The organism is Alkalibacterium indicireducens, assembly GCF_039522005.1.
GTDB classification, from domain to species: Bacteria; Bacillota; Bacilli; order Lactobacillales; family Carnobacteriaceae_A; genus Alkalibacterium; species Alkalibacterium indicireducens.
Window position 1 is genome coordinate 1 of the sequence record NZ_BAAADA010000190.1, and the last position, 57,671, is coordinate 57,671.

At 41.3% G+C, this 57,671-nt stretch carries 57 protein-coding genes (1 of these 57 running past the window's edge); 52 read left to right on the forward strand and 5 right to left on the reverse strand.

Translation table 11 applies throughout. From position 1 onward, the window contains the following. The first annotated feature begins 337 nt into the window (after positions 1-337). The 18 genes from ABFX15_RS10320 (at position 338) to ABFX15_RS10405 (ending at position 22,177) form a co-directional block, all read left to right on the forward strand. Entirely contained in the window at positions 338-937 is a 600-nt protein-coding gene (locus tag ABFX15_RS10320; RefSeq protein WP_346025332.1) for a glycoside hydrolase family 73 protein, read from the forward strand. Positions 938-962: 25 nt separating this feature from the next. Beyond that, positions 963-1,661 carry a beta/alpha barrel domain-containing protein gene (locus tag ABFX15_RS10325; protein ID WP_346025333.1) on the forward strand — a complete coding sequence of 233 codons (699 nt, stop codon included), beginning with the start codon at positions 963-965 and terminating at the stop codon, positions 1,659-1,661. An 18-nt stretch (positions 1,662-1,679) separates the two neighbouring features. Further along, positions 1,680-3,743, forward strand: coding sequence for a penicillin-binding protein PBP4(5) (pbp4, locus tag ABFX15_RS10330; protein WP_346025334.1), 2,064 nt, complete (start codon positions 1,680-1,682; stop codon positions 3,741-3,743). Between the two features lie 104 nt (positions 3,744-3,847). Then, entirely contained in the window at positions 3,848-5,203 is a 1,356-nt protein-coding gene (locus ABFX15_RS10335; RefSeq protein WP_346025335.1) for a hemolysin family protein, read from the forward strand. Positions 5,204-5,568: 365 nt separating this feature from the next. Next, a complete protein-coding gene (locus ABFX15_RS10340) occupies positions 5,569-6,144 on the forward strand; it encodes a DUF2179 domain-containing protein (RefSeq protein ID WP_346025336.1) in 576 nt (191 codons plus the stop codon). Positions 6,145-6,162: 18 nt separating this feature from the next. Next, positions 6,163-7,281: an ATP-grasp domain-containing protein gene (locus ABFX15_RS10345; RefSeq protein WP_346025337.1), complete on the forward strand. Its 1,119-nt coding sequence runs from the start codon at positions 6,163-6,165 to the stop codon at positions 7,279-7,281. Positions 7,282-7,293: 12 nt separating this feature from the next. Beyond that, positions 7,294-7,941 carry a GntR family transcriptional regulator gene (locus ABFX15_RS10350; protein ID WP_346025338.1) on the forward strand — a complete coding sequence of 216 codons (648 nt, stop codon included), beginning with the start codon at positions 7,294-7,296 and terminating at the stop codon, positions 7,939-7,941. 181 nt (positions 7,942-8,122) lie between these two features. Further along, positions 8,123-10,375: a DNA helicase PcrA gene (gene pcrA, locus ABFX15_RS10355; RefSeq protein ID WP_428830631.1), complete on the forward strand. Its 2,253-nt coding sequence runs from the start codon at positions 8,123-8,125 to the stop codon at positions 10,373-10,375. Positions 10,376-10,411: 36 nt separating this feature from the next. Beyond that, the gene (gene ligA, locus ABFX15_RS10360) at positions 10,412-12,424 is read left to right on the forward strand and encodes an NAD-dependent DNA ligase LigA (protein WP_346025340.1); all 2,013 of its coding nucleotides are present in this window, start codon (positions 10,412-10,414) and stop codon (positions 12,422-12,424) included. A gap of 28 nt (positions 12,425-12,452) precedes the next feature. Beyond that, positions 12,453-13,649 carry a CamS family sex pheromone protein gene (locus tag ABFX15_RS10365; RefSeq protein WP_346025341.1) on the forward strand — a complete coding sequence of 399 codons (1,197 nt, stop codon included), beginning with the start codon at positions 12,453-12,455 and terminating at the stop codon, positions 13,647-13,649. A 34-nt stretch (positions 13,650-13,683) separates the two neighbouring features. Then, the gene (gene gatC / locus ABFX15_RS10370; RefSeq protein ID WP_346025342.1) at positions 13,684-13,989 is read left to right on the forward strand and encodes an Asp-tRNA(Asn)/Glu-tRNA(Gln) amidotransferase subunit GatC; all 306 of its coding nucleotides are present in this window, start codon (positions 13,684-13,686) and stop codon (positions 13,987-13,989) included. Beyond that, on the forward strand, positions 13,989-15,455 hold the full coding sequence (gene gatA, locus ABFX15_RS10375; protein WP_346025343.1) for an Asp-tRNA(Asn)/Glu-tRNA(Gln) amidotransferase subunit GatA: 1,467 nt from the start codon (positions 13,989-13,991) through the stop codon (positions 15,453-15,455). The genes gatC and gatA overlap by 1 nt, the downstream gene beginning before the upstream one ends. A 3-nt stretch (positions 15,456-15,458) precedes the next feature. Next, positions 15,459-16,892, forward strand: coding sequence for an Asp-tRNA(Asn)/Glu-tRNA(Gln) amidotransferase subunit GatB (gene gatB / locus ABFX15_RS10380; protein ID WP_346025344.1), 1,434 nt, complete (start codon positions 15,459-15,461; stop codon positions 16,890-16,892). 23 nt (positions 16,893-16,915) lie between these two features. Next, the gene (locus ABFX15_RS10385; RefSeq protein WP_346025345.1) at positions 16,916-17,923 is read left to right on the forward strand and encodes a diacylglycerol kinase; all 1,008 of its coding nucleotides are present in this window, start codon (positions 16,916-16,918) and stop codon (positions 17,921-17,923) included. Positions 17,924-18,012: 89 nt separating this feature from the next. After that, positions 18,013-19,404 carry a 23S rRNA (uracil(1939)-C(5))-methyltransferase RlmD gene (rlmD, locus tag ABFX15_RS10390; RefSeq protein WP_346025346.1) on the forward strand — a complete coding sequence of 464 codons (1,392 nt, stop codon included), beginning with the start codon at positions 18,013-18,015 and terminating at the stop codon, positions 19,402-19,404. A 350-nt stretch (positions 19,405-19,754) separates the two neighbouring features. After that, positions 19,755-20,132: a DNA cytosine methyltransferase gene (locus ABFX15_RS10395; RefSeq protein ID WP_346025347.1), complete on the forward strand. Its 378-nt coding sequence runs from the start codon at positions 19,755-19,757 to the stop codon at positions 20,130-20,132. 346 nt (positions 20,133-20,478) lie between these two features. Next, positions 20,479-20,652 carry a hypothetical protein gene (locus ABFX15_RS10400; protein ID WP_346025348.1) on the forward strand — a complete coding sequence of 58 codons (174 nt, stop codon included), beginning with the start codon at positions 20,479-20,481 and terminating at the stop codon, positions 20,650-20,652. Between the two features lie 232 nt (positions 20,653-20,884). Continuing rightward, positions 20,885-22,177, forward strand: a complete 1,293-nt coding sequence (locus ABFX15_RS10405) for an IS30 family transposase (protein WP_346025349.1) — start codon at positions 20,885-20,887, stop codon at positions 22,175-22,177. A 283-nt stretch (positions 22,178-22,460) separates the two neighbouring features. On the opposite strand, the gene ABFX15_RS10410 is transcribed toward ABFX15_RS10405, so the two are convergent. The 5 genes from ABFX15_RS10410 to ABFX15_RS10430 form a co-directional block, all read right to left on the reverse strand. Further along, positions 22,461-23,057, reverse strand: a complete 597-nt coding sequence (locus ABFX15_RS10410) for an ATP-binding cassette domain-containing protein (RefSeq protein WP_346025350.1) — start codon at positions 23,055-23,057, stop codon at positions 22,461-22,463. Continuing rightward, complete coding sequence (locus ABFX15_RS10415) at positions 23,050-23,724, reverse strand: hypothetical protein (RefSeq protein WP_346025351.1); 675 nt, start codon at positions 23,722-23,724, stop codon at positions 23,050-23,052. Before ABFX15_RS10415 ends, ABFX15_RS10410 begins: the two co-directional genes overlap by 8 nt. Then, positions 23,721-24,347, reverse strand: a complete 627-nt coding sequence (locus ABFX15_RS10420; protein ID WP_346025352.1) for a hypothetical protein — start codon at positions 24,345-24,347, stop codon at positions 23,721-23,723. The genes ABFX15_RS10415 and ABFX15_RS10420 overlap by 4 nt, the downstream gene beginning before the upstream one ends. Beyond that, positions 24,344-25,225, reverse strand: coding sequence for a hypothetical protein (locus ABFX15_RS10425; RefSeq protein WP_346025353.1), 882 nt, complete (start codon positions 25,223-25,225; stop codon positions 24,344-24,346). The genes ABFX15_RS10420 and ABFX15_RS10425 overlap by 4 nt, the downstream gene beginning before the upstream one ends. A 99-nt stretch (positions 25,226-25,324) precedes the next feature. Beyond that, positions 25,325-25,633, reverse strand: coding sequence for a hypothetical protein (locus ABFX15_RS10430; protein WP_346025354.1), 309 nt, complete (start codon positions 25,631-25,633; stop codon positions 25,325-25,327). A gap of 542 nt (positions 25,634-26,175) precedes the next feature. On the opposite strand from ABFX15_RS10430, the gene ABFX15_RS10435 reads away from it, so the two are divergent. The 34 genes from ABFX15_RS10435 to ABFX15_RS10600 all read left to right on the forward strand — a co-directional run. After that, positions 26,176-26,922 (forward strand): M48 family metallopeptidase, encoded by a 747-nt coding sequence (locus ABFX15_RS10435; protein WP_346025355.1) that lies wholly within the window; start codon positions 26,176-26,178, stop codon positions 26,920-26,922. After that, the gene (locus tag ABFX15_RS10440) at positions 26,897-28,483 is read left to right on the forward strand and encodes a helix-turn-helix transcriptional regulator (RefSeq protein ID WP_346025356.1); all 1,587 of its coding nucleotides are present in this window, start codon (positions 26,897-26,899) and stop codon (positions 28,481-28,483) included. Before ABFX15_RS10435 ends, ABFX15_RS10440 begins: the two co-directional genes overlap by 26 nt. Positions 28,484-28,850: 367 nt before the next feature. Further along, complete coding sequence (locus ABFX15_RS10445) at positions 28,851-29,378, forward strand: hypothetical protein (protein WP_346025357.1); 528 nt, start codon at positions 28,851-28,853, stop codon at positions 29,376-29,378. 63 nt (positions 29,379-29,441) lie between these two features. After that, the gene (locus ABFX15_RS10450; protein ID WP_346025358.1) at positions 29,442-30,224 is read left to right on the forward strand and encodes a phage antirepressor KilAC domain-containing protein; all 783 of its coding nucleotides are present in this window, start codon (positions 29,442-29,444) and stop codon (positions 30,222-30,224) included. Between the two features lies 1 nt (position 30,225). After that, entirely contained in the window at positions 30,226-30,660 is a 435-nt protein-coding gene (locus tag ABFX15_RS10455) for a DUF7768 domain-containing protein (RefSeq protein ID WP_346025359.1), read from the forward strand. Next, positions 30,657-33,014, forward strand: a complete 2,358-nt coding sequence (locus tag ABFX15_RS10460; RefSeq protein ID WP_346025360.1) for a virulence-associated E family protein — start codon at positions 30,657-30,659, stop codon at positions 33,012-33,014. Before ABFX15_RS10455 ends, ABFX15_RS10460 begins: the two co-directional genes overlap by 4 nt. A 224-nt stretch (positions 33,015-33,238) precedes the next feature. Then, positions 33,239-33,520: a VRR-NUC domain-containing protein gene (locus ABFX15_RS10465; RefSeq protein ID WP_073110220.1), complete on the forward strand. Its 282-nt coding sequence runs from the start codon at positions 33,239-33,241 to the stop codon at positions 33,518-33,520. Continuing rightward, a complete protein-coding gene (locus tag ABFX15_RS10470; RefSeq protein WP_346025361.1) occupies positions 33,501-34,853 on the forward strand; it encodes an SNF2-related protein in 1,353 nt (450 codons plus the stop codon). Before ABFX15_RS10465 ends, ABFX15_RS10470 begins: the two co-directional genes overlap by 20 nt. After that, positions 34,850-35,074 carry a hypothetical protein gene (locus ABFX15_RS10475; protein WP_346025362.1) on the forward strand — a complete coding sequence of 75 codons (225 nt, stop codon included), beginning with the start codon at positions 34,850-34,852 and terminating at the stop codon, positions 35,072-35,074. Before ABFX15_RS10470 ends, ABFX15_RS10475 begins: the two co-directional genes overlap by 4 nt. After that, positions 35,071-35,496: a DUF1492 domain-containing protein gene (locus tag ABFX15_RS10480; RefSeq protein ID WP_323380906.1), complete on the forward strand. Its 426-nt coding sequence runs from the start codon at positions 35,071-35,073 to the stop codon at positions 35,494-35,496. The genes ABFX15_RS10475 and ABFX15_RS10480 overlap by 4 nt, the downstream gene beginning before the upstream one ends. A 339-nt stretch (positions 35,497-35,835) precedes the next feature. Continuing rightward, a complete protein-coding gene (locus ABFX15_RS12220; RefSeq protein WP_330590574.1) occupies positions 35,836-35,997 on the forward strand; it encodes an HNH endonuclease in 162 nt (53 codons plus the stop codon). A 117-nt stretch (positions 35,998-36,114) separates the two neighbouring features. Further along, complete coding sequence (locus tag ABFX15_RS10490) at positions 36,115-36,654, forward strand: P27 family phage terminase small subunit (protein WP_170821624.1); 540 nt, start codon at positions 36,115-36,117, stop codon at positions 36,652-36,654. A gap of 2 nt (positions 36,655-36,656) precedes the next feature. Further along, positions 36,657-37,892 carry a site-specific DNA-methyltransferase gene (locus ABFX15_RS10495; RefSeq protein ID WP_428830632.1) on the forward strand — a complete coding sequence of 412 codons (1,236 nt, stop codon included), beginning with the start codon at positions 36,657-36,659 and terminating at the stop codon, positions 37,890-37,892. Next, positions 37,885-39,621, forward strand: coding sequence for a DNA cytosine methyltransferase (locus tag ABFX15_RS10500; protein WP_346025364.1), 1,737 nt, complete (start codon positions 37,885-37,887; stop codon positions 39,619-39,621). The genes ABFX15_RS10495 and ABFX15_RS10500 overlap by 8 nt, the downstream gene beginning before the upstream one ends. Before the next feature lie 94 nt (positions 39,622-39,715). After that, complete coding sequence (locus ABFX15_RS10505; RefSeq protein WP_346025365.1) at positions 39,716-40,408, forward strand: virulence protein; 693 nt, start codon at positions 39,716-39,718, stop codon at positions 40,406-40,408. Beyond that, positions 40,392-40,622 (forward strand): DUF4314 domain-containing protein, encoded by a 231-nt coding sequence (locus ABFX15_RS10510; RefSeq protein ID WP_282866185.1) that lies wholly within the window; start codon positions 40,392-40,394, stop codon positions 40,620-40,622. Before ABFX15_RS10505 ends, ABFX15_RS10510 begins: the two co-directional genes overlap by 17 nt. Next, entirely contained in the window at positions 40,612-40,791 is a 180-nt protein-coding gene (locus ABFX15_RS10515) for a DUF5049 domain-containing protein (RefSeq protein ID WP_346025366.1), read from the forward strand. Before ABFX15_RS10510 ends, ABFX15_RS10515 begins: the two co-directional genes overlap by 11 nt. A gap of 4 nt (positions 40,792-40,795) precedes the next feature. Next, entirely contained in the window at positions 40,796-41,020 is a 225-nt protein-coding gene (locus tag ABFX15_RS10520) for a DUF7678 domain-containing protein (RefSeq protein WP_346025367.1), read from the forward strand. 108 nt (positions 41,021-41,128) lie between these two features. Beyond that, positions 41,129-42,730: a terminase large subunit gene (locus ABFX15_RS10525; protein ID WP_346025385.1), complete on the forward strand. Its 1,602-nt coding sequence runs from the start codon at positions 41,129-41,131 to the stop codon at positions 42,728-42,730. Positions 42,731-42,748: 18 nt separating this feature from the next. Next, a complete protein-coding gene (locus ABFX15_RS10530) occupies positions 42,749-44,008 on the forward strand; it encodes a phage portal protein (protein ID WP_346025368.1) in 1,260 nt (419 codons plus the stop codon). Continuing rightward, positions 44,005-44,685: a head maturation protease, ClpP-related gene (locus tag ABFX15_RS10535; RefSeq protein ID WP_346025369.1), complete on the forward strand. Its 681-nt coding sequence runs from the start codon at positions 44,005-44,007 to the stop codon at positions 44,683-44,685. Before ABFX15_RS10530 ends, ABFX15_RS10535 begins: the two co-directional genes overlap by 4 nt. A gap of 12 nt (positions 44,686-44,697) precedes the next feature. Further along, a complete protein-coding gene (locus ABFX15_RS10540) occupies positions 44,698-45,897 on the forward strand; it encodes a phage major capsid protein (protein WP_346025370.1) in 1,200 nt (399 codons plus the stop codon). 15 nt (positions 45,898-45,912) lie between these two features. Beyond that, positions 45,913-46,131: a Head fiber protein gene (locus tag ABFX15_RS10545; RefSeq protein ID WP_346025371.1), complete on the forward strand. Its 219-nt coding sequence runs from the start codon at positions 45,913-45,915 to the stop codon at positions 46,129-46,131. Positions 46,132-46,150: 19 nt separating this feature from the next. Further along, complete coding sequence (locus ABFX15_RS10550) at positions 46,151-46,459, forward strand: head-tail connector protein (protein WP_346025372.1); 309 nt, start codon at positions 46,151-46,153, stop codon at positions 46,457-46,459. A gap of 3 nt (positions 46,460-46,462) precedes the next feature. Further along, complete coding sequence (locus ABFX15_RS10555; RefSeq protein WP_346025373.1) at positions 46,463-46,798, forward strand: head-tail adaptor protein; 336 nt, start codon at positions 46,463-46,465, stop codon at positions 46,796-46,798. Then, positions 46,791-47,222 carry an HK97-gp10 family putative phage morphogenesis protein gene (locus ABFX15_RS10560; RefSeq protein WP_346025374.1) on the forward strand — a complete coding sequence of 144 codons (432 nt, stop codon included), beginning with the start codon at positions 46,791-46,793 and terminating at the stop codon, positions 47,220-47,222. Before ABFX15_RS10555 ends, ABFX15_RS10560 begins: the two co-directional genes overlap by 8 nt. Beyond that, a complete protein-coding gene (locus ABFX15_RS10565; RefSeq protein ID WP_346025375.1) occupies positions 47,219-47,572 on the forward strand; it encodes a hypothetical protein in 354 nt (117 codons plus the stop codon). Before ABFX15_RS10560 ends, ABFX15_RS10565 begins: the two co-directional genes overlap by 4 nt. A gap of 3 nt (positions 47,573-47,575) precedes the next feature. Continuing rightward, a complete protein-coding gene (locus ABFX15_RS10570) occupies positions 47,576-48,175 on the forward strand; it encodes a major tail protein (RefSeq protein ID WP_346025376.1) in 600 nt (199 codons plus the stop codon). Positions 48,176-48,186: 11 nt separating this feature from the next. Continuing rightward, the gene (locus ABFX15_RS10575) at positions 48,187-48,570 is read left to right on the forward strand and encodes a hypothetical protein (protein WP_346025377.1); all 384 of its coding nucleotides are present in this window, start codon (positions 48,187-48,189) and stop codon (positions 48,568-48,570) included. Positions 48,571-48,770: 200 nt separating this feature from the next. Continuing rightward, positions 48,771-51,392 (forward strand): phage tail tape measure protein, encoded by a 2,622-nt coding sequence (locus ABFX15_RS10580; protein WP_346025378.1) that lies wholly within the window; start codon positions 48,771-48,773, stop codon positions 51,390-51,392. A gap of 12 nt (positions 51,393-51,404) precedes the next feature. Further along, on the forward strand, positions 51,405-52,178 hold the full coding sequence (locus ABFX15_RS10585) for a distal tail protein Dit (protein ID WP_346025379.1): 774 nt from the start codon (positions 51,405-51,407) through the stop codon (positions 52,176-52,178). Positions 52,179-52,182: 4 nt separating this feature from the next. Continuing rightward, positions 52,183-54,705 carry a phage tail spike protein gene (locus tag ABFX15_RS10590; RefSeq protein ID WP_346025380.1) on the forward strand — a complete coding sequence of 841 codons (2,523 nt, stop codon included), beginning with the start codon at positions 52,183-52,185 and terminating at the stop codon, positions 54,703-54,705. Between the two features lie 213 nt (positions 54,706-54,918). Next, positions 54,919-55,506: a hypothetical protein gene (locus ABFX15_RS10595; protein WP_346025381.1), complete on the forward strand. Its 588-nt coding sequence runs from the start codon at positions 54,919-54,921 to the stop codon at positions 55,504-55,506. Then, positions 55,503-57,671 carry the 5' portion of a glycosyl hydrolase family 18 protein gene (locus tag ABFX15_RS10600; protein ID WP_346025382.1) on the forward strand. The gene runs 303 nt beyond the window's last position, so 2,169 of the gene's 2,472 nt are visible here — the first part of the coding sequence; the start codon lies at positions 55,503-55,505; its stop codon lies off the right edge, out of view. The genes ABFX15_RS10595 and ABFX15_RS10600 overlap by 4 nt, the downstream gene beginning before the upstream one ends.

Here is a 57,671-nt window from a genome sequence, read left to right on the forward strand (position 1 = left end):
GTAGGCAAAAACCAAAAGTCAAGTAATAAGCATAAAAATGTGAAAAAATTTAAAAAAAGAAAATAAGTGGAGGGAAAACTCAAAAGAGAAAACCCTAAATCCACTTATATAGAGCATCTATAGTTTCCTAGGTGTCTCTTCATTTAATGAGGAGGATAATCTTCTGCACTTACTATCGACTTAAAACAACTTATGGTAAAATAAACTGGAAGTATTGAGGGGACGAGTATTGGCAGTAAATTTGATACAAGCCTAACTCACGACGTGATGGCCACTTATGTATTCGATTGCTGAAAAACAGGATCTGGAAGCAGAATGAGATAAAGGAGAAGCGATTGTGGTAAAGAAAAAAAGTAAACGCAAGCGAACCAGTTTGCTTCAACGGTCGGTTCTGATCATTCTGACCTTTACAGGCACTCTAGCCATACTGGCTTCTTCGATCGATAGCAGTCAGACTGATGAACAGAGCGAAGGATTTGCTGGAGACAGAACAGAGTTTATTCAAACAGTGGCAGCATATGCTGTGCCTCTGCAGGAAACTCACGGGATCTGGCCCAGTATCACCATTGCTCAGGCCATAGTTGAATCAAACTGGGGACAAAGCGGACTGGCTTTAAACGAACAGAATTATTTCGGTATCAAAGGGTCTTCAAGCCAGCCAGCTTATGCCACACTTGAGTATGAAGATGACTGGGTAGAAATCCAGGCCTCATTCAGAAGTTACGACTCACTTCAGGAATCAGTGGAGGATTACGCGGAACTTATTGCCGGGGGTACAAACTGGAACCCGGATCTCTACAGGCCTGTGATCGAAGCAGACACATACAGAGAAGCTGCATATGCGCTGAAAAAATCAGGGTATGCGACCGATCCGACCTATCCTGACAAACTGATAGAAATTGTCGAATTATACAATCTTGATCAGTATGATCGTTAAAATTATATAGTAAAGAGGGAATACTATGACAGACAAAAAATATCCGCAAGTTCGTACGCACTTATTCAAAGATTATATCGCAGTACCGGAAGTCATCAGAAAATCGAGCGGTATCCTGATCAACGGGAAACGATTCAAGGCTCTGATGTTCACTACAGACATTGCCCTGATCATGAACAACGATGCTGATGCGATCATGGCAGTCTATCCGTTTACACCGCATCCTGCGATTATTGAAGCTATTACATCTGTTTCAACCATACCCGTCATGGCAGGCATAGCCGGTGGAACCACCCAAGGGATCCGATCAGCTAATATGGCTCTCTTTGCCGAGTCTCATGGATGTAAAGCGGTCGTCATCAATGCTCCGACACCGACTGATACGATTGAGAAAATCAACGAAGTGATCGACATTCCAATCATACTTACAGTTGTATCTGAGTATACGGACATTGAAGAGAAAATCAAGGCTGGAGTGGACATCATCAATGTATCCGGTGCGTCAAAAACAAGCAAGATAGTAAGAAAATTAAGAGAAGCTTATCCGGACATTCCGATCATTGCGACAGGCGGTCCGACAAATGAAAGTATCCTCGAAACCATCGATGCCGGAGCTAATGCAATAACCTATACGCCACCATCAAATGGTGAGCTGTTCAGCCGCAAGATGATGGATTACAGAGAAAGAGAAAAAGACCGATTTGAAGAAGAAAAACTAATCTGATTTGAAGGAGTTGCTGAGTTGAATAATAGCAGAAGAACACCAAAGAACAGGAATACCAGACGATCGATCTGGATTGCAGTCGGAACCGTTATGGCTGTCGGAGGATGGATCGTCTATACAAACTGGCGAGAAGAGCAGCGGGCGATACAGCGTCAGGAAGACGTGGAGGCTGCAGTCGACTCTTACCTGACAGCAAAAACAGCATCCGACTTTGATACTTTTGTTTCCACATTATCAATTCAATCGGTATCTGAATCTGATTATACTGAAGAAGAACTTGCCGAGCGCTATGAAACGATTTTTCAGGGGATCGGTGCAAATGATCTGGCTGTTATGGATCAGGAGATTCTCCTAGATGAAGAAGCAGATCAGTATAGACTGACTTACACGCTTCGCATGGACACCGTCTTAGGGCGTCTGGATGACTTGAGATATGAGACAGTCATTCAGGAAACGGAAGACGACATAACACTTGAGTGGGCCCCCTCGCTTATACTGCCCGGCATGGAAGAAGGGGACAGCGTACGTGTGTCCTTTACAGAACCTGATAGAGGATCGATCTATGACCGGCATGGCAATCTTCTTGCTGGAGAAGGAGATGCCTATCAGGCTGGCTTGTATCCGGCATCTCTTGGAGAAGGGGACCAGCGAGCGACTAATCTCGACATAATCAGCGAGACATTCGATGTCAGTGTCGACCATCTTGAGAACCTGCTGAATCAGGCATGGGTGACAGATGAAAGTCTAGTGCCGTTCACAGTAGTTGAGGAAGGTGAGACTCCGGAAGTGACTGGGGTAAGGTATCAGCGTACCAGTGAAAGAGTCTATCCTTTAAATGAAGCAGCTGCGCACCTCGTTGGCTATATCGGTGAAGTGACGGCTGAAGACATTCAGGAAGATCCGACCCTGGCATCCGGACAGATCGTAGGGAAAGCCGGCCTTGAAGCCGTCTTTGACTCTCAGCTCAGAGGACATACTGGAGGCAAGATTTCAATAGTAGATACCAGTGACGAAGTAAAAGAAGTCATCATAGAAAACGAGCGACAAAATGGACAGTCCGTTCGTCTGACAATAGACAGTGATGTTCAAAGAGACCTCTTCGATTCATTTGAGAATGAACCGGGTGCAGGAGCGGTTATGCATCCATTGACAGGTGAGCTGCTGGCTCTAGTCAGTGCACCATCATACAGTCCGCAGTCCTTCACGAGAGGTATTTCTGCTGAAGAATATTCTGGCTACATGGATGATGAAAACACTCCTTTTGTAAATCGCTATACAAGTCGATACGCTCCCGGATCGACCTTTAAAATCCTGTCCTCTCTTATTCTTCTGGATGACGGCGGAATCGATCCTGATGAAACAAACCGGATCGAAGGCCTGCAGTGGTCACCTGATCTTCCAGGTTTTGGAAATCACAGCATTACGAGAGTCAGTGAAAGTGTGAGCGATGTCGACCTCGCAACAGCTCTAATTTATTCTGATAACATTTACTTTGCCATGGAAGCTCTGGATATGGGGGAAGAGGCCTTCACTGAGTCACTAAATCAACTCCCCTTTGGAGATAACCTTGATCTTCCTTTTGACATGACACCAGCACAGTTTGCTAACGATGATACCATTGACGGTGAAACGCTTCTTGCTGACACAGCATATGGACAGGGACAAGTCCTGATGAACCTCATTCATCAGCTGGTATTCTATTCACCGGTCGTCAACAACGGGCGGCTGACCTATCCGACAGTTCTGTTAAATGAACAGAGAGAAAATAGTGATCAGCTGTTCACTGATGAATCTGTCAGTATTGTAAGGGATGGTCTGATAGAGAGTGTAATGCATCCTAATGGAACAGCTCGTGGACTTCAGAATGTGAGCCACTCTACAGGAGCAAAAACAGGGACAGCAGAAGTCGCTGGAGAAGAAGGAAACGATACAAACGGCTTTTTATATGTGTTTGATGCAGATGATCAGACCTACTCGTTCGTTGGTTTTCTTGAAGGACAGAGAAGTGGAGATGTCATTGACCGGTTTGACACATTCCTTGATAATCTCAAACCCTCTATATCAGATTATGCCGTCAATTAAGGCAGTTTCGTGACAAGATGAAATACTTGTTGTATCCCTGATGTGTATATGATATATTGACTGTGTTTTTTGTATGAAAGGTTTTTAATAACAAAGGAGAAGTTATGAATAGTGACCCTTGGAGTATACAGCCCTTTATTGGGCCAATAATAATCATCATCAGTCTGATTGCAGTTCACGGCATACTGTCTGCAGCTGAAATAGCAATTGTTTCGATCAATCCCAATAAAATGATTGAGCGTTCTTTAGAAGGCAATAAAAAAGCAAATCGCGTCCTTAAAATACTGGATCAGGCGGATGCTTTTCTGACTACTATTCAGGTGGGCCTGATGCTCTCATCTTTACTGATCAGTGGAGCAGCTGTCTACTTTGTGAGTCTGATTTTCACAGCAGCAGATTTTCCATTTACTGAGAATCTGGCTACTGGAGTCCTGTTCAGTTCTCTGATCATGACTCCAATCGTTATTCTTCTGGGAGACAAGCTGCCAAAAGCGATTGCTGCTCAGAATCCTGACCAGACAGCCATGGCACTATCGGGTATGGTCTATGTCCTGCGTACAGTGACGCGACCTGTTGTATGGGTGATGGATCTTAGCTTGAGAGGCCTTAAACGCTTCCTGCCGATTAACTTCAAAATGAACGAGAAAGCTATCACCAGAGACGAATTCCGATCATTTCTTGAACACAGTCATCAGCATGAAGTCATCGATATTGATGAGTTTTCAATGCTGAAGGGTGTTCTGTCACTGGATAATAAAATCGCCCGCGAGGTAATGGTGCCAAGAACGGATGCATTCATGCTTGATTATGATGATCCGAACGAGGAGAATATTCAGAAAATGCTTGAAACCCCTCATTCGCGGGTCCCGTTGTACTTTGAAGACAAAGACAACATATTGGGTATCGTTCACGTCAAGAATCTGCTTAAGGAATCGAAAAACCAGCCCCTCTATTCGATCGACTTAAAGTCCATCAGTAACGAGCCGCTGTTTGTTCCTGAAACGATTTACATTGACGATCTTATTTTTCAGATGAAACGCACACAGAATCAGATGGCAATATTGAACGATGAATATGGTGGTGTTGTCGGGATCGTTACTCTTGAAGATCTGCTGGAAGAAATCGTTGGAGAAATTGATGATGAGTATGATGAGTCAAACAATTTAATTGAAGAAATAGACGAGATTCATTATAGTGTAGATGGAGCTACACCACTTGATGAATTTAATGAGTTCTTTGACACTACCATCGACTCTGAGGATGTAGACACGATTGCAGGATATTTCATCACAGAGTACGGCAGTATTCCAGATGAAGAAGAGTCGGCTTATATCGAAGTACAGCAGCTCCGTCTGACTGTAGATAAGATGGAAGGATCAAGGATCAGTAGTCTGATCATTGAAAAATTAACTGAAACAGAAGATGCTCAACATTCAAATGGAGCAGAAGAAGAGTCATAAGGGGATCGTTCACCTGTACTCTTTGAAACAGGCTGAGACAGATTCGCTGTCTTGGCCTCTATTCTTATTAATTTGTAAAGGTTAAGATTAATTGCGTGTCTAGCTTAAAGTGCCAGCCTCTCGAGAAAAAGATAAATTAACCCATTGGGCAGGAAGCTCTTCTGCCGGATACTCTGTCTCTACGCATTGGAAATGCTAGAGTCACAGCAATTCGGGGTTAAATTTCATCTACTCGCTATCGCTCGGTTGATCTCAAGTATATCTGTAAGAGCTGAAGCTCGAACAGATACTAAGGTATTTTCTTTTCGAGGCTGAACGGCACTCGAAGCTTTTCTTATTATCACAAGCAGAAAGGGAATCGATTAGTGGGATTAAATTGGGGAATACTTGCAGCAATATTTATCATCAATGTCGTATATGTCACTTTAAGCACGGTGAGACTGATGCTGACAATGAAAGGGTGCCAGTCAGTGGCTCCTTTCGTAGCCATGATTGAAGTTGCCATATATGTTGTAGGGCTCGGACTAGTGCTGGACAATCTGGATAATGTATTCAATGTCATTGTCTATGCAGTAGGATTCGGAGCTGGTATTTATGCTGGTATGAAAATAGAAGATAAATTGGCTCTAGGCTATATTCTCGTCACGACTATCGTACCTGAGAATGGCTGGGATGTCGCTGAAGAAATTCGCGGGAACGGGTATGGCGTGACGATTTCTCAAGCCTACGGACCTGAAGGCAACCGGTTTGTTCTGGAAATCCTCACTCCGCGTTCCAACGAAAGAGGCTTGTACAAGCTGATTCATGAAATTGAACCGAAGGCGTTTGTTATATCTTACGAACCTAAGTATATCAATGGCGGATTCTGGACAAAACGCATGAAAAATAATAAAGCTCAAGTGAAGAATAATCCACAGGAAAGTCCGTTCGTTGAAGAGTAAGAATTGGAGTGAAGTGACATGAGTAACTGGGTTCGACCGGGAAGTACGATCGGAATAATAGGTGGAGGAAGTGTAGCAAGACTGCTTGCTTTGTCAGCCAAAAAGCTTGGATATACAGTCGGACTGATCGATCCGGATGCAGACTGTCTGGCAAAATCAGCTTCAGACTGGTTTTTGAAAGCTGATTTGAATGATGAGAAAGCACTGCTCGATTTTGCAATGAAAAGCAATGTAGTTATCTATGAATCAGAAATTATCCACAATGATGCAATTAGAAAGATGATGAGAGCTGTTCCGGTGCCTCAAGGTGAAGAGATCCTATCTGTTTCTCAGGATCGGATGCTGCAGAAGGCATTCCTGGAGTCAGCGCGCGTAAATATCGCACCTTATGCTACAATCGTCTCGCTCGATGATATAAGAGAAGCCATCAATGGAATCGGCTTTCCGTGTGTACTTAAAGCAAACAGTGCTGATGAGCGGTTCAAGGATCATCTGATCCTTTATGATGAAAGTGACATTGACTCAGCAGAACCGTTTCTTAAACATGGAACGTGTGTGCTTGAAGCATGGATTCCAGCCGACAAGGAGCTCTGCCTGGGGATCCTCAAAGACAAGGAGGGCAGACTGTCTACTTACCCGGTGTGTGAACTGAGATACGTACGAAATGAATTTAACCATTCAATTGCTCCTGCACGGATAAGTGATGATATTGCAAAAGAAGTTGAACGTATCGGCATAAGTATTGCCGAACAGCTGGACTTCACAGGAGTGATAGCCGTTGAGCTGTTCAGCATTGAAAGTGGCGCACTGTATGTCAATGAAATTGTCGCACACCCACATCGGGGATGCCATTATACATTCAATTACTTGAATTTCTCTCAATACGATGCACACATTAAAGCTGTAACAGGATGGCCGCTGCGAATCGATACCTCAGTTGACCGGGCAATCATCATGCAGTCAGTGAAGCAGAAGCATCTTCAGTCAGCTTATACATTGGCACAAGTCAAGCCGGACTGGCAGTACACATTTTATGATAACAGGGGAAGCTCATCAACTGATGAGTGCGGCCATATAACTATTGAAACTGACAATATAGGAGACACACTAGACACATTAAGAGAATTTGTTGAGTAAGAGGACGGGCTTATGGTACGAAGAAGAAAAGTTGAAGAAAAAGCATATGATTTTATAAAAAATCAGATTACGACCAGCCAGTGGCTTGAGGGACGACAGATCAAGGAACTTGAAATCGCAGATGTACTTGAAGTTAGTCGCACGCCTATCAGGAATGCCTTTTTACGTCTGGAAGAAGAAGGTTTTGTGAGTATTCTTCCTAATAAAGGGGTGTTTGTCGCGCAGACCGCTATTGATTTGAAAGGTTTGAAAGACAGATTATATTATCTGGAGACTTTGTTTCAGCATGTCCTATATAGCATGGAACGGTCTGAAACAGATTTGTCTCACAGACGTTTTTCCATACTGACAGAAAAGATGCGAAAGACTATAAAGTCTAAAACTGGAGAATTTGAACAGCTGGAAAATCTGTTCTGGAAGACTGTCCTGGAAAATCACGACAATCTATATATGAATCACTCGATTCTCCAGACTCTTCATTCGATTTATGGCGCTGATGGTCATGCCCGGATGATATTGAACGAAAGTCGTCAAGTGAAACTGTCCCACTATCAGAATATTTCAGATTTGCTTGGAGAAAACAATTATGTTTATGCAAGACGAGAAGTAAGGATTCTACTCAACCAGCTTCTGATCAACTTGATTCAGGGCATTGACTAAATTAAATCACCATACATGAGCAAGCACAAAATCCCTTTAACCGACAGGATATGCCGGGCAAAGGGATTTTGTGCTGCCACGGGGCGAACACCACATGACGAAAGTCCAAACTCTATGATAGAGGTGTGGAAAGAGCCCCTGGTTTTCTGTATAATAAGACAATGTATGAAGACTTGAAAGGATGAAGAAAGTGGTACTGCGAGACGATATATTAACAGGTATGAACCCCAAGCAAAAAGAGGCAGTCAAGCATACTGACGGACCTTTACTGATCATGGCAGGAGCAGGATCGGGTAAGACACGAGTACTGACCCACCGCATCTCTTATCTGATTCAGGAAAAAGGCGTCAGTCCATGGAATATCCTGGCTATCACTTTCACGAACAAGGCAGCGTCGGAGATGAAAAGCAGAGTAATCAAGCTGGTCGAGCATGGCGGAAGCGAAGTGTGGGTTTCGACTTTCCATTCGATGTGTGTACGGATTTTAAGAAGAGAAATCGACCGCATCGGCTACAGTTCATCGTTCACGATAGCTGACCCAGCTGAACAGCTCACATTGATGAAGAAAATACTTAAACGACTGAATATCGATCCGAAGAAATACAATCCGAGAGCGATTCTTGGAGAAATAAGCAACGCTAAGAACAAGCTGCAGGATGCAGCAGCATTTAGCAACGAAGCGCACGACTATTTCGGCAAAATAGTTGCTGACTGCTATACTCATTATCAGAGAGAACTGAGACAGTCAGAAACGGTCGACTTTGACGATCTGATCATGCTGACTGTCAGACTGTTCGAGGAGCATAAGGATGTTCTTGAATATTATCAGAGTAAATTCCAGTATATCCACGTGGATGAGTATCAGGATACCAACCATGCTCAGTACAAGCTCGTCAACCTCCTGGCTAGTCGACTGCGTAACTTATGTGTCGTAGGTGATGCGGACCAGAGCATCTATGGCTGGCGTGGAGCGGATATGGAAAATATCATGAACTTTGAACGGGACTACTCGGATGCGAAAGTCGTTCTGCTCGAACAGAACTACCGCTCGACACAGACCATTCTGAAAGCTGCGAACGCAGTCATATCCAACAACTTGAATCGTAAGAAGAAGAACCTCTGGACAGACAATGCCGGTGGAGACAAAGTAGTCTATTACCGAGGCGGAAATGAACACGAAGAATCAAGATACGTCGTTCAGCAGATTCAGAAAGAAATGGAAAGTGACCCGACTAAAGAATACGGGGACTTTGCTGTGCTGTACAGGACAAATGCTCAGTCACGTGTAATGGAAGAAACGCTGATCAAGACGAATATCCCATATAAAATGGTCGGTGGACATAAATTCTATGACCGTAAAGAAATCAAGGACACATTGGCTTACTTGACCCTGATCGCGAACCCTAAAGATAACTTGAGCTTTGCTAGAGTGGTCAACGAACCAAAAAGAGGCATCGGAAATACGACTGTCGACAAGCTGGCAGCTGCTGCGGAAGAAATGGGCTGGAGCCTGTACGATGCTGCGCTCAATGCGACGAGTATCAACTTGCCGGCACGTGCCGCTAAAAAGGTCGAAAGCTTTGCCATGATGATTCAGGATTTCCGCAAAATGTCTGAGTTTCTGTCGATTACAGAACTGACACAAGAAGTGCTGGATAAGTCTGAGTATCTGCCTACTTTGAAGAAAGAGCGGACACTTGAAGCTGAAACACGGGTAGAAAATATTCAGGAATTCCTGACCGTTACTAATCAGTATGACGAATCGGACCAGGAGGAAAAAAGCCTGATCGACTTCCTGACTGACCTGTCACTTATTTCCGATCTTGATAATCTGGAAGAAGAACCGACTAGTGAACTGACATTGATGACTTTACATGCAGCAAAAGGACTTGAATTTCCGATCGTCTTCCTGATCGGGATGGAAGAGGGGCTGTTCCCGCTATCCAGAGCAGAGATGGAGGAAGAAGAAATGGAAGAAGAGAGACGACTGGCTTATGTCGGTATCACTCGTGCAGAAGAAAAACTTTATCTGACGAATGCATCAACACGTACGCTTTACGGACGTGTCCAGTCAAATAGAGCTTCCCGTTTTCTGGATGAAATCGATGCGGAAGCTGTTGAGCGTGAAGAATCAAACACGATCCGTCCTTTCTCCAATGGCATGTACAAGGGATTTGGAGGTAGTGCCAATGATCCGTTTGCTAAAACTGCAAAACGTGCAAGGCCACCGAAAATTTCATCGCATCCGACTGGAAACAGCGGAGCTGAAAAACTGGAGTGGACCGTTGGAGACAAGGCGAAGCACAAGGTGTGGGGTGACGGTACCGTTGTGAAGGTCAGCGGAAAAGGAGACGACCTGCAGCTGGATATCGCTTTTCCAGGTATCGGGATAAAGCCGCTTCTGGCCAGTTTTGCCCCGATCGAGAAAGTATAATGTAATATAAATACAATAAGAGAAAGAAGGATCAGCATGGTGTCTCATGAGAAATCTTTCGACCAGGCCAAGATACGTGTAGATGAACTGGTCAGCAAACTGGATCAGTACAGTCATGAATATTATGTGCTGGATCAGCCAACCATCCCTGATGAGGAATATGATAAGCTGTACCGCGAACTGGTTGAGCTGGAAGAGGCTTACCCGGAACTTATACAGAACAATTCTCCTACTCAAAGGGTAGGTGGAACATTGCTGGAAGGGTTCGAAAAAGTTGCTCACGACACCCCTATGCTCAGTCTTGACAATGCATTTTCAGAAGACGAGCTGATGGCCTTTGACCGGCGTGTCGCTCAACTAGTAGATGCCCCTTATTCTTATCACTGTGAGCTGAAGATCGACGGACTGGCTGTTTCGCTGAAATACGTGAACGGCAAACTTCAGCAGGCAGTTACGCGTGGAGACGGAACTGTGGGTGAAAATGTCACGGCTAATGTACGGACAATAAAATCGATTCCGTTGACACTGAAAAAGCCCCTGACGCTTGAAGCCAGAGGCGAAATCTACATGCCGAAATCATCATTTATTGCATTAAATGAAAAAAGAGAAGAACAGGGCGAGGCTGTCTTTGCCAATCCCCGTAATGCTGCTGCAGGCACATTGAGAAATCTTGACCCGAAAGTTACGGCGTCAAGAAATCTCAGCGTATTTTTATACGCCCTGACTAACGTATCGGAACAGCCGGTCGACACACAGGATGCTGCATTAACGATGCTTGACCAGCTCGGTCTGAAGACCAATCCTGAGCGAAAAGTTTTCGATTCGATGAGTGACGTATGGTCATTCATTGAAGACTATCAGGAAAAACGGACATCACTTCCCTATGAAATCGATGGGATCGTGATCAAGGTCAATGAACTGGTCAATCAGGAAAAAGCCGGCTATACAGTCAAAGCCCCACGCTGGGCTATAGCTTATAAATTTCCGGCAGAGGAAGCCCGTACGACGATTCGTGAAGTGGTGTGGTCTGTCGGCCGGACTGGAGTCGTGACACCTACAGCAATCATGGATCCGGTTCAGCTGGCAGGGACAACTGTTCAGAGAGCCAGTCTGCACAACATCGATCTCATGATCGAAAAGGATATCAGACTAGGTGACACAGCAGTGGTCAGAAAAGCGGGAGACATCATTCCCGAAGTCATTAAAGTAGATGTGGACGAGAGAAGTGAGGACAGTGAGCCTTATGTCTTTCCAACACATTGTCCGGCCTGTGACAGCGAATTGATGCATCTTGAGGACGAAGTAGCCCTCAGATGTATGAATCCTTCCTGCAGTGCGCAGGCTAAAGAACGACTGAGCCATTTTGTTTCCAGGAATGCTATGAATATAGATGGACTGGGAGAACGAGTGGTGAGTCAGCTTTACGAAAAAGGCTTGGTCAAAGACGTAGCCGATTTGTATTATCTTGAAAAAGAAGCACTGCTTGAACTGGACAAAATTGCTGATAAATCAGCGGACAACATGCTTAAAGCCATTGACGCTTCAAGGTCCAATTCACTTGAACGACTAATATTCGGACTCGGAATCAGACATGTCGGATCTAAAGCAGCCCGACTGCTGGCTGAAGAATTTGAATCGATCGATCATCTGAAGGCGGCGTCATTGGAATCCATCAGAGCTATCGAAGGCATCGGTGAAAAAATAGCAGACAGTATCCATTCGTTTTTTGAGCTGGAAGAAGCAGAAGACCTGATCGACAAGCTCAAAAAAGCTGAAGTAAGTATGACTTATACAGGGATCAAACAAAAAGAAGTAAAAACAGATTCCATGTTTGCTGATAAAACAGTTGTCATTACAGGAAAGCTGGAACACTTTACACGAAACGAGTTAAAGGAAAAACTGATCGAATTAGGTGCAAAGGTAACCGGCAGTGTATCGAAAAATACAGATTACCTGATTGCTGGAGAAGAGGCTGGAAGCAAGCTGACAAAGGCTGAAAGTCTGGATGTGCCGATTATCGATGAAACAACAGTAATAGAGGAGATTTAAAAATGAAAAGAAAAGAGAGTGGAAGTCAGTGAAAAATAAACGGCTAATAGGCATGCTGCTGACAAGTGCTTTGTTTCTGTCTGCCTGTGGATTCTTTCCGGATCCTGTCGATCCAAATCAGCCACTTGCTGAAAATGGTGAAATATCTGAAGAAGGTGAAGCTGACGGACAAGATGAAGAGTCATCCATTGTAGAAGTACAGATTGATTCTGAATATTACCGTCCTGTTGTCAGAGAAGACGGAACTTACGCTCCGAGCCAGTCGAGAGGGATTACTCGTCGACTGAATTCCAATTTGAATATGAGAACTTTCGAAAGTGACTTGATGCGTCATGCTCAGCGTTATTTTCCAACGAGTGATCATTTTTTCCAGGAAGGACAATTTATCCCATCCGCAACCATTAACAGCTGGCTGAGAAGACAGGAGCCTGTTGAAGAAGATGAGGATAACGAAGAAACAACAGAAGAAGCAAGTGAAGACCTCGGCTTGAATCCCGAAGACAATTCCGGAGCAGATTCACAAGAGCGGAATCCCATATATTTAAGTTCTATTCTAGAACATAACTTTTATGAACAAACAGATGATGGCCTTAAACTGGCCGGCATCAGCATTGGTCTTGCAATGAACTCTGTGGACTACTACGGTGATAATAGAGATCAGGAACAGATTATTCCTCTGGATGAGCTGCTTGAAGAAGGACAGGTCATGGCGGATAAGATCGTTTCTTACTTAAGAGAAATGGAAGAACTGGCCGATGTCCCGATCATGGTAGCTTTATTTGAGCAGTCCAGACGAGACAGCTTGGCACCAGGAACGTATTTCGCTGAAGGATTAAGCGATAGTGGCAGCGATTCTGTAAACAGCTGGAATCGTATCAATGAAAATCGGCTTGTCTTCCCGCTGGAAGGCATGCAGAGTGCGGAAGGAAACAGTTTTGCTAATTTCCGCTCTGAAGTAGAAGGGTTCTTCCCTAATGTCAGCGGAATTACAGGTGTCAGTCACTATATAGAGGAGCAGCTGGTTCATTTAGAGATCAATGTCATGACTCAGTTTTATGGGAAAGGTGAAATCATTGCCTTTACTCAATTTGTCAATGAAGCAGCAATCAATTATCTGCCAGAAAATGTTCCAGTCGAAATCAGACTGGAATCTTTGAACGGAATGGAAGCTTTTCTTCAGAAAGACAGTGATGACCAGGAATATTACGTAATGATTTTCAATTAAAAACACGCAAATGTGGAAAGAAGGGATGAACAAGATGGCAATAAACAAAGAAACAGTAAAGCAGGTTGCTAAACTGGCTAAGCTTGAGATTGGAGAAGAGGATATTCTTACATTTACTAAAGAAATGGACAGTATCATCGAAATGGTCGAGCAGCTGGAGGGACTGGATACGGAAGGCATTGAAGGCACGTATCATGGACTGAATCAGCATAACGTCTGGCGTGAAGATAAATCTGAAAGCGGGACAGATAGAGAAGACCTGTTTAAAAACGTGAAGACCCATAAAGACGGCTACATTGAAGTGCCGGCAATGTTTGACAACGGAGGGAGTGAAGCTTAATGAACTTTCTAGATTACACATTAGAAGAACTGCATGACAAACTCGTCAGTAAAGAACTGACAGCGGTCGACCTGGTTGAGGCATCCTATAGACGTATTGAAGAAACTGATGAGCAAGTCGGTGCATTCCTGGCTCTCAGCAAGGAAGAAGCACTGCAGGCTGCTAGAGAAACAGATGAAAAAGGCATCGATCCGAATAATGTGTTAAGCGGACTGCCAGTTGGGATCAAAGATAACATCTTGACAAAAGGAGTAACCACAACGGCCTCTTCTAAAATGCTGGAAGACTTCGTTCCTATCTATGATGCGACAGCAACTGAAAAACTGAAGGAAGCAGGAATGATCTCAGTCGGGAAACTGAACATGGACGAATTTGCCATGGGCGGATCCACTGAAAACTCTGCATTCAAACTGACGCGTAACCCTTGGGATCTTTCTAAAGTTCCTGGTGGATCATCCGGTGGTTCAGCTGCGGCTGTAGCGGCTGGTCAAGTGCCTGTTTCACTCGGTTCAGATACCGGTGGGTCCGTCCGCGAACCGGCTGCCTTTACTGGACTGGTCGGGGTTAAACCAACATACGGACGTGTCTCTAGATACGGGCTGATTGCTTTCGGTTCAAGTCTGGATCAGATCGGTCCATTTACTAGAACAGTTAAGGATAATGCTCTGGTACTCAACGCAATAAGTGGACATGATCCAAAAGACTCTACATCTTACAGTGGAGAAACACCAGACTTTACTGATGGCATCGATAAAGGTGTAAAAGGTTTGCGTATTGGTGTACCGAAAGAGTACTTCAATGAAGACGCTCATGAAATTGGTGTAATAGAATCAGTTCGTAAGGCTCTAAAAATTTATGAAGAACTGGGAGCGGAAATTGTTGAAGTCAGTCTGCCTCATTCACGTTATGGTGTTCCAGCCTACTATATTATCGCCTCTTCTGAAGCTTCAAGTAACCTGCAGCGTTTCGACGGGATCCGTTACGGCTACCGTTCAGAAAATGTCAGCTCACTTGAAGACATTTACGTCAAGACCCGTTCAGAAGGATTTGGACCTGAAGTGAAACGTCGGATCATGCTTGGGACATTCTCCTTGAGTTCTGGCTTCTATGATGCGCACTTCAAGAAAGCAGCTCAGGCGAGGACTCTGATCAGAAACGATTTCGATACAGTCTTTAAAGATGTAGACGTGCTTGTAGCACCAACTACGACGACAACTGCATTTGAAATCGGTGGAAAAATAGACGATACACTTGCTATGTACATGTCTGATATTCTGACGGTTCCTGTGAACCTTGCAGGCGTGCCATCACTTTCCATCCCTTGCGGCTTTTCAAATGATATGCCGGTTGGTATGCAGATCATCAGTAAGCATTTTGATGAGCAGATGATGTATCGTGTCGCTTATGCATTTGAGAAAGAAACAGACTTCCACAAGAAAAAACCAGCATTCAAGGGAGGAGAATAAAGAATGAATTTAGAACCCGTAATTGGACTTGAAGTACACGTTGAACTGAAAACTGAATCAAAAATGTTTTCTCCATCCCCGGCTCACTTTGGTGCAGAACCAAATACGAACACAAATGTTATCGACTGGGGACACCCTGGTGTGCTTCCTGTTGTTAACAAAAAAGCAATCGAGTTTGGAATGAAAGCCGCACTCGCTTTGAACTGTGAAATCGCGACCCATACAAAATTTGACCGTAAGAACTATTTTTATCCAGACAATCCTAAGGCTTACCAGATTTCTCAATTTGACCAGCCGATCGGATATGACGGATGGATCGAAATCGAGGTCAAAGGTGAAAAGAAAAAAATCCGTATCGAACGGGTACACCTTGAAGAAGATGCTGGAAAAAACATGCACGGTGAGGACGGTTCATCTTATGTCGATCTGAACCGTCAGGGTACACCTCTGATCGAAATCGTTTCTGAAGCAGATATGCGCTCGCCTGAAGAAGCGTATGCTTACCTGGAGACACTGAAACAGCTGATTCAATTCACTGAAGTATCTGATGTGAAGATGCAGGAAGGATCAATGCGCTGTGATGCGAATATCTCCTTGCGTCCATTCGGTCAGGAAGAATTTGGAACAAAAGCTGAACTGAAGAACCTGAACTCCTTTACTTATGTCAGAAAAGGACTGGACTTTGAAATCAGCCGTCAGGAGAAAATCCTGAATGCGGGTGGTGCATTGGATCAGGAAACCAGACGTTACGATGAGTCAACGGGCAAAACGATCCTCATGCGTACGAAAGAAGGGTCAAGTGACTACCGTTACTTCCCTGAACCGGATATTCCAAATCTGGTCATCAGCGATGAATGGATCGATTCAGTCAGAGCCTCTCTGCCGGAAATGCCTAAAGAAAGACAGGCACGCTATGTCAAAGAGTTCAACTTACCTGAATACGATGCGGTTGTTCTGACGGCGACAGTTGAAATGTCCAACTTCTTCCAGGGAACGGTCGATAATGGTGCCGATCCTAAGCAGGCTTCGAACTGGCTGATGGGTGAAGTATCGGCTTACCTGAACAGTGAACAGGTCGAATTACTGGATACAGCTCTTACGCCTGAATCACTGGCAGAAATGATCAACCTGATTGCTGACGGGACCATTTCGTCTAAAATTGCCAAGAAAGTCTTTAAAGAGCTTGTCACAAACGGCAGCACAGATGTAAAAGCTTTAGTAGAAGAAAAGGGCTGGGTTCAGTTAAGTGATCCATCTAAACTTCTTCCAATTATTACTGACACACTTGATAAAAATGAACAGTCCATCGAAGACTATAAGAACGGAAAAGACCGTGCATTAGGCTTCCTCGTCGGGCAAGTCATGAAACAGACAAGAGGTCAGGCCAACCCTGGAATGGTCAACAAATTATTGAAACAAGAGCTGGACAAAAGATAGATAGAGTAAAGGAGAGGATGTACATGAGACGTCGAGCCAGGATCATTTATAATCCCACATCCGGGAGAGAAACATTAAAACGAGCACTTCCGGAGATTTTGAATGTATATGAAAAATGCGGGTACGAAACGAGTGCGTTCTGTACCACCCCGACTCCTCTAAGTGCTCAAAATGAAGCGGACCGATGTACGAAAGATGGTTTCGATCTCATTATTGCTGCTGGTGGAGACGGGACGATCAATGAAGTCATCAATGGGATTGCTCCTCATGAATCACGCCCGAAACTTGCGGTCATTCCTGCAGGGACGACGAACGACTTCGCCAGAGCACTCAACATTCCGCGTAACGACTTTGTCAGAGCAGCTGAGTTAATCAACACCCATCAGTTTGTCAAAATGGATATCGGTAAAGTTATTACCGCTTCACAGGAACGTTATTTCATGAATATCGGTGCAGCGGGATCGCTGACCGAAGTGACCTATGATGTACCGGCAAACATGAAGTCCATTTTCGGTTCCCTTGCTTACTTTGTAAAAGGAGCTGAACTGCTTCCACGTATAGGTAAAGTGCCGGTGAGCATTTCTTATGATGGCGGTGTTTATGAAGGGACAGCTTCCATGCTTTTTGTCGCCTTGACCAACTCAGTAGGCGGATTTGAGAAAATCGCTCCTGACAAGAAACTGGGCGATGGCAAATTTACGCTGATCATTGTTAAAACGACGAACATTGCTGAAATTCTGAGACTACTTACCTTAGTCATTAATGACGGCAGGCACGTCAATCACCCGAAAATCATCTATACAAAGACATCTTCAGTAAAAGCCGAGTCATTGGTCGATAAACCACTGATGATCAATATCGATGGCGAGTACGGTGGTGATGCACCGGCAGAATTTGTCATGTATCAGCAGCATATGGAACTGGTAGCTGACCTTTCTGGAATGCATCTGACTGTCGACAGCAGGGATGCCGTGACCATCGAAAAAGAAAGTGAATTTCTTGAAGGTGTTTCTCAATTGGATGAAGTATAAGCACACAAAGCGCACAGATTATTTTCTGTGCGCTTTCGTTGTGTGACATGTATACTGAAGATAAGTAATGAACCATAAGGAGACGAGTAATGTCAAAAGATAAGAACAAGACAGCGACGCCTGTCAGGAAAAACGAGACTTTGGAAGCAGAGATTATTGATCTGACTCATGAAGGAATGGGTGTCGCAAAGATAGAATACTATCCGATATTCATCGAAGGTGCTCTAGTTGGAGAAACCGTAGAATTCAAAGTAATCAAAACGAAAAAGACTTTCGGATTTGGTAAGCTACTCAAAGTGATTGAAAAAAGTCCGGACCGCGTAGAGATTGAAGATGAAATCTATGCACAGACCGGTACGATGCCTCTTCAGCATTTGTCATATCCAGCACAGCTGAACTTTAAAAAAGAACAGGTCGAAAAAGTCCTGAGTAAAATTGGTAATTTGAGTGATATCGCTGTCGAAGAAGTCATTGGAATGGACGACCCCTTTGGGTACAGAAATAAGGCACAGGTGCCCGTCAGAAAAATAGATGGTCGTCTGACTACAGGATTTTTCCGTAAGAACAGTCATGACGTCATTCCGATAGAGGACTTCAAGATCCAGGATCCGAAAATCGATCAGGCCATCCTTACCGTGCGTGACATCATGCCCAAGTTCCATGTCAAACCGTACAATGAAAAGGCGCACACCGGCTGGCTGCGTCATATCATTGTCAGAAGAGGGTACTTCAGCGGTGAACTTATGGTTGTACTAGTAACCAACACACATGATTTCCATAGAGAAGAAGAAATCGTCTCTGCACTGACGAGAGCTCTACCGGAAATGGTCAGCCTGATCCAGAATATCAATACGGAAAAGACCAACGTCATACTTGGCACGGAGTCTCGAGTGTTATTCGGTCAGGACAGCTACAAAGACGATCTGCTGGGCTTCACCTTTACGATCTCACACCAGTCCTTCTATCAGGTTAACCCAGTCCAGACAGAAAAACTGTACCAGACTGCCGTAGACTTTGCCGGACTTAGTGGAAATGAAACCGTGATCGATGCCTACTGTGGGATCGGGACACTCACCTTAGCTTTGTCTAGACAGGCTAAACATGTACACGGCATGGAAATAGTAGAGCCTGCAATAGAGAACGCCAAACTGAACGCCGAAACGAACGGTGTAGCCAATGTCTCATTCGAAGTCGGACCAGCTGAAAACATCATTACAGAATGGGCAAAGGCAGATAAGCGTGCAGATGTCATCGTCGTCGATCCGCCTAGAAAAGGTCTGGCACCTGAATTCATTGATGCTGTACTGACCATGAAACCGGAAAAAATGGTCTATGTCAGCTGCAACCCTGGGACACTGGCCAGAGATCTGAAGATCTTATCCGAAAGTGGATACACAGTCGAAAAAGTTCAGCCCGTAGATATGTTTCCTCAGACATATCACGTTGAGACGGTAGTATTGATGTCAAGGGTAGAGAAGTAAGGATGTAATAAGATAAGTAAATAAAGGCTTTCCGTGATTTGAACTTATATTTAAGTCGAGTTCAAGGTCACGGAAATTTTTATTGTGAGAACATATCTAAAATCTAAAAATAGTAGGGTTGTGTAGATGGAATTACTTTCAGCCTTGCGAGTTGACGAAATTACTGTAAAAAATATGGTGAGTGGATATTATTACTGTGAAAATCGGAGCAAGTTGACAAGATGACTGTAAGTATTTTTTAGTAATATAAAACCACCTGCTTATCTAAACAATCAGTAAAACGGGACTTGCTATACTTGAAAAAACAATGCTTTTGTGGTATAGTAGTAGCACCTAATGGAGGTGTAAGTATGCATGGAGGATACAGAGAAGGCTCTGGTAGGAAAAGCGATAGAGATAAAAAGCAACCTGTAACAATCTATTTGAATAGCAAAGATAGAAAATTCATCGAGAATTCACCGTTGCCTGATTGTAATAGCTTCTCGCAAAAATGTAGAAAATTACTTGAAATGGGGATAAAGAAATTGGAATCAGAACTTAAACGAGAAACAAACGAAATAACATTTATAGATTTATTCTGTGGTTTGGGCGGAATTAGAATAGGGTTTGAGCAGGCACTTAATGAGTTTGACCTAAAAGGAAAATGCATATTTTCTAGCGATATCAAACCTGCAGCAATCAAAACTTACGAATTCAACATATTCGCCTTGCCGAAGGGTCGACAATAAAAATCTTTTTGCGGTTCTTGATCGAATGAAATATCACACCGAAAATTAGCCACTGAAAAGATATGTCTAATTTGTCTATGGCGTGCTATTACACTCAATCTTTTCAATTGTGCAGAAGATAAAACCCGAGTTGATAAGTGGTAGTCTGGTGTAAAATGGTGGTGGTTTATTCTCAGCTGTTTATCTTGGAATTTCAACAATTGATACTGGTCTAAAAAGTTGATACAAGAGGTTTTGAAAATTTGCTAAAAATTAAAGCTATCTATTTAATTCACAACATTTCAAAACAGAAACGTTGATAATGATTTTCCTATGAATAACCAGACTTTTTACTTCTCTGTTGAGAATGGAAAAAGAAAAACTCAAAAATAAACCACACCTTCTTATAATCAAAGCAGAAAATACCAATCTAAACAGTTGTGACAAAAAAGAATCTTTTACAAAGCCCGTTTCTGTCATCATCAACCACCCCCCGAACAGCCCAAAAAGACGGTCTGTTCTCCTCCGTGGCGGTAGCTAATGCCATACACTTATTTCAATTTAATCTGAAATTAGATCATAGAAATACATATATAATAGCAAAGAAAATCTATTATGTATGCATTATTTCTCATATAAAACTCATAACTTTACGACACGTTGATTTTTTTTGAAAGTTCCGATCAGAGGTTTTTTTGTTGTTAAAGTTCCGGTAAAAGTTTCTTACACTATAATAGTGTTGTGTGGTCCTGTTTGGAAAGGAAACTAAAACTATGAAAACAACAGGATACAAACATTTAAATAAAAAGCAACGTGATATCATCGAGTTTTACTTGAACGAAGATGCCAAGCTTTCTTCAATTGCATCTGAAGTAAATAAAGATGCACGTACAGTTTCAAAAGAAATTAAGAAACATCGTTATCTTTACGTTCGTGCAAATGCTAAGAATATTTGTGGCTTACAAAGTTCATGCAAAAAGACAAGACTATGTAATCTTTGTGTTGCTGGTAAATGTAAGTATTGTCGTGTGGCACGCTGTTCTGATTTCTGTGATGACTTTCAAGAGTATCCACAGTGTCCAAGAGTGAAGCAGTTCCCTCATGTCTGTAATGCATGTGCATCATTAAAAGACTGTTCTTTACCAAAACTCTTTTATAAAGCAAATCATGCACAAACTCAATATTTGTTTAATGTATCTGATCATAAACAAGGTCCAAGGCTATCTGAAGCTCAATTAGCTGTTCTAGATAACATTATTTCTAAAGGTGTTAAAAACAAACAATCCATTGAAGTCATTCTACATACCTCGGGATTATCTACGGTTGCTTCTACAGTATATGACTATATTAATCGAGGTTATCTAACTGTTAAAAATGTAGATTTGAAACGAAAAGTAGCGTATAAACAACGCTACACAAGCAAACCTAAAGCAAAACCAATCAGCTATGATTATCTTATAGGTAGAAGTTTCAAAGATTTTACTCAGTTTATACTAGATTATCCTACAGCGAATGTTTGGCAAATGGATACCATTGAAGGACTAAAAGGACAAAATGAATCCGCAGTACTTTCATTACTACATACTAAGTCTAACCTTCAACTCTATTTTTTATTAAAAAGTATTACCCAAGAACAAGTGCTTCAAGTGTTTCACACTCTGAAACAAGCGCTTGGCGATGAGTTGTTTAGAGACACCTTTGAATGTATTCTAGGTGATAATGGCAAAGAATTTAGAGATCCATTGTCCATTGAAACTAGTTTGCTTACTGGAGAAAAACTCATCAATGTGTTCTTCTGTGAAGCTCGTCGTTCAGATCAAAAAGCAAAATGCGAGAAGAACCATGTTCACTTTCGTGAATGTGTTCCTAAAGGAAAGAGCATGAATTTCCTTACACTAAAGAAACTAAATGCTGTTTCGCTACAAGTAAACAACTATCCAAGAAAATCCTTACAATATCATTCTCCTTATCAAATTGCATCATCACTACTAAATGAAAAGGTGCTTGAGTGTAATCGATTGTCATTTGTACCACCAATTGACGTCAATCTCTCTAGCACCATTTAATTAAAACCAACAGGACCACTCATAACGCACTCATCTGTTACGGAACTTTCATAACAAGTAAGAAAAATCTCATCGTTTGAAAGTACTTTTAGTGTCTTTCTTTATCCTGTTTTCACCATCATTATAAACTATTTACTCAACATCTTCACATTTTTCGCATTAAAAAAGCTCCATATCTTAACTAAACACGGAGCTTTCATTTGAAACGGAACTTTAATTACAATTCAAGCTAACTTTACGACAACATATTTAATAAATTAGTTGATTAAATATTCTTAACAAATCAAACGATTTTTCCATTACTCATTTTAATTTGTTTATCAACTAATCCTTCTACTTGAATTTTCACATGCGAAGCAATAACAATTATTTTCTTTTTCTTCTTTTCTTTTTCTAACAAGTTATAAACAATTTCTAAATTTTCATCGTCAATACCATTAAATGGTTCATCCAACAACAAAACATCTGGATTCTCCATAAAAGCTTGACAAAGTGCTAACCTTTGCTTCATTCCAAGTGAAAAAGATTTGACACGCTTATCTTTTACTTCATATAAGTTAAATATCTTTAACCATGATAAAATATCCTTATCACCAATTCGCTTGTTAATTGTAGCAAGATAATTTAAGTTGTAAAAAGCTGTTTCGTTTAAGAAAAATGTTGGATTTTCAATAATTACACCAAACTTGAATGAACTGTCTAGTAACAATTCTCCTTTATCTGGACTAATTAAACCACAAATCATTCTAAGTAGCATAGTCTTACCACTACCATTGTGCCCATAAAGTAAAGTCACTTCCCCAGGATTAAGGGTTAAGTTTATATTTGTTAGCACCTCTTTTCCTTTTAAAACCTTACTGATATCTTTTAAATTAATCATTTTTAACGACTCCTAAATATTCAAATTTTTTAAAAAACAATACTTTAAAAACAAATAGCCCTACCCAAGAGAATAACTTTAAAAGTAAAATCTGAATTGGCATCTCTAGCAAAGCCCAAGTACCAATGATAAATAAATGAGCGATTATTGTAAAATCTACGACCAAATACGATACCAGGATAACAGTAAGTAACATTAAATAGGTAAATTTTGAATCAATTGATTTTAACTTAAAGATCATAAAAATCTCACTCCACAAAAAGACCGAAAAAAGCAAGGAGACCATTAATATGATAACCTCTCTTATGTTAGAATCGGCACTCATTTGTGAAAATAAAAATGACACAGCCAGTTGAATCATAAAAAGAGAAACGATCTTCTTATATAAATCTTTGGAAAGAATAAAAACCAGTTTTTTTAAAGTTGTTCGTGTTCGTGTGTAGGTTATCAATTGAAAATGTATGTATAATTCTTTCTGGACATAGACTAAAAATATGATACAAAAGACAAGGTGTAAAAAGAGTGACATTAATCTCAAACTGCCTGTTTCAATATCAAAGGGAATTAATAAGGAAAAAGTCGTTGCAAAGGAATAAGTATTTATTCTATCAATAAAAATGACATGAAAACAGGTAAATAAAAACGCAAAGAGTAATTTTATTTTCATAAAAAATTGTCCTTTTCTTTAAACTTAAACAATAACAGTATATACACTAAGATAGAAATACTAACAATAAACCAGTTAGAAATAAGGTCTAAATCAAAATTTGTTTCCATAATGAAATGAGCGCTCATAACAGTTGTTACATAAAGAAAATTAGAAAAAATAAGGATCAAAAAACCAAATGCGATATGCTTTAAGAAAATATATCCAATATAAAACAACAGTTGCGTAAATAAAGCAAAAGTCCATAATCTAACAAATGCGTGTATATAAAGTAGACTCAGTATAAATGAAAACCTAAACAATAATCCGCTTAACAAAAATGACAAAAAGATGAAGAGACTGATTTTTAAACTATTAAATAGGATCATGCTAAACCACTCATGAAATAGTTTCTTTCCCAGCCTTACACGATACTCAATGCTTAAAACAGGGATATATTCAAATAAAATAAAAGGTAGCATCAACAAGGTAATCACAAAAAAATAGGTTTGAAAATGATTAAGGTATGCATCTATAAAAGGTAAAAAAGCACGCTCATCCATTAATGAAAAATCATAAGCTAAATAAAGAATAAAACCAAAAATAACTAGATAACTTGTACTTCTGCCACATTTTCTACTCATAAATAATTCCTCGAATGAGCGGAAATATTTAGGTAATATAAAATAAAGAATAAGAAAGCAAAAACAAATAGAGGTGCAAAGCTTCTTAACGTTAATAACATATCAAAATGAGCATTAAAGGTATCATTTATAGCAGTAACTAAAAACTCTGGAAAAAAGGGGCTTATTAGCCGACTTGTCGCAGGTATTAAATTCCCTAACACAGTACCTAATAAATAAGGTAAGAAAACAAAAAGAAAGATAGGAAGGGCTTGAATCAGATACTTATTTTTGATCCACACATTCGATAGAAGTGTAATACCATTTACAAAAATAACCAGTAGTGAAATCCAAATATTTTGGATAAAAATAACCAAAAACACTTGAAACCTTGTCAATTCATATCCAGCACTCATTTCAGTTAAAACCCCTCTAGTAGGCATCCCTCCGAACATCAATGCCAGTAACAATGAAATAAGATTAGAAATGAGTACAATACTCATAATATAAAAAGATTGACTTAACAACATCTGATTTAAACGTTTTTTAAAAGGGATTCTTGTCATTGTCAAATTTCCAAAGCCATTGTCTTTTTCATTTTGCAATCTCGGGCTTAGAAAAGCACCACTCCATGCATATAATGTTATTAATCCAATTGCAAAAAGTCCAGCAGAATTGAACCAATAATTAAATAAAAACCGAATTCCTGTATAGCCATCTAGAAAATGAATCAGAGCTTCCTGATTTAAATCAGGACTTGTATCACCGAGTAAAGCCCTAAATTCATTTTTTTCTGCTAATGAAAAAGAAAAACTAATGACACTAATTAAAACCAGTAAGACGAGAATAATAACCGTACTTTTAGAAAAAAAATCTTTTTTATACATTTTGACCCACACACATACCACCTCACGATCTTTACAAATTTAATCATCAATTACAAAGAAATAAGCCACATTTTTTCACATGCGGCTCTTTTAAGCTTTTAAATTAAATAACTAGCGTACACGATGTTGTAAACGAACCGACTGATTATTTGTAACTTGATTCCATGCAGGATTTACTTGGATAAAATAAGCAAATCCTGCTTCTCCAGTATGAGAGCCAGTCACAGTTCTTCCATCATCAGCCACACCCATTGAAGAACCACGAATCGCACCAGCAGAGTTAACTAAACGAACACTTGGTCTTGAAGCCATTGAACGTGAGATAGTATGAGAATCCCATCGTCCCTCACTTGTTGTTTGCTGCGCACCAATTCGAGTACCTAATGTATTTACTCCATTCCAATTTGTATTAGCATTCACAGTAAATGTTTGTGCATTTGCCCATGTACTAGCTGAGGCTACGATAGTAGCGCCAAGTAAAACACTGCCAATTCCGAAAGCAATGATGGGTTTTTCATGTTTTCAACTAATTTGTTTACATTTTTTGTTACTTTTACCATTTAAAACCAACTCCTTGAATGTAGTATAATTTTTCGTTCAGATTGACAAATCAGAATATTCATTTCCTTGCAAGTGATTTCTCTTTTTGAACTTGCTTACATTGTACTAGATCAGAAAAGAAAAATCAACAATTTTGTTTAAATGTTTGTGAAAATCGTCCGACAAAATTCGACTTTGATGATGTGAAGATTCAGATTGTGTATAAGGGAAACGACTGTAGGGAGATTCAGGGCATTATTCTGATGCAACTATGAACTACTGTACTAGCTTTCTATGTATCAACTGAGCTTATTAATAGATTTTCTTTGCTATTATATATCCTGAATTATTCAAGTAATTTCGCAAAACAGCGTGCAAAGAACGTAACGACAATACTTTTAACATCTTTTTTCCTTCACCCGATGGGTGAAGGTTTTGTTTTGTCGAAAACCAATGAAAAAAGCACTCCGATTTGCTATAATTGTAGTTACAACACAAACAGAATACCAGGCAGTGTGACAGTTAGTACTCCTAGCGATTATCCTGATGAAGAGATAAGGCTCTTTGTATTAAAGAAAATGCCAGAAATCACTAAGGTAAGAGACAGGATGCTGTCACAGGCGCGTCAAACTGAGAGAGAATATGTTTCAGGAGAATCCCATTTCCTGTGGGGAAAGCCATATCGGCTACAAGTTGTCTATGAAGGAAACAAATACGAAATTTCAAAACTACCAAACAAGATAATATTGACTGCTCCCGAAAGATCAACTAAAGAATCAAGGGAGAGGGCATTCAATGAATGGTACAGAGAAGAACTTAAACGAGTGTTGGATGGGATTGTTTCAAGGTGTGAAACAAAAACAAACCTCCATGCTAATGAGTACAAAATTAAGAATATGAAAACTAAGTGGGGTACATGCAATATTGATAAAAAAAGAATATGGATTAATCTACAGCTAGCCAAGAAACCAATAGAATGTCTTGAATATGTTGTTATCCATGAACTGGTACACTTGTTAGAAAAGAATCACACCCATAGATTCAATTCACTTGTGGAGGAGTTCTACCCTACCTGGAAAGAGGCAAGAAAGTTATTGTCAGAGTTGCCTTTGGATCATATTGAAAAAGGAGAACAGGTAGATTATGAAAAGGAAGATAACTCCAAGTGATGTATTCGATATCAATAAAAAATCAGGTGCTCTAATTCTTGGAAAGAATCGCCTTGATGACTATGCAACAAAATTTCTGACTAAATACTGTAAACAGGCATTGGTTGAACCGATGCCTCTTCCGGTTGATGACATTCTTAAGGATATGGGGCTTACTGTTCAAGAAGTTCATTTATCAAGCGACCTAGATGTTTTTGGATGTTGTTTACTTTTGGATGCAGATGTTGATATATATGACAGGGAAACAGGTAAATATTTATCAACTTCCTTCAGTGCTGGAACAGTATTAATTGACCCTTTGTCCGAGTCTTTATATGGTGAAGGCTCGAAAAGAAATACGCTCATTCATGAAGCACTACACTGGGAAAAAGATAAAACATATTTTCAAATTCTTAAGGTTAAAAATAAAAATGAATCTGAAAAATTATATCCAATTTTATGCCGACAATCCGAGACTTTCTTTACACCACCAGAGGGTAAGAACACAAAAGAAAATGAAGTTCGATGGTTGGAATGGCAAGCACATAGATTAGCTCCTAGAGTCCTGATGCCCAAAAATTGCTTCAAAAGGAAAGCGTTAGAGTTTATTGAGCAGTATAAAGCATCTGGTGAAAATACGATATACTCTTGTGACACCTTGATTGAGGATTTAAGCAGCTTCTTTATAACGTCAAGGCTATCAGTAAAGTATAGATTGATTGAAGTTGGTTTAGAGGATATCATATCAGAATTCTCTGATTACAATGATGTCTATGAAGAAATCAATAGTAATCAAGATTTTGTTAGATTAACTCCAGTTGAAGCATTGAAAATAATTGATTCAGATTCAACTCTACAGAACTGGATAACAGAGAGACATTTTGTATACGCTGACGGATACTTTGTACTTGCCAACAGCCAATATGTTACACAAAAAGATGGAAAACTCTTTTTAACGCCAAAGGCAAAGAAAAATCTCTCTAAATGTGTTATCAATATTCGTGAACAGAATTTTGTAACATACACTAATACTTACAAAGACTTGCTTGGGTATACGGTCCTTAAGAAGGTTGAAGGTATTGATAGTAGACTTCTTACGTTTCATCCTAAGTACCAATCCCCTTTACTGAATGAACCTGAAGAAACATATCAAGCATTTTCTCAACAGCTAGCTTCTTATAATGAGGAGGAAGAAATTGAACTCATTAAGTTGCTTGGTGACCCTACCAAAACACTATGTAATTGTCTGTGGTTTTTGATGGAAAATAGAAAGTGGAATTATCCTGATAAGTTTAATGAAGAGACAGGAATCCATAAAAATTATCATGGTAGAATAAAAAATGATAAAGCCAACAATATGACAACGAACGTGTTGATGGCCATCTGTGTTGGTATGCAGTTATGCACGAGGATTACGCAAAAGCTGTTTGATAAATCAAATAATAAACTAGATTATTATAAAGATCCCGATAAGACTTATATTCGTATTATGGATACTATGCCAGGGCTTTCGCTTGATGATTTCAATGGTATTTTAGGGAAATGTGGTATTCAAGAACTAGGTAGTGAAATAAAAGAATAAAAAAGTTGATAACTCGATGAGTTGGTTTAGGACCCCGAAAGGGGTTCTTTTTTTATGCCCAAATTTAGAAAAGGCTGATAAATAGGCAAATTTGGCCCAACTCAACGAGTTGGGCGTGAAATTTTTAAACCTATTATATTTATAAATGTAAGGTACAAGCTTTACAAAAATTAAATGCGTCTAAAGCTGGCCAGCAGAAGACGGCGGATTCATAAATGATTCTAAGATAGCCAATAACAGGTTATTAGAAAATTTGTGATCCTCCGTTTTATTTCCTATACGTAATTTTAGGAAGTAATTCTGTTGGTCATTTTTTCAAAGATTCATTAGTTCTCCGCCGCCTTCTAGGACGGGATAGGAGAGTCTAATGAGATTATCAGTGAGATACGACAACAAATTTCAGATTATCGAACTAAATGAAAAAGAAACCGAGGAAATGTGGATTAGTTTATCGCTCGAAGGTGATGAGCTTCCAAACTCTGACAAAGAACGGTTAATTCAAGATGCCTTTAATGAAAAATTTAATAAGCCCGAATACAATAACTGGCACAAATTTGACAGGCACAAGGGATATTCAATAGCCAAACCAAATGCAGATGGTCTGGAATGTGATACTTCAGAACCTCTAATGAAAGAAGTAGCCGATGATAGAGTTTTTAGAAAAGATGAGCTCGAACGAGCCTATCAAAATGAATATGAAGATGTCTGCCAATGGATACGCACTGCTCTTGGCAAAAAGCAGAACTGGGCAGATATGTTCATTGCAGTACGCATTGACGGTATGTCGATTCGAGAATATGCCAGTTCCACAGGTGCTGATGAAAACAACATTACTCAGAAATTAAAGCGGGCAACAAAGAAATTAGAACAAGAATATAAAAACCGTCAGATTTGACCTTCTCCCAAGGCTACTAGGTAGGAGGTCAAGACCTCCAAAAAATACAAGGAGGTAATTCGAATGGAATTACAAGTTTACAGAAATGCAGAGTTCGGCTCTGTACGTACTACAACGATTGGTGGTCAACCTTATTTTGTCGGTAAGGATGTAGCTGGTATTCTCGGTTACGCAAATACCCGAAAAGCATTAATTGACCACATTGATGAAGAGGACAAGGATGACGTAACGATTCGTGACGCCATCGGAAGAAATCAAACGATGATTGCAATCAATGAATCCGGTCTCTATAGCCTCATCCTCTCAAGCAAGATGCCAAGTGCCAAAAAGTTCAAACGCTGGGTCACAAATGAAGTACTCCCTGCTATTCGGAAACATGGACTTTATGCAACAGATGATTTAATCGCAAATCCAGACCTTGCTATCGCAGCATTTACTGCACTGAAAGAGGAACGTGAAAAGAACAAGGAATTGATGGCGGCCGTTGCGATTGGTCAGCAGCAAATTGCTGAGATGAAACCCAAGGCTACTTACTATGATGTGGTTCTTAAATGCAGGGATGCAGTCAATATTTCTGTTATTGCCAAAGATTACGGCTGGAGTGCCATGCGCATGAACGAATACCTTCATGAAAAAGGGATTCAGTTTAAGCAAGGTGATATTTGGCTTCTTTATCAAAAGTATGCTCCCAACGGATATACCAAAACTAATACTCACATTTACGAAGATAGCAAAGGTATAAAGCATACGAAAGTGCATACCAAGTGGACACAAAAAGGCAGACTCTTTATCTATGAACAGTTGAAAGCAGACGGTATTTATCCGCAGATTGAGATGGAGGTGTGATATGGGAATTAATATGAAAAATGCAGAAGGGTATCATGACCCAACTCCTCATAAAGCACTTAGCAATATCACCCGTGAGGAAAAGGCAGCAGCAAAAGCTGCCTTTAAGCCCCTTGTCTATATTTGCTCTCCTTTTAGCGGAGATATAGAAATCAATAATAAGCGAACACGAGCATTTTGTCGTTATGCTTTAGATAAGGGCAATATCCCGCTTGCCCCTCACCTTCTGTTTCCACAGTTTATGGATGATAACAATGAACAGGAACGTGACCTTGCTATTTTCATGGACATTATCTTGATGGGAAAATGCCAAGAAGTCTGGGTACTCGGTGATGTGATTTCAAGAGGTATGAGTATTGAAATTGAAAAAGCAAAGAAACGCAGACAGCCGGTTAGATACTTTAATAAAGATTTCAAGGAGGTAGAGTCTCTATGAAAATTTCATACGGCAACAGCCGAATGGATAAGAAATGGAAAAACACAGACATCAGCTGGGAGGACTTCTGCTCTCGTGTTAAGACCACGCAGCGTACCACTGAAACCGTAGAAGAATATCGAAAAATGAGAAAAGGTGGTCAGGACTCCATTAAAGATGTCGGGGGTTTTGTCGGCGGTCACTTAAAAGATGGTAGACGTAAAAAAGGGAATGTTCTATCACGCTCCATGCTAACCCTTGATATGGATTATGGCACAAGTACTATCTGGGAAGAAATCTCTACCTTCTTCCCTTATCGGTGTTGTATCTATTCTACTCATAAGCATACTCCAGAACATCCAAGACTAAGGCTGATCATTCCTCTCTTTCGTGATGTGGGAGAGGAAGAATATGCTGCTGTTAGTCGCATGGTCGCAAAAGAAATCGGCATCGACCTTTTTGATGATACGACCTATGAACCAGAAAGATTAATGTATTGGCCGTCTACTTCAAGAAACGGTGTCTTTGTGTATGAGGAAAAAGATGGCTCTCTCCTTGATCCTGATATGTTTCTAAATAAATACGATGATTGGCGAGACACCAGTACTTGGCCCGTATCCTCCAGGCAATCAGAAGTTATTGATCGCTCATTAAAGGAACAAGTCGATCCACTTTCTAAAGAAGGTGTCATCGGTACTTTTTGCCGTACCTACTCAGTTAGCACTGCAATCGATATGTTTTTAAAGGATATATACGAGCCTTCAGCAATGACTGGTCGCTATGATTATATCCCGGCTGATTCTAGTGCCGGGGTTATCCTCTATGATGATAAGTTTGCCTATTCCCACCACGCAACAGACCCTGCAAATGGGCGGCTTCTTAATGCTTTTGACCTTGTTCGCATTCATAAGTTTGGTCATTTAGATGATCGAGCGACAGAAAGCACACCTCCAAGTAAACTACCATCCTTTATCAACATGTGCGAATTTGCCATCCAAGATGATGAAGTAAAAGCACAGTTTACGAAAGAGCGGATGGAACAGGCAACCATTGATTTTACGGAGGACAATTGGCAGACAGCACTTGAACTGGATAAGCAAGGAAAGATTAAGGACACCTTGGATAATATAGTTCTCATCATCCGTAACGATTCAGAACTAGAATCTATTGCTTTTAATAAGCACCGTGATGGAATCGATGCAAGAGACGGACTGCCTTGGGAACAGATGAAGGGCGGCTGGAATGATTCAGATAATGCAGCCCTTAAAGTTTATCTATCTAATAAATATGGCATCTACTCCCCAACCAAAACAAAGGACGCCATATTAGCAGTCGCAGCAGAGCGATCCTATCATCCTATCAAGGAATACCTTGATCATTTATCAGAGTGGGACGGAACCCTTCGCGTTGAAACCTTGCTGATTGATTACTTCAACGCAACAGATAATTCCTATACCAGAGCTGTTACCAGAAAAATGATGGTAGCAGCAGTCGCTAGAATTGTTCATCCTGGTACAAAATTCGATAGTGTCTTAATTCTAAATGGACCACAAGGAATCGGTAAATCCACCTTCTTTGCAAAGCTTGCAGGTGATTGGTTTTCCGATAGTTTAACCCTCACCGATATGAAAGATAAAGCAGGTCCTGAAAAACTTCAAGGGTATTGGATATTAGAATTGGGCGAATTAGCAGGCATGAGAAAAACCGATGTGGAAGTTGTGAAATCCTTTATTTCAAGATCGGATGATAAATACCGTGCCAGTTATGGGGTGAATGTTGAAAGCCACCCACGTCAATGTATCATTGTCGGCTCTACCAATGCAGAAAGTGGATTTTTGCGAGACATCACGGGTAACCGAAGATTCTGGCCAGTGTGTATTAGTGGTGACGGTAAAAGAAAAGCATGGCAGATGTCCGTATACGATGTAGAGCAGATTTGGGCAGAAACTTTGGTACTTTATGGGAAGGGTGAAAAGCTCTATTTAGAGGGCAGTGATGTAGAGTTGGCAACGAATGAGCAGGCAGATGCCATGGAGAGTGATGAGCGAGAAGGGCTTGTTCGCACTTACCTCGATACACTTTTACCCGATGACTGGAATGACCTGTCCTTATACGAGCGAAGAAACTACCTAAACGGTAGTGAATTTGGTGGGGAATCCCGTGTCGGTACGGTTGAACGTACGCTTGTTTGCAATATGGAAATTTGGTGCGAATGCTTTGGAAGGGATGCCTCCGCCATGAAACCTGCAGACTCCTATGCCATTGCAGGCATTATGAAAAAGATTAATGGGTGGAACAAGTACCAAGGGAACAAGAACGGAACAAGTAATTTTCCCCTTTACGGTAGGCAACGTTGTTACGAGAAGAATGAGTAAGGTCGTTCCTTGTTCTTTAGTTGTTCCTTATGCTTGTTCTCTTAAAAACCCAGTCATTACCGATGTTCTGGCTTTACTTGAATGAGTGGAACAAGAGTTTTACTACTTAGTAATAAATTAATAAATAGTAGTAGTAAAGCATCGTGAGCGTATGTATGCGCGCGTATAGGAAAAAACGTTAAAAGTTGTGCTTGTTGTTCCTGATGAATTGTTGGAGGTCATTTATGCAAGAAAAATATATAGAACAAAAACTGGTAGCGACAGTAAAAAGCATGGGAGGTATTGCCCCGAAATTTGTGAGTCCTGGAATAGATGGAATGCCCGACCGCATCGTGTTACTTCCCATGGGAAGAATCGCCTTTGTCGAATGTAAGGCGACAGGAAAAAAGATGCGACCTTTACAAAATAAAAGAAAGAAGCAATTAGAGGCATTAGGCTTTCTAGTCTATTGCCTTGATGATATAGAACAGATTGGAGGGATACTTAGTGAAATACAAGCCACATGAATACCAAAGCTATGCCACTGAATTCATTTTATCCCATCCCATATCGGCTGTATTTCTTGAAATGGGTTTAGGTAAAAGTGTAATTACCTTATCCGCCATATTTGATTTGTGTTTAGATAGCTTTCTCGTTTGCAAGGTGTTAGTGATTGCACCTTTAAGAGTAGCAAGGGATACATGGCCTGCTGAAATTAAAAAGTGGAATCATCTAAAAGGACTCTCTTATTCGGTGGCAGTGGGAACAGAAAAAGAAAGAATCGATGCCCTCAAGAAACAATCAACGTTATACATCATCAACCGTGAGAATGTGGATTGGTTGGTTCATAAAAGTGGTATTCCTTTTCATTTTGATATGGTGGTCATTGATGAGCTATCATCCTTTAAGTCTTATGGTGCAAAGCGGTTTAAGAGTCTACTTAAAGTAAGACCCTCTGTAAAAAGAATAGTCGGCCTTACCGGAACTCCCTCCAGTAATGGATTGATGGATTTATGGGCAGAGTTTCGCATTCTTGATTTGGGTCAAAGGCTCGGACGCTACATTAGTCATTATCGAAATACCTATTTTAAGCCAGATAAGCGAAATGCTCAGATTATATTTTCTTATAAACCACTGCAAGGTGCTGAAGAGGAAATCTACAAACAAATATCAGACATCACCATTTCTATGAAATCTACCGATTATCTCACCATGCCAGAATACGTCAGCAATGAGGTGTTCGTAACTTTAAGTGAAAAGGAATGGAACATATACTCTAAATTGAAAGATGATATGGTCACAAAATTAGGTGATGAAGAGATTGATGCAGTTAATGCTGCTGTGCTTTCAGGAAAACTTCTACAGATGGCAAACGGGGCTGTCTATGATAGTGAAAACAAGACACATATCATCCATGACAAAAAACTTGATGCACTAGAAGATTTAATTGAAGGTGCAAATGGCAAACCTGTACTCGTTGCATATTGGTTCAAACATGATTTAGAGAGAATTAAGAATAGATTTCCGGTGAGGCAAATAAAAGCATCGAAGGATATTGAAGATTGGAATGATGGCAATATCCCTATCGCTGTGATTCATCCAGCAAGTGCAGGACATGGTCTTAATCTTCAAAGCGGTGGTTCGACACTTATTTGGTTTGGACTCACCTGGTCATTGGAGTTATATCAGCAAACCAATGCCAGACTTTATAGGCAAGGTCAAAACGAGACGGTTATTATCCATCACATACTTACCAAAGGTACTATTGATGAAGATGTAATGACTGCTCTTACAAGAAAAGAAGAAACACAAGCCTCTCTTATTGATGCTGTAAAGGCAAAGTTGGAGGTAATGCGATGACCACACCTTATGAAAACTTATCCAATGCCATCATTTTAATGGCAGTTAAAGATTATAGGGATGCACTAAAGAAACTTAAAAAACGTTCAAACTATGAGCCGGCTAAAATAATGAAAAACGAGGTGGAGAGGTTCTTCCGCTCTGATTGGTATAGAGAACTTACCTCTGTTGATGGGAACATCCTAATCAAAAAATTAAAATCGGAGGTAAGAGAGATATGAAAGTAAAGGAATATTTACACCAAGCTTACAGGCTTGATAAAAGAATACAATCAGACATCGAAGAAATGGAATCCTTAAGAGAAATGGCAACAAGTGTATCATCACCAAGTTGGGATGAAAAAGTTCAAACCTCACAAAATGCCGATGCCAAGTTTGTAAGGTGTTTGGAGCGGATTATGGATTTGGAAAGAAAAATAAACACAGAAGTAGATAATCTTGTAGCACTCAAGGAGCAGATAAGGCGTGTTATAAACGAGGTTGCAGACACTGATGAGCGCATGGTATTACGGTATCGGTATGTCCATAACCTAACCTGGGAGCAAATTGGCGATGAACTTAATGCCGATAGAACAACAGTCTACAGATGGCATAATGCAGCTCTTAACCATGTAACTCTTCCTAAAGATCCTATTAAAATATAGCTTGCACAACTTGCAACACTTTGCAACAAGATACCACTATTGCATTTGTGTTAGTATATAATCAGCAAAATAGAATATTTACCAAGCCTTGTGGGAATTCCTCGCAGGGCTTTTTCTATGCCCGGAAAGCGAGGTGAAATGATGCCCAAAAGACCAAAGCGACCGTGCAGTACCCCAGGTTGTCCTAACCTAACCGATGGGAGGTACTGTGAGGACCATAGAGTAGTGGAGCGCAGGCGCTACGATAAATTTGAACGTTCACCGGATGTCAATAAAAAGTACGGTAGAGCATGGAAGAGAATCCGTGACAGATATGCCAGGGAACATCCTTTGTGTGAGATGTGCGAGAAAAACGGACGGCTTACCTCTGCTGAAGAAGTACATCACATCCTCCCCATTTCTTTAGGCGGTACGCATGACAAAAGTAATTTGATGTCTTTATGTAAGTCCTGCCACAACAAGATACATTTAGAAATTGGTGATAGACAGATTCGTAAGTGAGCCAGGGGCGGTTCAAATCTCTACACCTTTTATAGCGGACAACGGCCTGGGGTCTTGCGTGTAAAAATCAGAAATCAAAGGGGGTATTAAAGACTTTTAGAAAAGCGAGGTGGAAAAATGGCAAAGGACGGTACAGCAAGAGGTGGCCAGCGTGTTGGCGCAGGAAGAAAATCAAAAGCTCTAACAGATAAAATTGCTGATGGCAGATTAAACGGGGCTCAAGTACTGCCGGAGCCAGCAGAAATGGAAGGCACGGATGTTCCTCCAGTAAAAGATTATCTAAAGGCGGCTCAGAAAAACGGTAAAGACCTCTGTGCAGAAGATATTTATATAGAAACCTATAAATGGTTAAAGGATCGTAGCTGCGAAATGTTAGTAAACAACCAGCTAATCGAGCAATATGCCATGAGTGTTTCTCGTTGGATTCAGTGCGAGGAGTGTATTTCAGAATATGGATTTCTTGCAAAGCATCCTACTACATCAGCAGCCATAGCATCACCGTATGTTGCTATGAGCCGTGAATACATGAAACAAGTAAATCAGTGTTGGTATCAGATATACCAGATTGTAAAAGAAAACTGCTCTGTAGAGTTCGGTGGCAGAAGTCCACAAGATGATTTAATGGAGCGGCTATTATCAGCTCGGAAAGGAAAATGAAAATGATAATTGAAAAAAAGAATATAAAAGACCTGCTTCCTGCTAAATACAATCCTCGTAAAGATTTAAGGCCAGGTGATGCAGAGTATGAAAAGCTGAAACGCTCGATTGAGCAATTCGGGTATGTGGAGCCGGTTATCTGGAATAAGGTGACCGGCAATGTTGTAGGTGGTCATCAAAGACTTAAGGTGCTCATTGATATGGGTATATCAGAAGTCGAATGTGTCATCATTGAGATGGATGAGGAAAAAGAAAAAGCACTCAATATCGCCCTTAATAAAATTAGCGGTGATTGGGATAAGGATAAACTTGCCCTCTTGATTGCTGATTTACAAGGAGCAGATTTTGATGTATCTCTTACTGGATTTGACCCTAAAGAACTGGATGACTTATTTAAAGATACCATTAAAGATGGAATTCACGATGATGACTTTGATGTGGATGAAGAATTAAAAAAGCCTGCAATCAGCAAATTTGGTGACGTATGGACGCTAGGTAGGCATCGGCTGGTATGTGGTGACTCCACAAAAAAAGAAACCTATGATCTGCTGATGAATAAAAACAAGGCGAATTTGTGTGTGACAGACCCTCCCTACAACGTAAATTATGAAGGCTCTGCAGGGAAAATCAAAAACGATCATATGACAAATGATGCCTTTTATCAATTCCTCTTAGATGCCTTTATCAATATTGAGGAAGCATTAGCAGACGATGCCTCCGTCTATGTATTTCATGCCGACACCGAAGGGTTTAATTTTAGAAAAGCCTTCTCGGATGCCGGTTTTTATTTATCCGGTTGCTGTATATGGAAAAAGGACTCCCTTGTACTTGGACGTTCACCATATCAATGGCAACACGAACCTGTGCTTTATGGTTGGAAGAAGAAAGGAAGACATCAGTGGTATACAGGAAGAAAAGAAACTACCATATGGGAGTTTGATAAACCAAAGAGAAATGGTGATCATCCAACGATGAAGCCGATTCCTCTTCTTGCCTATCCTATTTTGAATTCCTCTATGAGTAATACAATTGTACTCGATCCCTTTGGTGGAAGTGGAAGTACATTAATTGCTTGTGAGCAGTCAGAGCGTATTTGCTACACAGTGGAACTGGATGAGAAGTTCTGTGATGTTATTGTAAAACGCCATATTGAGCAAGTCGGCACTTCAAAAGAAGTAAGTGTTCAAAGGGACGGACTCAGTTATAAATATGATGAATTGGAGGTAGCCAATGAATAAACTGACCCTAGGCAGTCTTTTTGACGGCTCGGGCGGTTTTCCTTTAGGCGGTTTAATTTCCGGTATTACCCCAGTATGGGCATCGGAGATTGAACCGTTTCCTATTAGGGTGACAACCAAAAGGCTGCCTTTTATCAAACATTATGGAGATATTTCTTGCATGGATGGCAGCAAGATAGAACCAGTAGATATTATTACCTTTGGCTCCCCTTGCCAAGATTTATCCATAGCAGGTAAGCGTGATGGCTTGGATGGGAAACGTTCAAGTCTTTTTTATGAAGCCATCCGAATCGTAAAAGAAATGAGGTGTGCTACAGATGGCAAAAAGCCAAGATATATTGTCTGGGAAAACGTGCCTGGAGCGTTCTCATCAAACAAAGGAGAAGATTTCAGATGTGTCCTTGAAGGCATCTGCCACATCGAAGATGAAACCATATCAATTCCTAAAACTGATAAATGGAAACAAGCAGGAAGTATCGTGGGAGATCATTTCTCCCTTGCCTGGCGAGTGCTGGATGCTCAATACTGGGGAGTTCCCCAACGAAGAAAACGAATCTTCCTTGTCGCAGATTTTGCAGGTGGGGGTGCCGGAGAAATACTATTTAAGTCAGAAGGCTTGTCTGGGTATTCTAAGGAGAGCATCCGCTCGTGGCAAGGTGCTACCAGCTATATTGCAGACAGCACTGGAGAGGCAGGCACAATCTGCTTAAATGACCAGGGCGGCAATCGTATGGATGTGACAGAGGATATTACTTGTACCCTACGTGCTAAGTCAAATCATCCACCTTGTGTTATGGATACAGCTGTTTTTGATAATCACGGAAAGGATACTCGTTTTAGTGGGCCGATTGATGTTGCACCAACTATTTCTGCAACTTATGGAACAGGCGGCAACAATCAGCCATTTGTTGTGGAAAATCCTAAGACCTACGATGTGCGATTTACCTCAGAAGGAACAATCAATGCACGTTCAAATGTCTATGAAAGTGATACGGCAAGAACCATTGATACGTCCGGCAATGCTCCGGATAGCAATCAAGGTGGTATTGCTGTGGTAGAAAGTTATGCCTTGCAAGGTTCTATGATAGGCAGAGATGACAAGAATGGACCACGAGGTGATGGTGTTAATGAGGAAGTCAGCTTTACTTTAAATACTGTGGATAAGCACGCTGTCGTTTATGCGATTGATAGGGAGTCTTTCAACTGCGGTCAAAACTATGCTAGAAATCTTGGAATTACTGAAGATGGAATTAATTCAACACTGAATGCACAGGGTCCCAGTGCAGTGGCAACTCCTACCTACTCATCAAGTAAGGCATCATTTTTTACAAATGCCGAGAAAGAACTTGCTAATACTTTAGTTGCTACCGACTACAAAGATCCGCCACTTATCAATGATAATGACGGGATAGATTATACGGTGAGAAGACTAACTCCAACTGAGTGTGCAAGGTTGCAGGGTTTCCCCGATTGGTGGTGTAGTGATTTAGGGATAGAAAACCCTACGATGGATGACCTTCGCACCTGGTATGACATATTTGAAACACACCGTAAAGTGACCGGTAGTTATTCAAAAGCCAAGACACTAAAGCAAATATCTAAGTGGCTAAAGAATCCGCATTCTGATTCTGCTGAGTATAAGATGTGGGGCAATGGAGTAGCCCTTCCAAATGTATGTTTTGTGCTGTCAGGCATTGTCTGGTATACACAATTAGAAGGAAATACTTAATCCATATTTCTATTCTGAATTAGCGATAAAAAGCTTGATAAATAAGTGTTTTAGAGTGATATATGTACATACCAAAACAAAGGAGGTTTTGTACATGATCATTAATTATAACGTAACAGGGTCAGAGCGAAAGAGGTTAGTGACAGCACTTAGCGACATCACAGGTGTTAAAGCAAAGTACCTTGGAATGCCCAGCATGGCTTACGAGGTGGATGCCTTTATCATCAACAAGAATGGGATCCTTGAATTTAGTGATAAGGCAGATAGCGAAGAAATCGAAAAGGTGGCCCAGTGTTTGGCAAGGGAGGGTTTTATCGCAGAGGAGCAAATTGACGCCACTGAGGGCAAACAAACCGCAGACAGTGAGGCTTTAAGCCTTTGCGTATCAATGCCAAGGAGTAGCTTTACAGAAAAGGCACTTGAAAACCTAAAAGCGATTATTGAGGCAAAAGGCGATCTTATCCGTCATGCACTAGAAGCAGAAGACTTGCCGATTGAAATTTCTGAAGATGAAGTTTCATTCCCATGGTTTAAAGAAATACCAACACTAGAAGAGGTTAAGGCTTACAACCATTTTATTTCTGCACTTTGCGAGATGGCGCAAAACCAGAAACGCATTACTGCAAAAGAAAAGGAAACCCCAAATGAAAAATACGCATTTAGATGCTTTTTACTCCGCCTTGGCTTTATTGGCAAAGAGTATAAAGAAGAACGAAAAATATTGCTCAGAAATCTAACCGGTTCTGCGGCATTCAAAGGAGGAGTAAAAAATGAGGAAAATCAGTAAAGAACAACTGCTAAACCTTCGTGAGAAGTACCCTGCTGGATGTCGAGTAGAACTATTAAAGATGGATGATATTCAAGCACCAAAGATTGGCACAAAAGGAACAGTTGTAGGAGTTGACGATATTGGTTCTATTATGGTGCGTTGGGATTCAGGCTCCAGCCTCTCAGTAGCTTTTGGCGAAGACCTGTGCAGGAGGATTCACGATGACAGATAAGATAAAACAACAGATTCTTGCTATTCGTGACACAGGTGAAACCAATATGTTTGATGTACGAAAAGTACAGGAAATCGCTCTAAGGGAAGGATATGACGAGTTACTTCTTTACCTTGCAGATAACATCGGGGCTTATTCTAGGTTCATTCTGACTGGTAAGGAGGAATAAAGCCGTGTGGAGAGAAGGTAGCATCAAAGTTCAGGACAGTATCATCCATTACTGGGTAAAATGCTATGAGAATGGCTCGGAATTTGGCATTGACGAAGGGCGCATCTCTAAGCTGATGCTTAAACGTAACGGAAAGATTATTGCAAATTATGACCGAGGTTGGGACATTGAACCTGTGGATGAGGATGCAGAAATTGCGCTTGCTATCCTACTAATGGAACATAACTAAATATTAACAGAGGACAGTGCCAAAATTGGCTCTGTTTCTCGTATAGATAGAGTGATAAGGCTTGCTTGATGCAGGTCTATTTTTATGCTTGTTGGGAGGTGACCGCATATTAGAAAGTTGAAGAAATATAAACCGACAGCTTTTATGGCAAAGGAATCTTATTACGATAAAGATGCTGCAGACTATGCGGTCAACTTTATTGAGTGCTTAAGCCATACCAAAGGTAAATGGTCAGGAAAGCCTTTTGAACTCATAGATTGGCAAGAGCAAATCATCAGAGATATTTTTGGAACACTTAAACCAAATGGATATAGACAGTTTAATACAGCTTATATTGAGATACCAAAGAAAATGGGTAAATCAGAACTTGCGGCTGCTGTTGCCCTACTTCTTTGTTGTGGTGATGGTGAAGAAAGAGCGGAGGTTTATGGTTGTGCTGCAGATCGTCAGCAAGCATCGATAGTATTTGAAGTTGCAGCTGATATGGTGCGTATGAGCCCGGCACTTAGTAAACGAGTTAAAATCCTGTCGGCAACAAAGCGTATTGTTTTTCAGCCGACAAATAGTTTTTATCAAGTGCTTTCAGCTGAAGCCTATTCAAAGCATGGTTTTAATATACACGGTGTTGTTTTTGATGAACTTCATACCCAGCCCAATAGAAAACTCTTTGATGTTATGACCAAGGGTTCTGGTGATGCAAGAACCCAACCGCTGTATTTTCTTATTACCACTGCAGGGTCAGACACCAAATCTATCTGCTATGAGACACATCAAAAAGCGAAAGACCTCTTGGAAGGGCGTAAGGTTGATCCTACATTTTATCCAGTTATTTATGGAGCAGAGGAATCTGATGATTGGACTGATCCAAAAGTATGGAAAAAAGCAAATCCAAGCCTAGGGATTACAGTGGGAATCGACAAGGTAAAAGCCGCTTGTGAATCTGCAAAGCAAAATCCTGCAGAAGAGAATACATTTAGGCAGTTAAGACTTAATCAATGGGTCAAACAAGCAGTTCGCTGGATGCCAATGGATAGGTGGGATAAATGCACTTTTGCCGTGAATGAGGAAGACTTACTTGGAAGAGTTTGCTATGGCGGTTTAGACCTTTCAAGTTCCATTGATATAACAGCCTTTGTACTCGTTTTTCCACCAGAAGATGAGGAGGACAAATATGTTGTTCTTCCCTATTTTTGGTTACCGGAAGAAACCCTTAATCTTAGAGTAAATCGTGACCATGTTCCCTATGATGTATGGGAAAAGCAAGGTTACCTTAAAACTACTGAAGGCAATGTTGTGCATTATGGTTTCATTGAGAAGTTTATTGAAAGTCTTGGTGAGAAATATAATATTCGAGAAATTGCCTTTGACCGTTGGGGTGCAGTTCAGATGGTACAAAACCTTGAAGGCATGGGATTTACTGTTGTTCCATTTGGACAGGGATTTAAAGATATGAGTCCGCCAACCAAGGAACTTATGAAACTAACCTTGGAGGAAAAGGTCGCACATGGTGGACATCCTGTTCTTAGATGGATGATGGATAATATTTTTATTCGTACTGATCCAGCGGGCAACATTAAACCAGATAAAGAGAAATCAACAGAAAAAATAGATGGTGCTGTTGCCACTATTATGGCTTTAGATAGAGCAATTCGCTGTGGCAATGATACGAGTGCTTCGGTTTATGACGGTCGAGGACTACTTGTGTTTTAGGAGAGGAGAGAGAAGTAGATGGGACTACTAAAAAGTATTTTCAAGGCACGTGATAAACCACAGGATAGGATAGCAGGAAGCAATTATAGTTTCTTCTTTGGTGGAACAACGAGTGGGAAACCAGTGAATGAGCATACAGTTATGCAAATGACTGCGGTTTATTCCTGTGTAAGAATACTGGCAGAGGCTGTGGCAGGCCTCCCCCTTCATCTATACAAATACACATCAAGCGGTGGCAAAGAGAAAGCTCTAAATCATCCGCTATACTTTTTATTGCATGATGAGCCAAACCCTGAAATGAGCTCCTTCATTTTCCGGGAAACATTAATGACGCACCTTTTACTATGGGGAAATGCCTATTCCCAGATAATTAGAAACGGGAAAGGTGAAGTCATTGCTTTATATCCGCTGATGCCTAACAAAATGGTGGTCGACCGTGACAGAAACGGCCGGCTTTTTTATTTGTATCAGCAAAGTTCGGAGGATGCACCTACTCTTGGGAAAGACAGCCAAGTTTATCTCTATCCATCCGATGTGCTGCATATTCCTGGTCTTGGCTTTGATGGACTTGTAGGCTACTCACCCATTGCAATGGCGAAGAATGCTGTGGGACTGGCCATGGCTACTGAGGAATACGGAGCCAAGTTTTTTGCCAACGGAGCAGCGCCTGGAGGAGTGCTTGAACATCCCGGCACGATTAAGGACCCTCAAAAAGTGAAGGAAAGCTGGAATAAGGCTTATCAAGGAAGCGCTAATTCACACCGTGTGGCAGTGCTTGAGGAAGGTATGAAATATCAGCCAATCGGCATCTCGCCAGAACAGGCACAGTTTTTAGAGACAAGGAAGTTTCAGATCAATGAAATCGCTCGAATTTTTCGTGTGCCTCCCCATATGGTTGGAGACTTGGAAAAGTCGAGCTTTTCTAATATTGAGCAACAATCCCTTGAGTTTGTGAAATACACCTTGGACCCTTGGGTGATTCGATGGGAGCAGGCAATCAGTCGATCCCTTTTAAGACCAGATGAAAAGAAGATGTATTTTTCCAAGTTCAATGTGGACGGTCTGCTTCGAGGGGACTATGTTTCAAGGATGAACGGCTATGCCACCGCCAGACAAAATGGCTGGATGAGTGCCAACGATATCAGAGAACTGGAGAATCTTGACCGAATCCCAGTTGAACTAGGTGGTGATTTATACCTTATCAATGGCAATATGACCAAACTGGCAGATGCGGGCATATTTGCAAATAAAGAAGGATTGGAGGTAAAAACCGAATGAGGAAATTTTGGAATTGGGTGCGTGATGAAGATACACAATCACGAACCCTCTACTTAAACGGGGCAATTGCAGAGGAGAGTTGGTTTGAAGATGATGTAACACCTGCGGCTTTTAAGTCAGACCTTATGGCTGGTGAAGGGGATATCGTTGTATGGATCAACTCTCCTGGTGGTGATTGTATCGCAGCATCACAGATTTACAACATGCTTATGGAATACAAAGGAAATGTAACAATCAAGATTGATGGCATTGCAGCATCGGCAGCTTCAGTCATTGCCATGGCAGGTACTGAAATCTTAATGTCTCCCACTTCCCTGATGATGGTTCATAATCCATTTACCATTGCCATCGGTGATAGTGAGGAGATGCAAAAGGCAATACAAATGCTAGATGAAGTAAAGGAAAGTATCATCAATGCTTATGAACTGAAAACCGGTTTATCACGAACAAGGCTATCACAACTAATGGATGCTGAAACATGGTTGAATGCCAATAAGGCACTTGAACTTGGATTTGCAGATGCCATTATGTTCAAGCCAGGAGAAAGTCCGCCACAAGATAGCTTTGTATTTAGCAGAAGAGCAGTGACCAATTCACTTATGGATAAACTTCAAAAACCAGACTTAAAACAGTCAACCGAGCCGCTTTATGAGCGGCTAAATTTATTAAAATATTAGGAGGAAATGAAAATGAGTAAAATTCTTGAACTGCGTGAAAAACGAGCAAAAGCATGGGAGTCAGCAAAGGCATTTCTTGATTCAAAACGTGGCAGTGATGGACTTGTTTCTGCAGAAGATGCCGCAACCTACGACAAAATGGAGGCAGATATTGTTAATCTAGGTAAGGAAATCGCAAGACTGGAACGCCAAGAGGCACTTGAAGCAGAGCTTAACAAACCTGTGAACATGCCTCTTACTGGAAAACCAAATATTCCAGGGATGGAAACAAAGACTGGAAGAGCAAGTGATGATTATAAGAAGTTATTTTGGAATGTCATGCGAAGCAAAAATCCTAGACATGATGTACTCAATTCCCTATCTGTAGGAACTGATTCTGAGGGTGGATATCTTGTTCCAGATGAATTTGAACGTACCCTAATTCAAACCCTTGAGGAAGAAAATGTGTTCCGTAAGCTGGCAAAGATTATTCAGACTTCAAGCGGTGACAGAAAAATTCCTGTTGTGGTGACCAAAGGAACTGCGGCTTGGCTTGATGAAGGCGAGGAATTTGATGAGAGTGATTCTGTATTTGGTCAGACTTCCATTGGTGCATATAAGTTGGGTACGATGATCAAAGTCTCGGATGAACTCTTAAACGATAGTGTATTTAATCTTGAAAGCTATATTTCCACTGAGTTTGCCAGAAGAATTGGAGCAAAGGAAGAGGAAGCATTTCTTGTTGGAGATGCTGATGGAAAACCTACAGGCATTTTCAATGCGACTGGTGGAGCACAGCTTGGGATTACTGCAGGATCGGCTACAGCAATTACAGCAGATGAGATTATCGATCTTGTCTACTCATTAAAAGCACCATACAGAAAAAATGCAGTGTTCTTAATGAATGATGCAACGGTGAAAGCAATCCGTAAACTAAAAGACGGACAGGGCCAATATCTATGGCAGCCATCGCTGACTGCGGGTACTCCAGATACATTGCTAAACCGTCCAGTATATACTTCAGCCTATGCTCCAATTATTGAGGCTGGGGCAAAGACCATCGCATTTGGTGACTTTGGTTACTACTGGATTGCGGACAGACAAGGACGTTCTTTCAAGCGTTTAAATGAGCTATTTGCAACCACTGGTCAAGTTGGTTTCCTTGCAAGTCAACGTGTGGATGGTAAATTGATCCTTCCTGAAGCTGTTAAAATCCTACAGCAAAAGGCTTAATGGGAGGTGCAAATGATGAGTTATAACACAAAGAACTATACCGAGCAGGGTGGAGAAAAAACGGTTATTGGCGGTGTGCTAGAAATTAAAGAGGAAGCCACAGTAACGGGCCTCCCTGTTCTTGAAAATCAATCAGTGAGTACTGCTGATACCGTAGAAGCTCTGGTGACGGATTTTAATGCTCTGCTTACCAAATTAAAGGATGCAGGACTTATGACTGCAGATATACCTTAATGAAAGGATGGTGGCGGAGATGACGCTGTTTGAAAAAGTCAAAATGAATTTGATTTTAGAGCATGACCGAGATGATGAACTTCTAAAAAGCTACATCGATGCCGCCATATCCTATGCTGAAAGCTATCAGCATTTACCGGAAGGGCATTATGCTGAAAATACAATGTCCCCAACTACCGAGCAAGCCGTCATCATGTTATCTTCCCACTTCTATGAAAGTAGGGATGGTAGCACTGGCGGCTTCTTTGCTGATAGTGCATTGGCAGGACAACAGGCAAGGGAAACGGTCAATGTACTCTTACGGCTTGACCGGGATTGGAAGGTGTAGTTTATGAGTTTTGGAAAGATGAGTACTTATATCGTTATCATAACTACTGAAACAATCAAAGATAACGAGGGTTTTGGAAAGACTGAAGACACAATTATCGCTTCAGTAAGGGCATATAAGGAGGAGCGACATGCCAGTGAAAAGTGGTCAAATAGAGCGGTGTTTTCTGAAGCAACTGCGCTATTTTGCTTTCGCAAGATACCAGATACCCCAGTGACTACCAAGATGGTGATTGTTTGCAGTGATGGACGCTATGAAATCACAGGTGTAGAAGATGTAAAAAGTCGAGGGATGTATATTGAAGTTCTAGCAAAAAAGGTGGTGGCGTCAAGTGGCTAAAGTCGATGTAAGAATGCCGGAGGATTTTCTGCTAAAAATTTCAAAGCTAGGAAACAAGACAGATGAAATCATTGCTAAAGTATTGGAATCCGGTGGAGAAGTTGTAGAAGCAAAAGTAAAAAGCAATCTGCAAGGTGTTATCGGTAGTGGAACAAAAGAAAAAAACCGTTCCACAGGAGAACTCGTTGCTTCACTAGGTGTCTCCCCTACCAAAATGGATAGGAGCGGTAATTTTAACGTGAAGGTCGGCTTTAAAGAACCACGAAAAGACGGTGCAAGCAATGCCAAGATTGCCAATATCATAGAGTACGGGAAATCCGGTCAACCACCTAAACCCTTTTTAAAGCCAGCAAAAAGAACTTCAAGAAAGCCCTGTATCGAAGCCATGAAACAGCGATTTGATGAAGAGGTGGATAAGATATGAGTATCTTAAAAGAATTAAATCTCATAGCAGACTTGTGTAGCATTCCAGTAGAAACAGGTGTGTTTTCCGGTGTTCCACCTGATGTTTATCTTGTGATAACACCTCTAGTTGATTTGTTTGAGGTTCATGCTGATAACACACCGGAATATGAAGTACAAGAAGTAAGGCTTTCTTTGTTTGCTAAAGGTAGCTATACCATTTTAAAAAATTTAATTGTCCGCACTCTGTTGGGTGCGGATTTTACGATAACAGATCGCCGGTATATCGGGCATGAAGATGATACCGGCTATCATCACTATGCCATAGATGTGGCTAAAACATACGAATTTCAAATAGAAAAGGAGGGCTAAAACATGGCTACAATCGGTCTTGACAGACTTTATTATGCAAAAATCACTGAAGAGTCAAACGGTGATGAAACCTATGAAACTCCGGTGCCTTTGGCTAAAGCAATCAGTGCAGAGCTTTCAGTGGAACTTGCTGAAGCAACGCTTTATGCTGACGATGGCGCGGCGGAGATCATTAAAGAATTCAGAAACGGAACATTATCCCTTGGCATTGATGATATTGGACTGAAAGCTGCCGGGGATTTAACAGGTGCAACAATTGATGATAATCATGTTTTGATATCAACCAGTGAGGACGGTGGTGATCCTGTTGCTGTTGGCTTTAGGGCAAAGAAAGCAAACGGAAAATACCGTTACTTTTGGCTGTACCGGGTGAAGTTTGGTATCCCTGCAACAAACCTTGCCACAAAGGGTGACACCATTACATTTTCAACACCTACCATTGAAGGGACTGTACTTCGCAGAAATATGCTGGATGGTCAAGGGAAGCATCCATGGAAAGCAGAGGTTAATGAGGGCGATGAAGGTGTAAATCAGGCAGTTATTACCGGCTGGTTCAGTGAAGTATATGAGCCTACATTTGCTAACGGCGAATCAGGAGAATAAGGAGGATTTTTATGGATAAGGAACGCAGTGCGCTGATTAATATCGGTGGTCAGGAATACGAGCTTATTTTAACCACAAAGGCAACGAAGGAAATCGCAAAAAGGTATGGTGGACTAGAAAACTTAGGTGAAAAGCTAATGAACGCAGAAAACTTTGAAATGGCCCTTGATGAGATTGTCTGGCTTATCACCTTGCTTGCCAATCAAAGTATCTTGATTGGCAACCGGCTAAAGGGTGATAAAAGAGAACTTTTAGTTGAAGATGATGTGGAACTTCTTACATCCCCTTTGGAACTTGCAACTTATAAGGATGCCATCATGGAGGCTATGTTTAAAGGGACAAAACGAAATATAGCGTCTGAGGAAACAGACTCAAAAAACGTTCAGGTCGAGTAAGCAATGAAGAATTGTTTGCTCGACTTATTTATTACGGAGTGACCCAGCTTCACAGACCAGAGATAGAAGTTTGGCTGATGCCCATTGGAGAACTTTTAGATCAATGGGAGATTCATAAACAGTTCACCGACATGGCAAAACCCAAAAGGGAGATATTTATCGATGACATTATTCCAGTAGGGATTTAAGGGGGTGGTAAGGTGGCAGATAATTTTGGTTTAAAAATTGGGATTGAGGGTGAAAAGCAATTTAAAAATGCCCTGCGGGAGATCAATCAAAGCTTTAGGGTGCTCGGTTCTGAAATGAAACTGGTATCCTCCCAGTTTGATAAAAATGATAAATCCATTCAAGCGATAACAGCAAGAAATAATCAGCTAAATAAAGAAATAGATGCACAAAGAGAGAAAGTAGCTACCCTTGAAAAGGCATTAGCCAATGCTGCCGCCTCCTTTGGTGAAAACGATAGAAGGACCCTATCTTGGCAAACACAACTAAACAATGCCAATGCCGAGTTAAATAACATGGAGCGTGAGCTAAAAGAATCCCAGGAAGAAGTAAAAAAGCTCAACAGGGAAAAACTGGATAAACTCGTAGGTGGACTAAAACAAGCGGGCGACATTGCAGGGAGAGTTTTAGTCGCAGGGTTAAAAGCGGCGGCAGCGGCTATGGCGGCAATTGGAGCAGGGGCAGTTGCCACAGGAAAATGGATAAAAGATTCCCTTAATGTTTACGCCGAATATGAAGATGCCATGAAACAGGTTCAAGCAACCATGGGTCTTGCTGGAGAAGAGGGTGAAGAAGCTTTTAAGAAACTCTCAGATGCTGCTAAAGAAGCAGGTGCCAGTACGAGGTTTACTGCTTCAGAATCAGCGGAGGCTTTAAATTATCTTGCCCTTGCTGGTTATGATGCTGAGCAGGCTATAGATGCACTTCCAGGGGTATTAACCCTTGCCGCTGCAGGTGGTATGGATTTAGCAAGAGCATCGGATCTTGTTACCGACTCTATGGCAGCTCTAGGGCTTGGAATTTCAGATATGGACTTATACATGGACATGATGGCAAGGACTTCTCAAAGGTCTAACACCAATGTTCAGCAATTAGGTGAGGGTATCTTAGTAGCCGGTGCCACCATGAAAAATGCAGGACAAGAGTTAGATACATTAAATGTTATGCTAGGAGTCCTTGCCAATCGTGGTATTAAAGGTGCAGAAGGCGGAACGAAGCTAAGGAACATAGTAATGGCTTTAACCTCCCCTACCTCAAGAGCCGCCAATGAACTGGATAACCTTGGGATAAGCGTCAGCGATTCAGATGGCAATATCCGCGACTTAAATGAAATATTAACGGAACTAAATACTGAACTTAGCGGTCTTTCAGAAGCAGATAAATTAAATGCCTTAAGCAATATTTTTAACAAACAAGATATCGCCGGTATCAATGCCCTGCTTTCAGGCACTGGCGAGGAAATGAACAACCTTTATAACGAGCTTGCCAATGCAGAAGGTGCCGCAGTACAAATGTCTGAAACCATGGAGAGCGGACTTGCAGGCTCCGTTCGTAGTTTAAAGTCGGCATATGAAGGACTACAGATAGTTATCGGCGAGCAGTTTTCTGATATGGCGGGGAATGCTGTAGGAGAAGTTACCACACTGGTAAGGGAAGTAACAGAAATCTTAAATGACGGTTTTCAAGAAGGTGATATCGAAGCCATAGGTGAAAAGATATCATCTTTTTTAATGAAAGGGATAAATAGGATTAGTGAGTATCTTCCTGAAGTTATCAACATGGTATCGACCATGCTCACAGAACTTGTAAATGTGTTGGTAGCCTTACTTCCTACCCTTCTACCACCACTACTGGATGGAGCCATTGCTTTACTTAATGGATTGATTGATGCAATCACTACAAATATTGGGCCACTTATTGATATGGTGGTTTATCTTGTTATGACGGTAGCAGAATTCATCATAGAAAATTTACCCTTGCTTATAGAAGCGGCTATTCAAATAGTAGTGGCATTGGCTCTTGGCATAGCTGATGCATTGCCACAGTTAATCCCGTCAATTATTGAAGCCATTTATTTAATCGTAGAAACCCTTTTAAACAATATGGATCAGATTTTGGATGCCGCTTTAAAAATCATCATGGGACTGGCAAAGGGACTTATGGATGCACTGCCTAGGTTAATTGAAGCTTTGCCTAAAATAATCAGTGCAATTATTGATTTTATCACCAATAGCCTACCGCTAATCATTGATATGGGTATTCGGCTCATACTTCAGCTTGCTGTAGGTCTTATAAAAGCAATACCACAGTTAGTGGCGAGTCTACCTCAAATTGTGACTGCCATAATCACAGGCATAGGCAAAGCGGCTCTTTCAATTGTCGAGGTAGGTAAAAATATTGTGAGAGGTTTATGGGATGGAATCGCTTCAATGGTTACTTGGATTAAGGATAAAGTGAGCAATTTTGTAGGCGGTATTGTAAGTGGTGTCAAAGGTTTACTAGGGATTAAATCGCCATCTACTGTCTTTGCTGGAATTGGGGACAATATGGCCCAAGGTTTGGGTGATGGTTTTGACAAGGCAATGGGCAAGGTTTCAGAGGATATCCAAGGTGCAATCCCTACGGATTTTGATGTAAACTCAAATGTCAATTTAAACGGCATTGGTGGATATGTTGCTGGGATGGGTGGAGGTCCCCTTGTAACAGTTCAGCAGATGATTGTTCGAAGTGAGGATGACATTCGAAAGGTATCGCAGGAATTATACAACTTGATGCAAACAGGCTCCCGTGCACAGGGACGATTTATTACAACTTAAAGGAGGGCGGTTATGGGATTTGTTTATAATGGGATTAACTCAAGGGACATGAAAATAAAAGCAAGATTGACAAGCTGGCAGGCATCCCCCGCCCTTAGAAATTCCTATGAAATTGTACCGGGAAAAGCAGGTGTCGCTGATTTTGGATGTGACAGTGCAGAACGGATTATTGTTGTTAACTGCAACGTGTTCCCGCAAAAAAGCTTTGCCGATTTAGTCGGTGCACTCGATGATTTGGCTGAATGGCTAAATCCCATGAATGGTTTAAAGCAAATTGTGTTAGAAGATATTCCTAATCGCTATTTTAACGCTCGCCTTTCTGAACAGGTGGATTGTGAGAGAATACTTAGAACAGCCGGTTCTTTTGATTTAAAGTTTATCTGTCCTGATCCCCATGCTTATGCTTTAGCAGACGAGATATTTACGATTTCAAATGAAGGAAGCCATGAGGTTGAGCGAGTGACCGGAAACGCTGATTCTGAACCTGTATATCAGCTAAGGGGTGTTATTAGTAGTTCTGCATCAACTTATATCTCTATTTCAACAAATGGTGAAGAACTCCGAGTGGTGGGTGCATTATCTGCAGATGAAGTTTTAGTCATTGACAGTGGTCTGGTGACGGCTAAGATTACCGATCTGAATGGAAATACACTGAGAAATGGACTGCCTGGTCTGGATGAATTGAATTTCCCTGTTCTTCATAAAGGAGATAATGAAATAACGGTATCAGTGGTTGGAGCCACATTTTCTGAATTAAGAGTTTTAGCAAAGAGCAGATGGAGGTGATCTGGTGGCGATTAAATCAATTTTAACAGTACAGACAGATTTTACAGGTGAGTTTCCAGTAAATGATAAGACAGTCGCTCTGTGGCGGTTTAATGAAGCTACACCAGATGGCAACACAATGCTTTTGGATGCTTCAGGCTACAACAGAAACTTCTTTGTATCGGGATGGTCAGGCACATCAGCAAGCTTGGTATCCGGTAGATTGGGAAGGTATTTTAGACAGAACATTATTAATCCAACAAGTGAAAGAACCTATTTAGTGGCTACCAATGACGGTAGTTTTTTTAGCGATTTAGGGGAGAAGATTGTTGTAGGTGGTTGGATAAATCCTACCACTTATTCCATTGGTCAGAACTTTATCCCTATTTTCAATACCAGACAAGGACCAGACCAGCCAATCTTTTATGTATCTTTATATCAAGGCAGACCACGTCTGATGCTGTATAATGCTTCGGGAACACTGATTTATGATCAAACAGAAACACCTGCCATTACTCTAAGGAATAACGGTTGGTATTTTATCGCTTCCATCATTGAGGTAAGCAATAAAAGAGTACAGAACTTACTTTGTGACCGTAGTGATGGTGCTATTTGGCAATCTCCGGTCCGAACATTTGCCGGAGATTTGAATCAAGGCTGTGTTGCAGATATTGTCATGGGAATGCATGCCGATACCTACTACTATGCAGGAGGGATTGATGACTGGTTTTATGAAAAGGATTCTGCTCTTTCAATGGAGGATCTTATTTCCCATTTCAAATCTTCCATATTGGCAAACGGTGGTGACAGTACTGCTGATGTAGATGCCTTAACCGAACCCGGTGCGGTTTTACTTAAAGAAACAAATGGAGTTTTTGCTCCAAGTGGTCAGCTTTATACCACTGCTACAGCCTGTGGTCTTTCGGGAACAGGGCGGGTATCAGCCACCAGTGAATACACTGCTGGAATTACGGCCATAAGCCTAGTAGAAACATCCACTTCGGATGACTTGGATAGTTGGACACAGTGGCAGACAGTCGGTGCAAGTGGCGAATTGCAATCGCCCAATAGAGCCTATATTCGCTATCGCATTACCCTATCAACTCAAGATACCAGCAGAACACCGAGACTTCTGGAGATACAGCTCCATGACATTCCAAAGCCGCCTTATGAGCAATTAGGGTTTGCCAGACCGGTTTTGTTGGATGAAAGCGGTGCATGGGAAGCAGTATTGGAAAATGCCTTTGACATCTTGGTAACCAGTGAAGTGAATGGCGCCGATTTTTTAGAGTTTAAGCTACCCTTTCATGATCCAAAACGAGAAACCCTGGACAATGAAAAGCAAGTGCAAATCGTTAATGATGTGTATCGCATTCGGACGGTATCAGATGAGAAAAACTCCGATGGCAGAGTGGTCACTCAAGTATATGCAGAAGCAGCCTTCTATGATCTTTCATTTAGCACAGCGAAAGAACCCATGGAGTTTACTGCAGAGACACCAGAAGTACCAATGGGTTATGCATTGCTTAATACGGGTTGGGTGCTGGGGAATGTTACTGTCAGTACCAGAAGGACATGGGAGTCCACAGAAAAGAATGCCTTATCTATCCTTCGAGCCACACAAAACATCCATGGTGGTGACTTGATTTTTGATAGTGCCAATCGTGAGGTGCACCTTCTGACCTTTAGTGGCATCGATAGTGGTGCGCTGTTTAGCTACAGAAAAAACATGAAAAGCATACAGCGGGTAGTGGATACAAGAAGTCTTGTTACACGGCTTTATGCCTATGGCAAAGAGGGTATGACCTTTGCTTCCATTAATGGCAACAGAGAGTATGTGGAGGATTACAGCTACTCATCGGAAATAAGGGTGGCAACGCTGGATGCTTCTTCCTTTAGTAGCCCCTATCAGATGTTGGAGTTTGCCAATATGCGGTTGGCTCAATATGCAAGACCGAGAATTTCTTATGTCCTTTCAGCCATGGACCTGTCGGTGCTGACAGGCTATGAACATGAAGCATGGAATCTTGGGGATATAGTGACCGTAGATGATAGGGACTTAAATCTATCTGTAAAAACCCGTGTAGTACGCAGACAATACAATCTACAAGAGCCTTGGAAAACAGTACTGGAACTATCTACAACTTTAAGAGAACTGGGGGATGCATCTGCTGGGTGGGATAAAGCCGCCGATATCCTTTCCTCTGCGGACGTTCTTGACAGGCAGGAGGTTAAAGACCTAGTACCCTTTAACCATTTGCGCAACTCAAGAGCCGATGATGGCATAACCTATTGGCTCAATTCAGGCTTTACCGTTGACCCTAATAATGGGGTATCAGGAGAGGCCTCCTTTAAGGCAGATGGTGTACTGTGGATGACAAAGAGCCTATCTCAAACGGTCTATCCAGCAAGCCGAAGAAGTTATACACTCTCTGCACAGATTGCATCGGAGAATCTACAAAAAGGGCCAAATGGCCAAGTAGGAATTGAAGTTGACATTGAATATGAGGATGGTACAACGGAAACACGACTTATTGATCTATTTTAGGAAAGGGGTGGTGCTATGGCATATTTCACACAGACGTCACATGTTATTTCTGCGAAGAGTTTAAGCAAAATTAAATCCCTGACCATTCGCCTTTTTATTACAGACTGCACTGGGGAGATTTTCTTTACAGATATGTTTCTACAAGGCGGCACCATTGCTACAGGTTGGGTTGGACACGTATCCGAGATTCAGTGGACGTTAGATGGGTAGGTGATGCAGTTGTCAGTTATATTTACAAGATTTGCTGAGACCATTCATTGTAAAGAGGATAAAAGAGTTGTAAGCATAACAGTGAAGTTACTTATTGAAGACTGCACCGGTACGGTTTATTTTACCGATATACAGGCACAGGAAGGTAGTAACCTGACAGGATATGTCCCACATACAGAAACCATGCTCCAAAAATATCGGGAAGATGGCGCTATTGTGCCTGTTCGATTTTATAATGGGATTGTTCGTAGTAATGAGACTATCGTGCTGTTTAATCTTGGTTCAACTTCTGCTGGTTTGGATTGTCACATCTATCCGATTCAAAGTATGGCGGAAGGAAGTATCGAGTTGTCACAAGGCGCTGGGGCGCACAAGGTGAAATTTAAAGAAAGTGCAGACCCAGGTGATAAGTTGTCCCTATTGGCTTCAACCAGAGAATGTTTAAAGAATGGCAATCCAACGGACAAAGAGGGTTTCTTTCAATATACCGCAGCCAGTGACAGCAAACATATAGTCAAGCTGGAGGATAGAAAATCCGCTCGGGTGTTATTCGAGTTTCAAGAAATGCAGGAAGGAAGTGAGCGGTCATGAGGGATTATCTGCAAGGGAAACGGTGCATGGTTTGGAGTTTCATGGGCAACGCTCGTATGTATCAAGCCTTACGTGATTATGGGGATCGCTTGGATACGGTAGGAATTTTTACTTTTGAGGTAGATATTACCGGAACAATAACAGAAACGGGCACAAGCATCTCCAGTATGCTTACTTACATCAACCGATGGCCGCACATCAAGTGGCTGCTTACCATTATGAATCATGGTACAGCATCCATATTTACTGCCCTTAGGAATAATACAAATGGTGCGAAGGATAAATTCCTTACTGAGATTATTCGTATTATGAATAAGTATCCCTGGTGTGCTGGAGTGGACATCGACTTGGAACGTGGTGGTGGCTATGAAAATAAAGATGCGGCCAATGCTCTCTTTCGAGATATCTATAATACGGTTAAAGCCTATAATTCGGCTAAGCTAGTCAACATTTGTCTGCCAGGAATGACTGGTGTGCAAGGCTCGGTAGGTGGAGAAAACTGGAGTGTCTATGAGGACTTAGACCCATACTGCGATACTGCAGCAATTATGAGTTATGGCATGGCTTGGGCGGGTTCTGCACCGGGGCCAGTATCCCCTAGGAATTGGCTGGAAGGAATTTATAATTATGCGGTTCGGGTCATGACACCTGAGAAGGTATTCTTAGGATTACCTGGTTATGGCTGGAACTGGCGGATACATGATACCCCTGAAAATCTGGGTATTACGTATCGTGGAATATCAAACACCTATTATGCTGCACAGCTTTGGATGACTGGAGGATATAACTTTACGGGGGATGCCCCACCGCAACCTATGATCCCTATAATTGCTTATTGGGACGACTATGATAAGGTGCCTTGGGCTTTGCCACAAGTATACGATTATATGGAAGGATGGGATGCGATTTCTAGAACATACCCTTTACTGGGAGAAACCTATAACCGTCGCAGGTATTTGACCTCCTACAGCAAACAGCAATCCACTGACTTTGGTACGATTTATATAGATCGAGGAGGTGGCACACCTGATAGTTATTCAGGCAGTGTGTCTGTTTCTTCTCAAATGGTTACCCTTGGAGAAGAAGGTGAAGCAGAATATCAATTTGAAATCTCCTCTGCTGGAGTTTATGATGTGGCCATTCGTATCTCTTTTCCCTTATGGGATAGGAATAGTATTCATGTTGCACTGGACGGAGTAAATACTACCTTCAGTGAAAATAGGTTATGGTGGCCATATTGGCGGACGACTTGTTGGCTTACTTTGGCTTCTGATGTATTCCTTTCAGCGGGGGCCCATACAGTCAGCATCAGTGTTGGTGTGCCAGGAGTCCAATTTTATGGGTTCCGTGTTTGCTCGAATTTCGCCCAGTCACCTTCTGCAGGACAAGCAGAATTTACGCTATCCCCTAGAAAATTTAAGGATGTGAATGGGGTGATGGCAGAGCCGGATCGAGGGTTCAAATTAACCACTGAAGTATTGCGTAGAAGACCAGACTCTGCATTAGCATGGTATGAGGACTTTCGTGATGACATCCCAATTCCATCTAGTTACTGGACAACATTGAGCGGTCAGTGGCAGGTGTGGAAAAACCCCGATGATACAGCCAGTCGTCCATACTCACAGCTTGATGGGTATGGAGAACTTGCGTGGAATTATAACAGCTTTTCAGATGTCCATTTACGGGCAAGACTAGCCTTTACCCCAGAAGGTAGCGGTCGTGCAGGAATTTTTTGTGGCAGTGTTTTTTGCTGTTTCAATTTCAATACCCAGCGCATTGAGCTATATCATGGTTCTCCCCTATTGGGAAGTTACCCTACTGAGATTTCTAAAACATCAGAGTCTGAACTGCGATTCAATCCAAGGATGTACACCATAGAGATGCGGATTCGTGGGAATTCTGTAAGGGTGTATTCAGGAGCAAGTAATACTTTACGCTTTACAGCAAATATCAGTGGATTCACAGGTGGTTATGCCGGAGTCCGATCTGATGGGCGAATTCTATGCGAATTGTTAAGACTTGGTGATGCTTGGACCTATGAGCCTTATGAAAGATTTGATGTAACCTTCCCAGATGGAACTATTACGGAATATGGCAGATTAGCAAGAACTGGTGTGACATGGGACAGTGAGTTTCAAGTTTTTACGGTAAACAGTGATGTAGAG

What these genes read in the sequence shown, in the direction of transcription:
- ABFX15_RS10460 (WP_346025360.1), top strand. Translation starts at nt 30,657, where the DNA reads ATGAAAATTTCATACGGCAACAGCCGAATGGATAAGAAATGGAAAAAC.
- ABFX15_RS10385 (WP_346025345.1), top strand. Translation starts at nt 16,916, where the DNA reads ATGAGACGTCGAGCCAGGATCATTTATAATCCCACATCCGGGAGAGAA.
- ABFX15_RS10585 (WP_346025379.1), top strand. Translation starts at nt 51,405, where the DNA reads ATGGGATTTGTTTATAATGGGATTAACTCAAGGGACATGAAAATAAAA.
- ABFX15_RS10435 (WP_346025355.1), top strand. Translation starts at nt 26,176, where the DNA reads ATGGGTGAAGGTTTTGTTTTGTCGAAAACCAATGAAAAAAGCACTCCG.
- ABFX15_RS10440 (WP_346025356.1), top strand. Translation starts at nt 26,897, where the DNA reads ATGAAAAGGAAGATAACTCCAAGTGATGTATTCGATATCAATAAAAAA.
- ABFX15_RS10495 (WP_428830632.1), top strand. Translation starts at nt 36,657, where the DNA reads ATGATAATTGAAAAAAAGAATATAAAAGACCTGCTTCCTGCTAAATAC.
- ABFX15_RS10565 (WP_346025375.1), top strand. Translation starts at nt 47,219, where the DNA reads ATGAGTATCTTAAAAGAATTAAATCTCATAGCAGACTTGTGTAGCATT.
- ABFX15_RS10445 (WP_346025357.1), top strand. Translation starts at nt 28,851, where the DNA reads ATGAGATTATCAGTGAGATACGACAACAAATTTCAGATTATCGAACTA.
- ABFX15_RS10550 (WP_346025372.1), top strand. Translation starts at nt 46,151, where the DNA reads ATGACGCTGTTTGAAAAAGTCAAAATGAATTTGATTTTAGAGCATGAC.
- ABFX15_RS10535 (WP_346025369.1), top strand. Translation starts at nt 44,005, where the DNA reads ATGAGGAAATTTTGGAATTGGGTGCGTGATGAAGATACACAATCACGA.
- ABFX15_RS10500 (WP_346025364.1), top strand. Translation starts at nt 37,885, where the DNA reads ATGAATAAACTGACCCTAGGCAGTCTTTTTGACGGCTCGGGCGGTTTT.
- ABFX15_RS10420 (WP_346025352.1), bottom strand. Translation starts at nt 24,347, where the DNA reads ATGAGTAGAAAATGTGGCAGAAGTACAAGTTATCTAGTTATTTTTGGT.
- ABFX15_RS12220 (WP_330590574.1), top strand. Translation starts at nt 35,836, where the DNA reads ATGTGCGAGAAAAACGGACGGCTTACCTCTGCTGAAGAAGTACATCAC.
- ABFX15_RS10515 (WP_346025366.1), top strand. Translation starts at nt 40,612, where the DNA reads ATGACAGATAAGATAAAACAACAGATTCTTGCTATTCGTGACACAGGT.
- ABFX15_RS10335 (WP_346025335.1), top strand. Translation starts at nt 3,848, where the DNA reads ATGAATAGTGACCCTTGGAGTATACAGCCCTTTATTGGGCCAATAATA.
- ABFX15_RS10410 (WP_346025350.1), bottom strand. Translation starts at nt 23,057, where the DNA reads ATGATTAATTTAAAAGATATCAGTAAGGTTTTAAAAGGAAAAGAGGTG.
- rlmD (WP_346025346.1), top strand. Translation starts at nt 18,013, where the DNA reads ATGTCAAAAGATAAGAACAAGACAGCGACGCCTGTCAGGAAAAACGAG.
- ABFX15_RS10405 (WP_346025349.1), top strand. Translation starts at nt 20,885, where the DNA reads ATGAAAACAACAGGATACAAACATTTAAATAAAAAGCAACGTGATATC.
- ABFX15_RS10530 (WP_346025368.1), top strand. Translation starts at nt 42,749, where the DNA reads ATGGGACTACTAAAAAGTATTTTCAAGGCACGTGATAAACCACAGGAT.
- ABFX15_RS10570 (WP_346025376.1), top strand. Translation starts at nt 47,576, where the DNA reads ATGGCTACAATCGGTCTTGACAGACTTTATTATGCAAAAATCACTGAA.
- ABFX15_RS10415 (WP_346025351.1), bottom strand. Translation starts at nt 23,724, where the DNA reads ATGAAAATAAAATTACTCTTTGCGTTTTTATTTACCTGTTTTCATGTC.
- ABFX15_RS10325 (WP_346025333.1), top strand. Translation starts at nt 963, where the DNA reads ATGACAGACAAAAAATATCCGCAAGTTCGTACGCACTTATTCAAAGAT.
- ABFX15_RS10400 (WP_346025348.1), top strand. Translation starts at nt 20,479, where the DNA reads ATGGAAAAAGAAAAACTCAAAAATAAACCACACCTTCTTATAATCAAA.
- ABFX15_RS10555 (WP_346025373.1), top strand. Translation starts at nt 46,463, where the DNA reads ATGAGTTTTGGAAAGATGAGTACTTATATCGTTATCATAACTACTGAA.
- ligA (WP_346025340.1), top strand. Translation starts at nt 10,412, where the DNA reads ATGGTGTCTCATGAGAAATCTTTCGACCAGGCCAAGATACGTGTAGAT.
- gatC (WP_346025342.1), top strand. Translation starts at nt 13,684, where the DNA reads ATGGCAATAAACAAAGAAACAGTAAAGCAGGTTGCTAAACTGGCTAAG.
- ABFX15_RS10545 (WP_346025371.1), top strand. Translation starts at nt 45,913, where the DNA reads ATGAGTTATAACACAAAGAACTATACCGAGCAGGGTGGAGAAAAAACG.
- ABFX15_RS10490 (WP_170821624.1), top strand. Translation starts at nt 36,115, where the DNA reads ATGGCAAAGGACGGTACAGCAAGAGGTGGCCAGCGTGTTGGCGCAGGA.
- pcrA (WP_428830631.1), top strand. Translation starts at nt 8,123, where the DNA reads ATGAAGAAAGTGGTACTGCGAGACGATATATTAACAGGTATGAACCCC.
- ABFX15_RS10480 (WP_323380906.1), top strand. Translation starts at nt 35,071, where the DNA reads ATGAAAGTAAAGGAATATTTACACCAAGCTTACAGGCTTGATAAAAGA.
- ABFX15_RS10455 (WP_346025359.1), top strand. Translation starts at nt 30,226, where the DNA reads ATGGGAATTAATATGAAAAATGCAGAAGGGTATCATGACCCAACTCCT.
- ABFX15_RS10510 (WP_282866185.1), top strand. Translation starts at nt 40,392, where the DNA reads ATGAGGAAAATCAGTAAAGAACAACTGCTAAACCTTCGTGAGAAGTAC.
- ABFX15_RS10540 (WP_346025370.1), top strand. Translation starts at nt 44,698, where the DNA reads ATGAGTAAAATTCTTGAACTGCGTGAAAAACGAGCAAAAGCATGGGAG.
- gatB (WP_346025344.1), top strand. Translation starts at nt 15,459, where the DNA reads ATGAATTTAGAACCCGTAATTGGACTTGAAGTACACGTTGAACTGAAA.
- ABFX15_RS10350 (WP_346025338.1), top strand. Translation starts at nt 7,294, where the DNA reads ATGGTACGAAGAAGAAAAGTTGAAGAAAAAGCATATGATTTTATAAAA.
- ABFX15_RS10505 (WP_346025365.1), top strand. Translation starts at nt 39,716, where the DNA reads ATGATCATTAATTATAACGTAACAGGGTCAGAGCGAAAGAGGTTAGTG.
- ABFX15_RS10450 (WP_346025358.1), top strand. Translation starts at nt 29,442, where the DNA reads ATGGAATTACAAGTTTACAGAAATGCAGAGTTCGGCTCTGTACGTACT.
- ABFX15_RS10465 (WP_073110220.1), top strand. Translation starts at nt 33,239, where the DNA reads ATGCAAGAAAAATATATAGAACAAAAACTGGTAGCGACAGTAAAAAGC.
- ABFX15_RS10345 (WP_346025337.1), top strand. Translation starts at nt 6,163, where the DNA reads ATGAGTAACTGGGTTCGACCGGGAAGTACGATCGGAATAATAGGTGGA.
- ABFX15_RS10395 (WP_346025347.1), top strand. Translation starts at nt 19,755, where the DNA reads ATGCATGGAGGATACAGAGAAGGCTCTGGTAGGAAAAGCGATAGAGAT.
- ABFX15_RS10575 (WP_346025377.1), top strand. Translation starts at nt 48,187, where the DNA reads ATGGATAAGGAACGCAGTGCGCTGATTAATATCGGTGGTCAGGAATAC.
- ABFX15_RS10595 (WP_346025381.1), top strand. Translation starts at nt 54,919, where the DNA reads ATGCAGTTGTCAGTTATATTTACAAGATTTGCTGAGACCATTCATTGT.
- gatA (WP_346025343.1), top strand. Translation starts at nt 13,989, where the DNA reads ATGAACTTTCTAGATTACACATTAGAAGAACTGCATGACAAACTCGTC.
- ABFX15_RS10475 (WP_346025362.1), top strand. Translation starts at nt 34,850, where the DNA reads ATGACCACACCTTATGAAAACTTATCCAATGCCATCATTTTAATGGCA.